Source organism: Nostoc sp. ChiQUE01b, assembly GCF_034531255.1.
In the GTDB taxonomy this organism is placed as follows: Bacteria; Cyanobacteriota; Cyanobacteriia; order Cyanobacteriales; family Nostocaceae; genus Nostoc.
Genome location: NZ_JAVRBM010000010.1, coordinates 1 through 57,671 on the forward strand (window position 1 = coordinate 1; position 57,671 = coordinate 57,671).

Annotated in this window: 50 protein-coding genes and 1 tRNA gene; 25 read left to right on the top strand and 26 right to left on the bottom strand. The window is 42.7% G+C overall.

Annotation, left to right across the window (positions count from 1 at the left end):
* A partial coding sequence (locus RMY63_RS09080) for a DUF1565 domain-containing protein (RefSeq protein WP_322728400.1) occupies positions 1-1,102 on the bottom strand: 1,102 nt, incomplete at its 3' end.
* 240 nt (positions 1,103-1,342) lie between these two features.
* Between RMY63_RS09080 and RMY63_RS09085 the strand changes: the two genes are divergently transcribed.
* Positions 1,343-1,585 carry a hypothetical protein gene (locus tag RMY63_RS09085; protein ID WP_322728401.1) on the top strand — a complete coding sequence of 81 codons (243 nt, stop codon included), beginning with the start codon at positions 1,343-1,345 and terminating at the stop codon, positions 1,583-1,585.
* A 474-nt stretch (positions 1,586-2,059) separates the two neighbouring features.
* Here the strand turns inward: RMY63_RS09085 and RMY63_RS09090 are convergent, their stop codons facing one another.
* The 5 genes from RMY63_RS09090 to RMY63_RS09110 all read right to left on the bottom strand — a co-directional run bounded on the left by RMY63_RS09090 (position 2,060) and on the right by RMY63_RS09110 (position 10,457).
* On the bottom strand, positions 2,060-2,590 hold the full coding sequence (locus tag RMY63_RS09090; protein WP_322728402.1) for a pentapeptide repeat-containing protein: 531 nt from the start codon (positions 2,588-2,590) through the stop codon (positions 2,060-2,062).
* A gap of 443 nt (positions 2,591-3,033) precedes the next feature.
* The gene (locus tag RMY63_RS09095) at positions 3,034-4,428 is read right to left on the bottom strand and encodes a TldD/PmbA family protein (protein WP_322728403.1); all 1,395 of its coding nucleotides are present in this window, start codon (positions 4,426-4,428) and stop codon (positions 3,034-3,036) included.
* 442 nt (positions 4,429-4,870) lie between these two features.
* The gene (locus RMY63_RS09100) at positions 4,871-5,818 is read right to left on the bottom strand and encodes a hypothetical protein (protein WP_322728404.1); all 948 of its coding nucleotides are present in this window, start codon (positions 5,816-5,818) and stop codon (positions 4,871-4,873) included.
* A 368-nt stretch (positions 5,819-6,186) separates the two neighbouring features.
* Positions 6,187-7,671 (bottom strand): galactose oxidase-like domain-containing protein, encoded by a 1,485-nt coding sequence (locus RMY63_RS09105; RefSeq protein WP_322728405.1) that lies wholly within the window; start codon positions 7,669-7,671, stop codon positions 6,187-6,189.
* A gap of 464 nt (positions 7,672-8,135) precedes the next feature.
* Entirely contained in the window at positions 8,136-10,457 is a 2,322-nt protein-coding gene (locus RMY63_RS09110; protein ID WP_322728406.1) for an amylo-alpha-1,6-glucosidase, read from the bottom strand.
* A 131-nt stretch (positions 10,458-10,588) separates the two neighbouring features.
* Between RMY63_RS09110 and RMY63_RS09115 the strand changes: the two genes are divergently transcribed.
* From RMY63_RS09115 to RMY63_RS09125, 3 genes are all read left to right on the top strand, one after another.
* A complete protein-coding gene (locus tag RMY63_RS09115; protein ID WP_109010494.1) occupies positions 10,589-11,200 on the top strand; it encodes a peroxiredoxin in 612 nt (203 codons plus the stop codon).
* Positions 11,201-11,362: 162 nt separating this feature from the next.
* Positions 11,363-11,899, top strand: coding sequence for a peroxiredoxin (locus RMY63_RS09120; protein WP_322728407.1), 537 nt, complete (start codon positions 11,363-11,365; stop codon positions 11,897-11,899).
* Between the two features lie 57 nt (positions 11,900-11,956).
* Positions 11,957-12,610 carry a glutathione S-transferase family protein gene (locus tag RMY63_RS09125; RefSeq protein ID WP_322728408.1) on the top strand — a complete coding sequence of 218 codons (654 nt, stop codon included), beginning with the start codon at positions 11,957-11,959 and terminating at the stop codon, positions 12,608-12,610.
* Positions 12,611-12,687: 77 nt separating this feature from the next.
* Here RMY63_RS09125 and RMY63_RS09130 read toward each other — a convergent pair whose 3' ends face one another.
* The 3 genes from RMY63_RS09130 to RMY63_RS09140 form a co-directional block, all read right to left on the bottom strand.
* On the bottom strand, positions 12,688-13,704 hold the full coding sequence (locus RMY63_RS09130) for a DnaJ C-terminal domain-containing protein (RefSeq protein ID WP_322728409.1): 1,017 nt from the start codon (positions 13,702-13,704) through the stop codon (positions 12,688-12,690).
* A gap of 120 nt (positions 13,705-13,824) precedes the next feature.
* Entirely contained in the window at positions 13,825-14,415 is a 591-nt protein-coding gene (locus RMY63_RS09135) for an AAA family ATPase (protein ID WP_322728410.1), read from the bottom strand.
* Positions 14,416-14,585: 170 nt separating this feature from the next.
* Positions 14,586-15,875: a glucose-1-phosphate adenylyltransferase gene (locus RMY63_RS09140; protein WP_322728411.1), complete on the bottom strand. Its 1,290-nt coding sequence runs from the start codon at positions 15,873-15,875 to the stop codon at positions 14,586-14,588.
* Positions 15,876-16,366: 491 nt separating this feature from the next.
* Here RMY63_RS09140 and RMY63_RS09145 point away from each other — a divergent pair, with 491 nt between their 5' ends.
* On the top strand, positions 16,367-16,612 hold the full coding sequence (locus RMY63_RS09145; protein WP_322728412.1) for a CU044_2847 family protein: 246 nt from the start codon (positions 16,367-16,369) through the stop codon (positions 16,610-16,612).
* A 43-nt stretch (positions 16,613-16,655) separates the two neighbouring features.
* On the opposite strand, the gene RMY63_RS09150 is transcribed toward RMY63_RS09145, so the two are convergent.
* The 4 genes from RMY63_RS09150 to RMY63_RS09165 form a co-directional block, all read right to left on the bottom strand.
* Positions 16,656-16,955, bottom strand: a complete 300-nt coding sequence (locus RMY63_RS09150; RefSeq protein ID WP_322728413.1) for a hypothetical protein — start codon at positions 16,953-16,955, stop codon at positions 16,656-16,658.
* Between the two features lie 115 nt (positions 16,956-17,070).
* On the bottom strand, positions 17,071-18,798 hold the full coding sequence (locus RMY63_RS09155; RefSeq protein ID WP_322728414.1) for a S8 family peptidase: 1,728 nt from the start codon (positions 18,796-18,798) through the stop codon (positions 17,071-17,073).
* A gap of 594 nt (positions 18,799-19,392) precedes the next feature.
* A complete protein-coding gene (locus RMY63_RS09160) occupies positions 19,393-22,623 on the bottom strand; it encodes an efflux RND transporter permease subunit (RefSeq protein ID WP_322728415.1) in 3,231 nt (1,076 codons plus the stop codon).
* On the bottom strand, positions 22,620-23,957 hold the full coding sequence (locus RMY63_RS09165) for an efflux RND transporter periplasmic adaptor subunit (protein ID WP_322728416.1): 1,338 nt from the start codon (positions 23,955-23,957) through the stop codon (positions 22,620-22,622). Before RMY63_RS09165 ends, RMY63_RS09160 begins: the two co-directional genes overlap by 4 nt.
* 582 nt (positions 23,958-24,539) lie before the next feature.
* Between RMY63_RS09165 and RMY63_RS09170 the strand changes: the two genes are divergently transcribed.
* Positions 24,540-26,012 carry a glycoside hydrolase family 13 protein gene (locus RMY63_RS09170; RefSeq protein ID WP_322728417.1) on the top strand — a complete coding sequence of 491 codons (1,473 nt, stop codon included), beginning with the start codon at positions 24,540-24,542 and terminating at the stop codon, positions 26,010-26,012.
* A 155-nt stretch (positions 26,013-26,167) separates the two neighbouring features.
* Here RMY63_RS09170 and RMY63_RS09175 read toward each other — a convergent pair whose 3' ends face one another.
* Positions 26,168-26,587 (bottom strand): fasciclin domain-containing protein, encoded by a 420-nt coding sequence (locus RMY63_RS09175; RefSeq protein ID WP_322728418.1) that lies wholly within the window; start codon positions 26,585-26,587, stop codon positions 26,168-26,170.
* A 472-nt stretch (positions 26,588-27,059) separates the two neighbouring features.
* On the opposite strand from RMY63_RS09175, the gene RMY63_RS09180 reads away from it, so the two are divergent.
* The 6 genes from RMY63_RS09180 (at position 27,060) to RMY63_RS09205 (ending at position 30,366) form a co-directional block, all read left to right on the top strand.
* Positions 27,060-28,271, top strand: a complete 1,212-nt coding sequence (locus RMY63_RS09180; protein WP_322728419.1) for an RNA-guided endonuclease TnpB family protein — start codon at positions 27,060-27,062, stop codon at positions 28,269-28,271.
* 48 nt (positions 28,272-28,319) lie between these two features.
* Positions 28,320-28,556, top strand: a complete 237-nt coding sequence (locus RMY63_RS09185) for a DNA-directed RNA polymerase subunit omega (protein WP_094351515.1) — start codon at positions 28,320-28,322, stop codon at positions 28,554-28,556.
* Between the two features lie 183 nt (positions 28,557-28,739).
* Positions 28,740-29,279, top strand: a complete 540-nt coding sequence (locus RMY63_RS09190; RefSeq protein ID WP_416212500.1) for a hypothetical protein — start codon at positions 28,740-28,742, stop codon at positions 29,277-29,279.
* Between the two features lie 65 nt (positions 29,280-29,344).
* On the top strand, positions 29,345-29,710 hold the full coding sequence (locus RMY63_RS09195) for a DUF1818 family protein (protein ID WP_322728420.1): 366 nt from the start codon (positions 29,345-29,347) through the stop codon (positions 29,708-29,710).
* 50 nt (positions 29,711-29,760) lie between these two features.
* Positions 29,761-29,834, top strand: a tRNA-Pro gene (locus tag RMY63_RS09200).
* Between the two features lie 181 nt (positions 29,835-30,015).
* Positions 30,016-30,366: a histidine triad nucleotide-binding protein gene (locus RMY63_RS09205; protein ID WP_322728421.1), complete on the top strand. Its 351-nt coding sequence runs from the start codon at positions 30,016-30,018 to the stop codon at positions 30,364-30,366.
* Positions 30,367-30,490: 124 nt separating this feature from the next.
* On the opposite strand, the gene RMY63_RS09210 is transcribed toward RMY63_RS09205, so the two are convergent.
* The 3 genes from RMY63_RS09210 to RMY63_RS09220 all read right to left on the bottom strand — a co-directional run bounded on the left by RMY63_RS09210 (position 30,491) and on the right by RMY63_RS09220 (position 34,692).
* The gene (locus tag RMY63_RS09210) at positions 30,491-31,171 is read right to left on the bottom strand and encodes a RibD family protein (protein WP_322728422.1); all 681 of its coding nucleotides are present in this window, start codon (positions 31,169-31,171) and stop codon (positions 30,491-30,493) included.
* A gap of 270 nt (positions 31,172-31,441) precedes the next feature.
* Positions 31,442-32,959 carry a pitrilysin family protein gene (locus RMY63_RS09215; RefSeq protein ID WP_322728535.1) on the bottom strand — a complete coding sequence of 506 codons (1,518 nt, stop codon included), beginning with the start codon at positions 32,957-32,959 and terminating at the stop codon, positions 31,442-31,444.
* 35 nt (positions 32,960-32,994) lie between these two features.
* Positions 32,995-34,692, bottom strand: coding sequence for a pitrilysin family protein (locus RMY63_RS09220; RefSeq protein WP_322728423.1), 1,698 nt, complete (start codon positions 34,690-34,692; stop codon positions 32,995-32,997).
* Between the two features lie 151 nt (positions 34,693-34,843).
* Here RMY63_RS09220 and RMY63_RS09225 point away from each other — a divergent pair, with 151 nt between their 5' ends.
* Positions 34,844-35,458: a TetR/AcrR family transcriptional regulator gene (locus RMY63_RS09225; RefSeq protein WP_322728424.1), complete on the top strand. Its 615-nt coding sequence runs from the start codon at positions 34,844-34,846 to the stop codon at positions 35,456-35,458.
* A 64-nt stretch (positions 35,459-35,522) separates the two neighbouring features.
* Here the strand turns inward: RMY63_RS09225 and RMY63_RS09230 are convergent, their stop codons facing one another.
* Positions 35,523-36,029, bottom strand: coding sequence for a DUF4332 domain-containing protein (locus RMY63_RS09230; protein WP_322728425.1), 507 nt, complete (start codon positions 36,027-36,029; stop codon positions 35,523-35,525).
* A 311-nt stretch (positions 36,030-36,340) separates the two neighbouring features.
* Between RMY63_RS09230 and RMY63_RS41735 the strand changes: the two genes are divergently transcribed.
* Positions 36,341-36,607, top strand: coding sequence for a hypothetical protein (locus RMY63_RS41735; RefSeq protein WP_416212497.1), 267 nt, complete (start codon positions 36,341-36,343; stop codon positions 36,605-36,607).
* On the opposite strand, the gene RMY63_RS09240 is transcribed toward RMY63_RS41735, so the two are convergent.
* Both RMY63_RS09240 and RMY63_RS09245 read right to left on the bottom strand, forming a co-directional pair.
* Positions 36,571-36,927: a hypothetical protein gene (locus RMY63_RS09240; RefSeq protein WP_322728427.1), complete on the bottom strand. Its 357-nt coding sequence runs from the start codon at positions 36,925-36,927 to the stop codon at positions 36,571-36,573. The genes RMY63_RS41735 and RMY63_RS09240 overlap by 37 nt on opposite strands.
* Before the next feature lie 99 nt (positions 36,928-37,026).
* On the bottom strand, positions 37,027-37,827 hold the full coding sequence (locus RMY63_RS09245) for a PhzF family phenazine biosynthesis protein (RefSeq protein ID WP_322728428.1): 801 nt from the start codon (positions 37,825-37,827) through the stop codon (positions 37,027-37,029).
* A 354-nt stretch (positions 37,828-38,181) separates the two neighbouring features.
* Between RMY63_RS09245 and RMY63_RS09250 the strand changes: the two genes are divergently transcribed.
* Both RMY63_RS09250 and RMY63_RS09255 read left to right on the top strand, forming a co-directional pair.
* Entirely contained in the window at positions 38,182-38,430 is a 249-nt protein-coding gene (locus tag RMY63_RS09250; RefSeq protein ID WP_322728429.1) for a hypothetical protein, read from the top strand.
* A 47-nt stretch (positions 38,431-38,477) separates the two neighbouring features.
* Positions 38,478-39,860 (top strand): aminopeptidase P family protein, encoded by a 1,383-nt coding sequence (locus RMY63_RS09255; protein ID WP_322728430.1) that lies wholly within the window; start codon positions 38,478-38,480, stop codon positions 39,858-39,860.
* 112 nt (positions 39,861-39,972) lie between these two features.
* Here the strand turns inward: RMY63_RS09255 and RMY63_RS09260 are convergent, their stop codons facing one another.
* Positions 39,973-40,899, bottom strand: a complete 927-nt coding sequence (locus RMY63_RS09260; protein WP_322728431.1) for a shikimate dehydrogenase — start codon at positions 40,897-40,899, stop codon at positions 39,973-39,975.
* Positions 40,900-41,050: 151 nt separating this feature from the next.
* Here RMY63_RS09260 and RMY63_RS09265 point away from each other — a divergent pair, with 151 nt between their 5' ends.
* Entirely contained in the window at positions 41,051-41,983 is a 933-nt protein-coding gene (locus RMY63_RS09265; protein ID WP_322728432.1) for an alpha/beta fold hydrolase, read from the top strand.
* A gap of 60 nt (positions 41,984-42,043) precedes the next feature.
* Here RMY63_RS09265 and RMY63_RS09270 read toward each other — a convergent pair whose 3' ends face one another.
* Positions 42,044-42,763 carry a hypothetical protein gene (locus tag RMY63_RS09270; protein WP_322728433.1) on the bottom strand — a complete coding sequence of 240 codons (720 nt, stop codon included), beginning with the start codon at positions 42,761-42,763 and terminating at the stop codon, positions 42,044-42,046.
* Between the two features lie 727 nt (positions 42,764-43,490).
* Positions 43,491-44,468 carry an aldo/keto reductase gene (locus RMY63_RS09275; RefSeq protein WP_322728434.1) on the bottom strand — a complete coding sequence of 326 codons (978 nt, stop codon included), beginning with the start codon at positions 44,466-44,468 and terminating at the stop codon, positions 43,491-43,493.
* 79 nt (positions 44,469-44,547) lie between these two features.
* On the opposite strand from RMY63_RS09275, the gene RMY63_RS09280 reads away from it, so the two are divergent.
* The 3 genes from RMY63_RS09280 (at position 44,548) to RMY63_RS09290 (ending at position 48,886) form a co-directional block, all read left to right on the top strand.
* Positions 44,548-45,147 carry a DUF1802 family protein gene (locus RMY63_RS09280; RefSeq protein WP_322728435.1) on the top strand — a complete coding sequence of 200 codons (600 nt, stop codon included), beginning with the start codon at positions 44,548-44,550 and terminating at the stop codon, positions 45,145-45,147.
* 693 nt (positions 45,148-45,840) lie between these two features.
* Entirely contained in the window at positions 45,841-47,133 is a 1,293-nt protein-coding gene (locus RMY63_RS09285) for an ATP-binding protein (RefSeq protein ID WP_322728436.1), read from the top strand.
* Complete coding sequence (locus tag RMY63_RS09290; protein ID WP_322728437.1) at positions 47,123-48,886, top strand: tetratricopeptide repeat protein; 1,764 nt, start codon at positions 47,123-47,125, stop codon at positions 48,884-48,886. The genes RMY63_RS09285 and RMY63_RS09290 overlap by 11 nt, the downstream gene beginning before the upstream one ends.
* A gap of 691 nt (positions 48,887-49,577) precedes the next feature.
* On the opposite strand, the gene RMY63_RS09295 is transcribed toward RMY63_RS09290, so the two are convergent.
* Positions 49,578-49,856, bottom strand: coding sequence for a hypothetical protein (locus RMY63_RS09295; RefSeq protein WP_322728536.1), 279 nt, complete (start codon positions 49,854-49,856; stop codon positions 49,578-49,580).
* Between the two features lie 431 nt (positions 49,857-50,287).
* Here RMY63_RS09295 and RMY63_RS09300 point away from each other — a divergent pair, with 431 nt between their 5' ends.
* The 5 genes from RMY63_RS09300 (at position 50,288) to RMY63_RS09320 (ending at position 54,704) form a co-directional block, all read left to right on the top strand.
* On the top strand, positions 50,288-52,777 hold the full coding sequence (locus RMY63_RS09300; RefSeq protein WP_322728438.1) for a GUN4 domain-containing protein: 2,490 nt from the start codon (positions 50,288-50,290) through the stop codon (positions 52,775-52,777).
* A gap of 349 nt (positions 52,778-53,126) precedes the next feature.
* A complete protein-coding gene (locus RMY63_RS09305; RefSeq protein ID WP_322728439.1) occupies positions 53,127-53,726 on the top strand; it encodes a Uma2 family endonuclease in 600 nt (199 codons plus the stop codon).
* The gene (locus tag RMY63_RS09310; RefSeq protein WP_322728440.1) at positions 53,717-53,914 is read left to right on the top strand and encodes a hypothetical protein; all 198 of its coding nucleotides are present in this window, start codon (positions 53,717-53,719) and stop codon (positions 53,912-53,914) included. The genes RMY63_RS09305 and RMY63_RS09310 overlap by 10 nt, the downstream gene beginning before the upstream one ends.
* Positions 53,915-53,964: 50 nt before the next feature.
* On the top strand, positions 53,965-54,381 hold the full coding sequence (locus tag RMY63_RS09315) for a XisH family protein (RefSeq protein WP_322728441.1): 417 nt from the start codon (positions 53,965-53,967) through the stop codon (positions 54,379-54,381).
* Complete coding sequence (locus RMY63_RS09320) at positions 54,369-54,704, top strand: XisI protein (RefSeq protein ID WP_322728442.1); 336 nt, start codon at positions 54,369-54,371, stop codon at positions 54,702-54,704. Before RMY63_RS09315 ends, RMY63_RS09320 begins: the two co-directional genes overlap by 13 nt.
* A 292-nt stretch (positions 54,705-54,996) precedes the next feature.
* Here RMY63_RS09320 and RMY63_RS09325 read toward each other — a convergent pair whose 3' ends face one another.
* Complete coding sequence (locus RMY63_RS09325; RefSeq protein WP_322728443.1) at positions 54,997-56,088, bottom strand: PstS family phosphate ABC transporter substrate-binding protein; 1,092 nt, start codon at positions 56,086-56,088, stop codon at positions 54,997-54,999.
* A gap of 204 nt (positions 56,089-56,292) precedes the next feature.
* On the bottom strand, positions 56,293-57,441 hold the full coding sequence (locus RMY63_RS09330; RefSeq protein WP_322728444.1) for a serine/threonine-protein kinase: 1,149 nt from the start codon (positions 57,439-57,441) through the stop codon (positions 56,293-56,295).
* Between the last annotated feature and the right edge of the window lie 230 nt (positions 57,442-57,671).

The window sequence follows — 57,671 nt, forward strand, 5'->3', positions numbered from 1 at the left end:
GGGGAGATGAGGGAGCAGGGGGAGATGAGGGAGCAGGAGGAGATGAGGGAGCAGGGGGAGATGAGGGAGCAGGGGGAGATGAGGGAGCAGGAGGAGATGAGGGAGCAGGGGGAGATGAGGGAGCAGGGGGAGATGAGGGAGCAGGGGGCAAGGGGAGTTTTTGAGGTGGGGATTCTGTCGAGATATCAGAGTGGGGACTGGTGTTAACGGTTACTCGATTGATTGGGAGTAATTCTACCAAGCCCTTGACTAGAACAGAATTTAATTGATTACCTACGGAAACTAGCTTTTGTGTAGTGGCATTATATAAATCAAATTCACTATGATCGCGAAAAATATTATCACCTGGATCTTCGCTATTACCTAAATCTGGGACTGCATTGCCATTGACTAATAAACCACCTTGGGTATTGTTAATAATCAGATTTTGACGAAGCAGAGGTTGGGCGTTGCGAGAAAGTGCGATCGCTGTGCGATTTTCTGATAATTTGTTATTAGCGATCGTCGGCGCAGCAAAGTCACTAATTGCTATGCCTAAAGGGTTTCTTTGAAATACATTCTGCAGTACTTCTCCCTGGCTATGACCTGCCATCACTAACCCGCTAGCAGTATTTTGCACAAATATGTTATCTAAAATTGCGGGTTTGGCAGTACCAGTGGTAAACACACCTTCTCGTCCACAGTGACTCAGAGTATTGTTACTTAAAGTAGGTGCAGCCGATTCAATCCAGATACCAGTACCTTTAGCTGAGGGATTGGTGACAGTTACACCTAAAATACTGGCATTATCTACCAAGAGTAGCGTAATATTTTGTATACCAAAACTGGGACTTTGATACTCACCACTCCCAGAAATTACAATTCCTGCACCTTTGTTAGCTTCATCACCCACCACTGTCACTCCTCCAGGGATGATTAGTGGAAATACCTCACCACTAGCAGCGTTGTAAGTCCCCGACTCCAGATGAATTATCGTCAGGATTTTGGTTACTTTTAAAGCACGGGTGAGGCTTTTAAACGGACTCAACCGTGAACCAGTATTAGTATCATTCCCTGTCATAGGGTTGACATAGAGTGTGACAACGAGGGTAGAGTTCACCATTGATAGTTGAAAGTCAATTGTTTTAATTATGACAATCGTAAATAACAATACTTGTAGCAAACTTTTTTACAGTAATATCCTTGTGTATAGAAAATATATCCACCTGACTTTTCCTGACAAGCAGATCGTGTGTACACATATAGCAAGGGACTGGGAACTAGGGACTGGGGACTGGGTGAAAAGTCTTTTTGTGTCTAAGTTTTATCATCTGTTGATGTCCTAATCACCAAGGCTTGTGCTATGAGTTATAGACTCTTGTGCAACATTCCAAATTTTCATCTCAATCGCATTGTCAGCCGCAACAATCGCATTGTCAGCCGAAACAATCGCATTGTCAGCCGCAACAATCGCATTGTCAGCCGAAACAATCGCATTGTCAGCCGCAACAATCGCATTGTCAGCCAAACAATCGCATTGTCAGTCAAAACAATGGCATTGTCAGTCAAAACAATGCCATTGCAACTCCAAAAGACTTGTGTGTAAAGTGTAGCGCCTGTAGGAAGGAGATTAAGGGGAGATCCCATCGCCCTTAGTGCTTCCCCAAGTCGAGCATCTGGCGTGTGGGGTTCTGCGGGTTTAATTAAGTAATCAAACAAACATAATACAGCCTATATCAGGTAAATGAAGTACACGCATAGGGAACATGGCTCATTGGTGTCAACTTAACGTAAATAGGACTTACGCAAAACATAACGAAAGTAGCGGTAATTCATGAATTACCGCTACGCAATAATCAGGTTTTCAGGCACATCTTGCGTAAGTCCTGGTAAAAACCAGTCTAGACATAGCTTTGAGAGATTGTCCTGTTTGGGTTAATATATTAGACATCTGGTGAAATGACGCAGGCACAATTCATGAATTGTGCCTACCAAGGATTTCGGGCAACGCAGAATTAATTTTCACTCCTATGTCTATTAAGTTAGCAACCCAGAAACCATGCTCTGTATAGAAACGAGATTAAACATTCTCATCAAGAATAGTTCCTTCTATATTGGCTCCATCCAAATTGGCTCCGCTCAAATTTGTCTGGCTCAAATCTGCTTGAGTGAGATTTGCCTGGGATAAGTCAGCTACAGTTAAATCTGCACCACTTAAATCCGCTCCATCTAGATTCGCTGCTATCAAGTTTGCTTCCTGCAAATCCGCCTCACTCAATTTAGTTTCAATCAATTTAGCAACCGTCAAATCAGCGTGACTCAAATTAGCTCCATCTAAAATTGCTCCATCTAAAATTGCTCCATCCAAAATAGCTTTGCTTAAGTTGCTATTACTGAGATCCGCATTGCTCAAATCTGCTCCATTTAAGTCCGCTTCAATCAAACTGGCGTGGGTTAAATTAGCGTGACTCAGATTAGCTCCATCTAAAATTGCTCGATCTAAAATTACGCCACTGAGATCGGCTTCCCTTAAGTTGGCCTCGCTCAAGTTGACACTAGTAAAGTCTCTGACACCTGCGGCATAGTTTTTCAGGAGTTGATCTGCTTTCATATCTGTCACTGGGCTAAGGAACGTTTAACTAATTCGTAATACTCGCCAAAGGCGAGAAGCAAGCTACGTAATTCGTAATTCGTAATTTTTGAGTGTAATTGCCTTTTATATATACGTGGCTTTATTTCAGTTTGGGTCTAAATAAGAGTCTGAAACAGTCTTTATTACGAATTACGTTAGCGCAGCAGTAGCGAGTCTGCAAGCGTCATTATCAATTACGAATAATTTTGAACTATCTAGACAGTAAATCCCCAGTACGCGCCACGGAGGATTACGGTGATGAATCAAACTAGAGTAAACATTGAATCACCTTTATCTAGATTAGCTATTCTTAATTACTGGCGCTACTACCTAGAGTTGTGAGTTAATTTCATACTTGAGATGGATGTTGCTCGCTTTAAAAATTTAAGCATTAGTGCAAAGCGATCGCTATACTCAATAGTTCATGTTTCCCCACCAACCACTACATCTCGAATTCGGAGGCTAGGGCCACCACAACCTACTGACAAGCCATTTTGCCCTCCCTTACCACAACCGCCAGATTCATCCCAGTAAAAATCATTACCAAGTGCCTCAATATCCGCTAAAGTTTGGAATACATTTCCTGAAAGCGTCACATCCCGGACAGGTTCAGCAATTTTGCCGTTTCTAATCATCCACGCTTCCCCAGCACTAAAGGTGAACATTTCCCCATTCGTCATCCCACCCAACCAATTACGAGCATAAACTCCTTCTTTGATATCGGTGAATAAGTCTGCGACTGGTGTTTTACCCCGTTCAATCCAGGTATTTGTCATCCGCACAATGGGAGTAAAGTGATAGTTGAGACAGCGGGCGTTACCCGTAGGCGCTTCCTCCAATTTGCCAGCAGTTTCACGAGAATGTAAACGTCCCACTAAAACTCCATCTTTAATTAGTTGAGTAGTAGTGGCAGGTGTACCTTCATCATCATAAAAATAGCTACCGCGATGTCCCTCTGGAGCCGCACCATCAAAAATTTGCAGTTCTTCTGGGCCAAACCGCCGTCCGATGGTCATAACTTCCAGCAGATCGGGGTTTTCGTAAGCCATATCAGCCTCAGAAAGATGTCCGAAGGCTTCGTGGACGAATAAACCCGTGAGTATTGGGTCAATGACCACAGTGTAAGTATTACCTTTGACTGGTGGTAGAGATAAAGCGGCGATCGCTCTTTGGGCTGCACCTTTTACCTGTTCATCCAAACCAGTTAAATCTTCGTAAGCTTTGCGAGAGCCAGTAGTTTCCCGTCCAGTTTGTACGGTTTCGCCATTTCTGGCGGTGGCGGCAAAGCGCATTTCCATATCCACCCAAGATTGCTCGATTAAAGTACCTTCGGAAGTAGCAATGATCACTTTTTGGGCGCTGTCACCATAACGCACCGAGGTAGTGGTAATTCGGCGATCAACGCTTTTAAGCAATTGGGCATAGCGATCGCACAATTGTTTTTTCTGGGAGAGTGGGATATTTCGGGGGTCAGTACCTTTTAGGGGTAGAATGCATACTGCTTGCACCGGGTCAATGGGTGCAAGTAAAGTTTCTTCATCACCAACCATCCGCGCAGCTGCGATCGCTTCTTCTATGCGATCCTTGATTGTCGCCAGTTGGTTAAAGCAGCTCAACCCCCATCCGCCTTTATAACAAGCGCAAATATGTCCACCAATGGAGATACCAACGCTTAGGGTTTCTACCTTGTCACCACGCAACAAGATATCAGTCCCTTCTGCTTCTTCAAGGCGAATCATCAGATAATCTACACGCCCACAGTAGCGGGCGATCAGGTCAGAAAGTAAATTTTGTGCGTCAGCAAGTGTAGTCGGCATTTCCAATTAGTAACAATGACTAACTGCATTTATTTTGCAATTATTTGGGGAATTTCTGCTAATCATTATTATGAGGAGATTGCGTACTATAGGACTCATATTTGATTGCGTGAAAAAAATCAGTACACCTTTATTCCTTCTTCCCAGTCCCCAGTCCCTAGTCTCTACGAGTAATTCACCGAATCAAATCGGATTGCTATAGGGGAAATGAGGAAGTGGAAAATCCGTCATAATTAATAATTAGCGATACTTCCAAAATCATTATAAATTTGTTTGAGTTACTGCTGTTCTGTATCAATCAGAATTTCCAGGGGTAACTAATTAGAAAATAAGTCAAAAATATTCTTAATAATAAGCTTTACCAATCAATGCCAGTAAAAAGCCCTCAAGCAAAGATGAGGGCTAGGCAGTTTTTTTGCTAGAGATATCAGCTCAATTCCTTCTAAGCACGAGCACGCGTAATCTGAGTAGTATCAAAGTCTTGTAGCCGAGTCATATTTCCACTGTTCTTATCAACACTATACACAGCATTAGGTGTCTCATATCTCATAGCTCCAAAAGCAAGGAGTTGACCTGTTGCAGAGCAAACTAAGCTTTGTAAGCCATTATTCCATGCTCGACCATTAACTTTCAGTTGTCCTAATCTGATGGGCTTTTTTTGATTTGGATCTACCTGCACCAAGGTTGTATCACCATACTCACCAACTATAGAGGTATAAAGTATTCCATCTGGGCACTCAGCTAAATTGCTAACCCGCTCATCGTCCAGGAATTTAATCTTACTAATAGGACTTATCTCTCCTGTTTGAAGGTTAATATCTACCAATCTGATCGGTGGTGTACCGTTCTTCTTACCTACTAGGCCAATGAGTCGCCCATCATTAGTACCTAGCAAGCTCCCAAGCTGTTGATTTTGTTTAAGTCCTGAGACTATCAAAGTTTTTGCAGGTGTACTCAAAAATGTAATGCGAGTAGGTGTCGCCTGTCTCCGACTAAGCGCAACTGGAGTAATGGCTACAATAAGTGTGCCATCGCTTAAAGAGGTAAAACCACTCAATATCTCATTAGGCTCTAATAGAGGTGTACTTTTATCCATAAGTACCTGAGCCTTTCCTGTAACTAAGGATTGCAAAACTAGACCTACAGGCTTAATATCTGTGCGAATACCTGTGCTTACACTGTTTAGGGCAGTGTTCTCTACTAATTCAGTGGTGTTTACCTCTGTAACAGCCGTTTGGTCAGTAATAACCATCGGGCTAGAACCTATACCGACAATATTTACACTTGGTGTTTCTGCCAAGGCTTTTTTGGTTAGATAACTAAGTCCAGATACTACAGTTCCAGCAAGTGCCAACTGTCCAAACTGTCGACGTGATAGCTTGTAATTCATATTTTCCTTCCTAGAATTAATGACTTTTATCAAACAGAATTCAGGAGTCAGAATTCAGAATTAATTTTCTACGACTGGCGGATAGCGCAGCGTAAAGCCTTCTCTTCTCTTTCAGAGACGCTAACGCGAACGAGAGGCAACGCCTTCGGCATAGCTTCGCTTAGAGCGAGTCCGCGAGCGTCTGAATAACCGGCGTTTTTGCACCCCCACTAAATCTATAATTTAGTGGTGCAACAATCGAGTGGCGGGTTTGAATCCCCCACGAGAGTGATTCTGACTCCTTGGCGGAGCGTCTCCGGCTCGGCTCCTGAATTCTGACTTTTGAATTCTTCTTCAATAGGTAGCAGTGCGAACATAAACAGATAAGGCTAATATATTTGCATCCAGGTTGCTACTGAGGGTGTTCCATTGTTGTCACTAATAAAAAGCATGTACCAGCCTGGGGGTGCGATGTTTCGATTGTTTACTACCGTGGCCTTAAGAGAAGTAGCGTTTCTAGAAATAATGGGTGCATCCACTAACCTTTGTTCTGTATCGCAAGAATGAGTAGTTGCCATTGGTCTAATCAGACTAACCCATTTAATATTCGCAGCCTGGGGTGTCTGAATCGTAAATTGCTGCCCGTAGGTCACTATTTGAGGAGCGCTCTGAATAACTGGTCGCGATCGCGACATATACGCAGGACTGTAGATTTCTAATCGCAGTTCATTGACCCTCCGTTGAGGGTTCCCCCCAGCTGTGACGACCCTACCATCTGGTAACAGCAAGGCTATCGAGTGATATACGCGGGGGACATTTTGTTTAGCTACTACTGTCCAGGTATTTGTAGCTGGATTGTAGATTTCTGCTGGCAGCATTGATTGTGTTGTGTCCTCATTCATTTTGCTACCATTGCAAACAAACACTGTGCGATCGGGCAACAAAACTGCGCTGTGATGCATTCGGGCATAGTTTAAAGACTTTGCTGCTACGTAAGTTGGATTACTAGCTTTTAAATCGACAATATTTACCCTCTTTGTTGCTGTCTTACCACTACCTCCACCGAGAATCATCACCTTTTGATCTTGTGCAGGTGGTAAAAGCAGACTAGCAGCTTGATCGCCAAAAGCTATGTCTTGCAGCCCTGTCACCACTGTTTCTGTAATGGATTGTGTAAATGTCTCTGGCAGGGTTAATATCCTTGGTGTGACTCCAGTGCCACCCATCTGAGCACCTGAATAAAAAATTTTTCCACTACTTAGTAGAAATAGATGCGCGTATGCTGGTAAAGGACTAGTTGTTGGAAAAGCGTTCCAACCATTTGCAAAGAAAGCAGAATAAATTTCTGGTTGTCTATTGAGCTTGCCATCTTTATCCGGCCCAGACACTGCTAAGACTCGACCGCTGCCTAGTGTTAACACAGTAGGATACCAGCGACCATTATTCATTGATAGTATCTTGATCCATTTCTCAGCAATCGGATCAAACATCAGAGCATAGGGTGAACCATAAAATGGGTCATAGCGCAAAGTTCCACCTGCAACCAGTAACAGACCATCAGAGCGGAAGGAGTGACCAGCGCAAAAAATGTCCATAGGTTGATTGTTACTATCCAATGGAGGTGCTTGACGGGAAAAGGTTCCCTTGTTTAGATCCCAGACCACACTGTCATAGGGAGTATTTAACCGATTGGGATCGTTACCTGAGCCACAGAAAAAGAATATCTTACCAGTACGAAGTAGAGCGGCATGTATAGGTAGGATTGGAGCACTGTAGGACAATACTTGCCATTTATCTGTAGCAGTAGCCAGAGCAATCGAAGTCCCTAAATCTGTTTCCTCTTGAAGGTTAGTCTTGTTATTAGGTTGAGTCACTTTATTTACAATTATTTACTACGTGAACTTGATTTTTTGTACTTTATTTTATTAGGTTATTTCTGAATTTATATCTATACTTCTTTAGACTTATTTAGCGTTAAGATATGATGTATTTTATAATAAGGAAATGTAAAATCAGCTTTAGAATATAGTAATTGCGCTGTCAATCATCCATTCTGTAAAGCATCTAATTAAGCCTGAAATACATTGCTACTATCAATAATACTACATCTCGTTGATAAACTTTTTTCATATTTTATTTTCTCACAAAAGAAAATAAAAGTTTTTGGTTTTGCGGCCTCAATTTGTGAAAATCGAAAATCTCTACTCACTTTTGGATAATCAGATAAATTAATAAAAAGCTTGTATAGTAAGGGTTTGGTAGGTTCCAATTAGCAACATTAATTTGTGAATGTATATTAATCAAGAATAATTATCCAAGACCATCTGTATGCCTACAACTATTTAATGTGGCGGATTACTTCGGCAACTGACCAAGCTTGAGCGATCGCTCCTCTGGGTATGTGAGGTGAATCGCCATCAAAAATCTCCGAAATAGAACCAAGACAAGCGTCAAAGAAAAAGTGATCTAGCAAGGGTTGCCAATCAAAAGGCAGCGATTGTTGTGGATAAAAACGTTGCCAAGCCCGAATATATGGCCCAATCAGCCAAGTCCAAACAGTGCCTTGGTGATAAGCGCGATCGCGTTGCTGTTGATTACCTTCATATTTTCCTTTATATTCGGGATCTGCTGGATCGAGACTGCGAAGACCATAAGGTGTGAGCAAGCTGGTAGTTGCCAAATCTAATATCTGACACCCTTGCTGTTCAGAAAACCCACAATGGTGTAGCGACAGCGCCAAAACGGCATTCGGACGAATTTGAAAATTCCGGCGATCGTCCGGCTCAATAGTATCGTACAGATAACCTAGCTGAGGATTCCAGAACTTTTGCAGTGAGGTTTTCACGTGTTGTGCTTGGTTAGCATAACGTTGTGCTTGCTTAGTGAGACGTACTGATGAGCCATACTCCATTTGGCTCAAGCGCTCTGCCCACTGACTCAGCCAACATAAAGCAGAATACCACAGCGCATTGATTTCTACTGGCTTTCCGTAACGGGGAGTGACAGGATATGACTCAATTACCACATCCATCCAGGTGAGAGCTACACCACGAGCATCCCAACTAACTAGCCCATCAGTAGCATCGACCTGGATATTGAAATGTGTACCACCGACAAATGCTTTGTAGATTTGCTGTACTACAGGGAATTGCTCTGCCAAAAAATCCCAGTCTTGGGTAGCTTCTAAATAAAGTCCTAAAGTTTCAATCCACCACAATGCCGCATCAATACTGTTATAAATTGGTTCGCCATTGACATCAGGAAATGCATTCACAATCAAACCGTGGCGACAATAATGCCCAAAAGTTCGCAATACCCCTTTTGCTAGGTCAAAGCGCTGTGGAACTAGTGCCAACCCTGGTAAAGCGATTAATGTATCGCGTCCCCAATCATTAAACCAGTGATAACCAGCAATGACCGTGGGGCCTGCAATTGAGGCTCGATAGACGATAAACTGATCGCTTGCTTTGAGTAGTTGTTGCCAGATTGGGAATTGGGCATTGGGGAGCCAGTGCGTTGGGCGGCTTTGCCGACTTGAAGCAACTGGCGTCATTGGGCATTGGGGAGCCAGTGCGTTGGGCGGCTTTGCCGACTTGAAGCAACTGGCGTCATTGGGCACAAGAGGCAGAGGGGCAGAGGAGCAGAGGGGCAGAGGGGAAAAACTTACTGCTACTTCTCCTCTGCTCCCCTGCTCCCCTGCTCCCCTACCTTCCTCTCTCCATCCAAAAATCTGTGAGAGCCTTTCTTGCTCTGCCTCCAAAGTTTCTGTGAAGGTTTTGAGGGTGAGAACACTTGGTACTGAGTCGGGAAAACCGACTCGTGCTTCTAAAGTTACCGTATCTCCTGGTTGAAGTGTGACTATCAAGTAACCAGGACTGTGGAGGTCTTCCTTGTCGCCTAATCCCCGTTTTGTCTCCTCAGACAGTCTATAATCCCAATACCAAACTGCATCTGGTTGATAATTTCCTTGTGTCCAGCGCAAGTGCCAAGGTATGCCGAAGCGCCCAGAATTGATTGCTTGTAGACAGACTTGCTGTTGCCCTAGCAATTGTGAAAACTGTAATTCTTGACTAGCAGTCTGCTGGTGATGAAAGTCACGTTCTGCTATCAACAGTCGCAACCGTAAAATCGCTGTTTCAGTTCCCTCGTAGCGATACTGGATTAAAATTCGATGGCAAAATTGGGCATTGGGTATTGGGCATTGGTTATAAATTATTCTCCCCTGCCCCTGCTCCCCTGCCCCCTGCTCCCCTGCTCTCCTGCTCCCCTGCCCCCTTGTCCCCTTGTCCCCAATCCCCAAACCCCAATCCCCAATCCCTACCAAACCATAAGGCATCAACAATTGTCTGGTTAATTGCCAGTTATCTTGACCCCAAGTCCATTTGGGAACTGGATTAATATCAAAACGGCGTAGTTGTTCGTAGCCTGTTTGCTCAATCTGACCGTTACCCCAAACATTTGTCCCCAGTGCCACAACGCTCCCTAATATTTCTAAGCTAGCTTCTAGGTGCGAAAACAGCAGAGTCCTTCCAGAAGGTGGGTTTGTCGCGGCAAACAGCCAACCATGATAGGTGCGCGTGCGGACATCAGAAACTGTACCACTGGCAAAACTTCCCAAGCCGTTGGTAAGCAACCATTCTCTTGTATCTAAATCAGGCATTTGCTACTCAAAATCGTTATGAGTATGATATAGTCGTAACAGATCGTAATTAAACTGTGAGAGCGTGGATGGGTGAATTTTACTTGACCCAAATTCCAACGCTACTAAACCGATAAAGGAGAATTAGGTTAATGTCCCTTATTTACGGAACCGAAGGAAGCCTCCGCGTTGGTCAACAAGCTCCCGATTTCACAGCAACGGCTGTGGTAGATCAGGAATTTAAGACAATCAAACTTTCCGATTATCGCGGTAAGTATGTCGTCCTGTTTTTCTACCCACTAGACTTTACCTTTGTTTGTCCTACTGAAATCACAGCATTTAGCGATCGCTACGAAGAATTCAAGAAAATTAATACTGAAGTCCTTGGGGCTTCCGTTGACAGTGAATTCTCTCACCTCGCCTGGATTCAAACAGATCGTAAGTCTGGTGGCGTTGGCGACTTGAATTATCCTCTAGTCTCCGACATCAAGAAAGAAATTAGCGCCGCTTACAACGTTCTTGACCCAGCAGCAGGCATTGCCTTGCGTGGTCTGTTCATCATCGATAAAGATGGTATCATACAGCACGCCACCATTAACAATCTAGCTTTTGGTCGTAGCGTTGATGAAACCCTGCGGACATTACAAGCAATTCAGTATGTTCAGTCTCACCCTGACGAAGTTTGCCCAGCTGGTTGGCAACCTGGTGACAAGACAATGAATCCTGACCCAGTGAAGTCTAAAGTCTACTTCTCTGCTGTCTAAATTTCGTTTGCTACTAAACTCTAATCCAGCCTTTTGGAGTTGAAAGTGAAATCAATGAAAACCACAGATAAACAGAGATATGCATTAAACAATGTCAACCTCCGTCATATATCTGTGGTTTTTTTTTTATAAAATAGTATTTAAATAATCAGGGTTAAAAATATGCTGACTTCAACTGACTTTAGTGGCTTATTAAATGAGAGATTTTTCCGTAATTTTTTACCAGTTCCAGCTAGCAATGAACTTAGATTGGGAGTGGGAACGCCTGACTTCCAATTGCCAGATATTACCAACGGAACTTTAGTAAAATTGTCTGATTATAAAGGCAAGCAACCAGTGTTACTTGCCTTTACTCGCATATTTACCGAAAAGCAATATTGTCCTTTTTGTTTTCCTCACATTAAAGCTTTGAAGGAGAATTACGAACAATTCAAAAATCGCGGTATAGAAGTTTTAATGATTACTAGTACCGATGAACGGCAGAGTCAAATAGTTGTGAGAGATTTAGGCTTACAAATGCCTTTGTTGAGTGACCCCAGTTGTCAAGTGTTTCATACCTATCAAGTAGGACAAGCACTAGGAGCGCCTTTACCAGCACAATTTGTATTAGATAAAGAAGGAAAACTGCGCTATTGGCATTTATTCTCTTTTTTGGATCATAATGCTAGTGTTGAGACATTGTTAGAACAATTTAATTAAGTATAAGGTGTAAAATTGGCAATATTCTCCCCACTTATAAAGCTGTGAGGTTTTCTCATGCTGACACTTTACCACACACCGATTTCTCCCAACTCACGCCGCGTCTGGATTACTCTACTGGAAAAAGGACTTGAGTTTGAATTGGTGGAGATAAAAGTGGATGGGGAGCAGTTTCAACCAGAATTTTTGGCAATTAACCCCTTCCATCACATTCCAGTGTTGGTAGATGACGGTTTTAATGTAGTGGAATCTTTGGCAATTCTGGACTATTTAGAGGCAAAATATCCTACACCTGCGATGTTGCCTAAAGACGCCAAGGATTTAGCGATCGCCCGCATGGTACAACTAGTAACTGTAAATGAGCTTTTGCCAGCAACCACCACCTTTCTACCTCAATTTCTCGGCTTGCCTGGAGGAGATCCAGCAAAAATCGAGAAGGCAGAGCATAGAATTGCCACAGTGCTAAAGTTTTTTGAAAATTTATTAGACGATCGCCCTTACTTTGCTAGTCACCACCTCACTCTTGCCGAGGTTGTGGCTGGGACTGTAGTCAATGTGCTGCCAAGTGTAGGCATTTCCTTAAGTGAATATCCAAAATTAAATACTTGGTGCGATCGTTTAATAACACGTCCAACGTGGCAAGCTACCGAGGCTACACTGGAGGCAATAGAAGCGTTTAAGTCTATTGTGATGGCGAGAATGGCGTCGTAAATTCACAATTAATTAATTTGGAGACGCGAAACTGCACTTTGTAGCGCTTTGCTTGGCGTCTCTAAAATCCAAAATATTCACAGCCTGAATTGGTTCAAATGACTACGGGGATTATAAGTACGTATAGCTCGGATTTTTTCATAATATTCCCGCTCTTGTTGGCTGAGGTCTTTTGGTGGAACGATCGCCACTTTCACCAACTGATCGCCGCGTCCACCCTTAGCGAGAGGCCAACCTTTGCCACGTAAACGCAGAGATTGACCAGAACGTACTCCCGCTGGTAGTTTGACATTAACTGAACCATCGGGAGTGGGTACATCAATAGACGCTCCCAGAGTAGCTTCATCTGGTGTAATTGGCACTTCGCATACCAAGTTATCGCCTTCCATTTGGAAGAACGTGTGCGGCTGAAGTTCGACTTTTAAGTATAAATCCCCCCGTTGTTGAGTCATGGGATTGATCTGACCTTTGCCCCGCACCCGTAGGCGAGTACCAGTTTTAGCCCCAGATGGGATGTTGACATCTATTGTTTCATTACCTAAACTAAAGCGCTTTTTCACACCATTAAATGCCTCAGCAAAAGTTAGAGCGATCACAGCTTCACTATCCTGGGTACTACTCGCACCTCCATCTTGAAACCCAAAATCGTTAAAGCTGCTGCTGCTAAAATGAGTTGAAGTACCTGGAGAAGTGCGGTAAGAGTAACTTCGTGATTGATTTTGTCGCCCCCCACCACGAGGGTTAGCACCACCAAAACGTCCTAGCAACTCATTAATGAACTCATCAAAGTTGCCGTATTGACTGAAGTCAAAGTTACCCATATCGGGACTAGCGCCGCCAGATGGGAAACCTTCACCAGCTTGTTTCCAATATTGACCGAATTGGTCGTATTTTTTGCGTTTATCTGGGTCTGATATAACTTCGTAGGCTTCGCTAACTTCTTTGAAACGTGCTTCTGCCTGTTTGTTGTTTGGGTTGACATCAGGGTGATATTTGCGAGCTAGTTTACGAAAGGCTTGTTTAATTTCTTCTGAACTGGCAGTCTTACTGACTCCCAAAATAGCGTAATAGTCCTTGAAGTCGGTTGCAGCCATCTACCAGCCTCCTATAGAAATTCCCGTTATGTTTATTTTGAAGATGAGAGATGTTTAATTTGCCTGGTATAGTGCCAAACAAAAAGAATATGATTTCAAATTAACAAAAAATATAGAAAATCAAGTGTGGTTCTCGCTCACCAAGGGATAGCAATTCCCGTACTCCGATTTTTCTGATAAACGGCTCAGGCTGTCTAATCCTTCTTCCCGACTTGGGGGAGCATCCCGGAGTTGACGATGCATCCGCAAAATAATTTCTTCTGGAACTTGGCGCGATCGCTTTTTATTTTGTGCCAAACACAGCCAAACTGGTGTATCTACCCAAATTCCCCTAATGTGGGTAAAGCCCAGGTTACGGGCTAAAGAAATGACTTCACGACGATGGCGGCGCTGGGCATTGGTGGCATCAAAAATAGCTATATTAGTTGTGGAAATAGCTTGCTGAAATTGCCGCTCAATTTCGCGCCAAATCAGCAGCCACGGCCCTTGAACGGCTTGGGAACCGAACAATTGCCCCCGGATGGCATCTGTAGAAATCAGTGCCATTTGGGGGCATTCTGCCAGTAATTGTTTTGCCAAAGTTGACTTCCCGCTACCTGGAAGACCAATCAATAAGATCAGTGCTGAGTGTTGAGTGCTGAGTGCTGAGTAAGAGGTTAAGAATGAGGAGTTAGAAGTTAGGAGTGAAGAGTGATTAGAAGTTTTATTCATAACTCATAACTCCTAACTCAGCACTCACAACTCAGCACTCAGCACTATTAAATGAACTGTCTCATCTAATAAAACTAGATGATTAGAAGTTTTATTCATAACTCATAACTCCTAACTCAGCACGGGCTAAACGCCCCGCTACCGCTAACACAACTCAGCACTCAGCACTATTAAATGATCGTTCCATCAGGAATTACAGCATTTTTTAGCACAACAACGATGCCACTACGGATATAAAAACCTTGACTTTCGCGGTCAGCTTCTTGGACGTTATCTTTATTGATGATTTTGACATCGTGCCCGATACTGGCGTTTTTATCAATGATGGCACCGCGAATAATCGAGTCAGTACCAATACCTACAGGAATTTCACCTTTTTCTAGGTTACATTGGCGTTCTACAAAAGGTTGGTAAAAATCTGCACCCATGAGTAAGGACTCTTCGATGACACTACCAGATTCAATTCGCGATCGCACTCCCAACACTGAATGTTGAATGCGGCAATTTTTCAAAATACAACCTTCGCCAATAATTGATTCTGTGATTTGGCATTCTAATAATTTACTTGGAGGTAAGTAACGAGCGCGGGTATAAATTGGTGCGTGTTCATCGTAGAAACTAAAAGGTGGCTGGGGCTGCTGAGTTAGGGCTAAATTGGCATGATAAAATGCTTCGATTGTTCCAATATCTTCCCAGTAGTCATCAAAAAGGTAAGCTTGAACGTTGTAATCTTTAGAGGCATCAGGAATAATTTCTTTACCGAAATCAGTCCTTTCTGTACCTTCTCTCAACAATTTGAACAAAACATCTTTTTTAAAGACATAAATCCCCATTGAAGCGATGTAGGGCTGTTGCTGGGCTTGTTCTTTTGATAATCCCAGTACACTTGTATCAACTTGCATTTGGTGTAACGCTTCACCTTTCGGTTTTTCGCTAAAATCGATTACCCTACCAGAATCGTCAATTTTCATCAAGCCAAAATCTGAGGCGCGGCGCTCATCGATGGGGATGACTGAGAGAGTAATATCAGCCCCCGTTTCCCTATGGCGCTCGATAAACTGGCGATAATCCATGCGGTAGAGGTGATCGCCTGAGAGAATTAAATACTCTTCTACATCCCATTCTTCCATTAACCACAGGTACTGACGTACAGCATCGGCTGTACCTTGGAACCAGTTAGGGTTTTCTGGTGTTTGTTGTGCAGCTAGCACTTCTACAAACCCTTCGTTGAAGCCAGTAAAGTTATAGGTACGGGCAATGTGACGATTCAAGGAAGCTGAGTTGAATTGTGTTAGGACGTAGATTTTGAATATTTCGGAATTGATGCAGTTACTGACGGGGATATCGATTAAGCGATACTTCCCCGCCACTGGTACTGCTGGTTTAGCGCGGAGTTTGGTTAGCGGGTAAAGCCGAGTACCCGCGCCACCACCAAGGATGATTGATAATACTTTTTTCACAAAATTTCTCCAGACTGCCTTTCAACTCTCATCTTCAGTTTAGGACTGTCTGCCACCACAGGTAAGGGGGATCGTCTGATTTTTTGGGATGAATTTTATAATTGCTATCACTAATGATAATACGCAATCAATAAAGTATTAATTGTTGCTACGGCGTAGTTATTCTCTATTCCTTTTTATCTAGTGTCTAATCTAGTAAACGCAAAAATACCGTCTATATTACTCCGGCGCGTTCAAAGCCACGACACGCTGTAATTAAGTATAATCTTTTTGCGAACTGAAAGCGTTCAGACTTTTTTCTATTAATTGTCTTTCTAAGAAATAGCCGCTATGACAGCAATCGAAAAAATTTAACCGAGGTAATTTATGTCAGAAGTACAGCAACTATTTTTCCAAGCAGATGGAGAGATTGAGCAGATTGAGATTAAGTCACAGCCACCGAAATAACTTAGGAAATTGAGGAGGACGACGATGGCATAGAATACAAGGATGTGCGAACAGATGCGATCGCTCGGATGCAACAAGCTCGGCAAATGATTCGCTCTTATACTATCTATGCTCTTAGTGCTTTTAAAGACTTCAATACTGCTGACATTGAGGAGGTAAGACTTAAATTTGGCATTAAGTTAGGTGGTAAAGCAGGTATTCCTTACATTACCGAAGGCTCTGCTGAAAGTAATCTGGAAATTGAGGTGAAGTGTAAGTTTCCAGAAAAACAAAAACCGGATTCACTTTAACAGCAAAAAATTATCTACACATTATAAGGGTAGGCAATGCCCATTAAACGCCCAACTTCGGTGTATTTATTTTCCTATTAACCAAACGTAATTGCTGCGATCGCTTCAAATATTTCACCCAAGATTGCTCTGACAACTGGGAAATGGCATTTGGTGACAGTGTTGCCGTGAAAATATCTTTGCCACTGGTAACACCACTGACGCCTAAACTTTCTAAAATAGCAGTTGCAGCAGAGTTTAAAACTGGTTCGGTATGGATGAAAACCCCTAAACTCGGTTCTTGTGAATCTTGAACATCATTCAGCGCTGTAGCAAGAGCGGCATCTAGTTTCTGATAATTCATCAGTAATTCCTTGATAAGTTAGGGTAGGCAATTATTGCCTACCCTAACTTATCAAAGTTATAGGTTTTTATCGCCTACCCTTGTACAGAAATAATATCTACCTTTCTCAGTCTAATTACAGATTTAAGGCATTAATCACTCCATAACCCCATTTGTCATCAAATGTGCCTGCGGGTTTTCCAGGAATTGCACTATTTTTACGTAGTAAGTCTTTCACAGCAGCCGGATCGAGTTTAGGATCTCGCTGCAACAGCAGTGCTACTAACCCACTAACAAACGGTGTCGCCATACTCGTACCAGCCTGAACCACAAACTTGGAATTAATCATCGCTGAACGGTCAAAATTAGCATCGGCGGAAAGTGTCGAAATAATCATCGCTCCTGGTGCTGCTACATCGGGCTTCTGTCCATCATTGCGTAGAGGGCCTTCACTGCTAAATTCTGAAATAGTATCCAGTTCTAACCCCATTTCTCGCACTTGGTTATCAATATCTGTGTACTTGATTTTAGTAGTATAGGCGGCAACTGTAATTGCACTGCTAGCGGCTCCCGGCGAACCAATTTTTAACGCATCCTTCACACTTTTACCAGTGAAAAACACTGACGAACTATCATCTAGTGTCCACACATTTAAACATGCGTCAGTTGAAGAAGTGTTGCGGACTCGCAGCTGCCAAACACCTCCCATTACTTGCGAGGGGCCAATACCCCGGATTTGCACAAAGAAATTATGGTCGCCGTTGGCTTGGTCTGGTGCTGGTGTCGCTAATTGCACCCGTGCATCTGGTAACTGGTGATCTTGGGCAGCATTACCTTCAGTAATGATTTTTTGAAAGGGGGTGACAAAACCGTTAGGACTCCGCACAGATACTTCCAATTCGCTGTCTTTAGCATACCAAGCGTTTAACCAAACTATGCCTACTTGATTCAAAGGAACATTAAAGCGCATACCACGAGTGCGTCCACTGGGTATGGTCGCTTGTCCATGAATGTTATCGTTTCCTTCGTTACCCGCCGCACAGCAAACAATTCTTCCAGGGCCAGTTTCGGCATCAATCACTTTGGATAGGGAGTCGCTACCATCATGGGCATCAGCGTGTCCACCCAAGCTGAGATTTACCACTGCTGGGCGTCCCAACTCTCTGGCAATTCGGAAAATATAACGCACACCATCTGCAATGTGGGCATCCTGTAAATCTGACCTGACGACAACTAATTCCGCTTCTGGTGCGACACCACTATAGTTAGTATCAGCACCGGCGGCAATACCCGCAACGTGAGTACCATGACCGCCAGTATCCTGAGAAATTGTCAGTTGCGCTCCCGTAAATTCACCCCCATAGCCGCCCTCTATAACTCCTGGGCCTGGCAGTGTTTGATCCCAAATGTGTAAAATTCGTCCAGCAAAGGCGGGGTGTTTGGGATCGATGCCACTGTCTATAATGCCGATGATTACTCCTTTTCCAGTCAGTCCGGTTTGGTTTTTAAACTCCGGCAGTTTAACTGTTCCCATTGCAGTGTCCATCCTCAAATGAAGTTTGCGTGATGGCTTAATCCGCTGAATCACATCTTCTTCAGATAAGACATCTAAACTCTCTATCGGTAAGAAAGCTGTCCGCACACTCCCAGAGTTTTGATTGACTTCAATATTATATTGTGATAGATAACTTAAGTCTGCATCAGGGTCGCAGTAAATAAAAACGACGCTCTTAGTAGGCTTGACCGGGCTTTTGTGGGCAATGATGCCAAGCGATCGCTTATGTGTAACTAAAGCTTGATCTCCTTCATTTTGATAGTCTTGAAATGCCAAAAGTAGTCCAGGAGAAAGTTTTTCGTGTCTCATTTTTACCTTAAATTAAATTGAGTTGCTGTCAAAAAAGTAATGATTCTAGCAGGATAAGTCGCTCTAGCATTAACGCAGACTATGTAGTTTTTTAGCTTTGATTATTTGATGCGACTATAGTTATCTATTTATTTTATAGATAACATCAAATAAGCTTAGGATGTGGGAATTTATTTCTAAGACAATTGCTAATTCATAACTCATATTCATAAATTATGTCTCCCTCATAGTGATTTTCTCTGGCTCGTGAGACATCTTTGAGCAGCCGCATCTAAGAATTACCTAAGACTGGGGTAACAGGTAATTTTTATGAAGCTATTAAACTAATCCAGTGTCTGCCTAAATCATTACGGACAAAGTTAATAAAATTAAATTAAGAATAATTAAGTAATAAATAAAAAAGATAAATTTAATAAATATTGAAGAAGAATTCAGCGCGTATGCGTGGATTAACCTCTCCTTATAAAGAAGAGGCTTAAATATTGAAAATTTTTGTTTTTTTCTCCGTAAACAGAGAGGCTTGAAACCGTTTTTTGGATTCTAGATTTAGATTTAATCCAAAATCCAAAATCTAAAATCCTTGCATTGTCTCGGTCATGTTTCTCTGTAGCTTGTTTTTTCAGTGCGCTTGCCTGAGAAATCATGCAACAGTGCCATCAATGCCGGAACCACAGTCGGAGTCAGGATTGTAGAAAACACCAAGCCTCCGGTTAAGGCAATTCCCAGACCTTGATACAATTCAGATCCCTGTCCCGGAAAGATTGCTAGAGGCACCATGCCCAGGACGCTTGTACCTGCTGACATAAAAATCGGACGGAGGCGATCGCGGGTAGCATTATAGAGCGATTCATCGGACTTTTGCCCCTCTTCCTGAAGCTGTAGTACTCGCTCCACAATCAAAATGGCGTTATTTACCACTACTCCAGTCAAAATCAAAAACCCCAATCCGGTAATCATATCCAAGGGCACAATCACACCGGGAATCCAGTTGGCAATAACCAGACTCAGCAATGCTCCGGTCAATCCCATTGGCACTGTTGCCATAATCACCAATGGATACAGAAATGAACGATACAGGGCAACCAGTAGCAAATAGGTAATAATCACCGAAAACACAAAAGCAGAGGCGAGTTGTCCGACGGTTTCTGAAAGGCGATCGGCTGATCCAGCCAGTTCCACGCGAAATTCAGACGGCAATTTGGTTCGTAATGGTGCAAGGATTTGATTCTCGGTCTGATTGACAATTTGTCCTAATGGTGCAACTGGAGTCAGGCTCACCGTTAGAGTAGTAGAGCGTTCTAAATCCACATGGTTAATCACACCAGGCCCAGTTGTTTCGCTCACAGTTGCCACATCTGCAAGCTGAACTTGTCCCCCTTGAGAGGTAGACATTGGCTGCTGACTATTCGCTGTTTGCTGCACTTGCGGAATTTGAGGGCTGTAGAGTGACAGCTGGCGTAACTGTTCTGGTGTTTTGACAAAGACATTTTGCAACTGTACCGTGACATCTAGTTCTTCTTTACCATCGACGAACTCAGAAGCAAAGCGTCCTCCCAGCGCCGCTTCCACCATCGCTCCGACCTCCGATTCCGACAAACCCACCTCGGAAAGTCGGGCGCGGTTGGGAATGACTTGCAGTTGGGGAGCGCCGTTAATTGAGTTAGAGCGAGCATTGGCAACTCCTGGTAAGGCTGAGATTTGTTGAGTCAACTGTTGCTCTAGCTCCGAAAGTTTTTGCAGGTCTGGCCCAATAATTTGCACCTCAAATGATTTACCCGGATCGTTGAAGATGGGGAAGCGGATCGGGAACATAAATTTATAGCCTGGATAGCCAAAGCTTTGAAGAGTCAAGCGTTTTACTATCTCCCCTAGCCCGCTACCCGTCGCCGATTCTGGCTTCAGGCTGATGCCAATGCCGCGAAACTGGGGAAAGTTGACAAAAAAGGTGTTGGCGATTTCAGATTGCTGTTTGAGGAATCCTCTGGCAGGTGCAGACAGCTTTACTGCCTCTGGGACACTGGTTCCGGGAAACGTCTCGGTCAACCAAAACACAAAATTCAGGTTGCCTTCTGGTAGATAGTCTGCTGGAGGCAGCAAGACAATACTAGAAGCCAGCAGCACAATCGGAATGGATAGCAATGCAAGTCTGCGCTTGAGCCGACGCGGACCTAGTGCCCAACCTACCGTTGCCAACAAAAAGCTTTCTAACTTGCTTTGCAGTCGTCGAAACACCAGGGAAGTGTGCATGACCGATCGCTCCAACCAGTTGCGGCTACCTTGCACCTGTAGTTGGCTATCGCTGGAGTTTCCTAATTGAAACGTTTGCTGTGCTTCTGCTGGGTTGAGAAACAGACTCGCTAACATCGGCAGTAACGTCAATGATGCAAACATCGATAATACAGCAGCAGCTGTAATCGTGATTGCCATATCGACAAACAACTGTGCGACTTCGCCCGTCACCAGCACCAAGGGCGCAAATACTGCCACGTTTGCCAATGTTGCCGCCAGGATTGCCCCGCCGACTTCTTGGGTACCGTCGATCGCTGCTTGCAGGCGACTTTTCCCTTGCTGCATGTGGGTAAAGATGTTTTCGACCACAACGATCGCATTATCGACCACCATCCCCGCCGCAAACCCCAACGCCGCCAAACTAATGATGTTGAGCGATCGCCCCAGCACTGCACTAACGATGAACACCACAATCATCCCAATCGGAATGGTAATCGCAACGACAACAACGGTGCGGAGTGAACCCAAAAACAACAGCAATACTGCGATCGCCAGCACTCCACCCGTAATTAAATCGCCTCGCACGTTGGACACCGACTGGTCAATGTACGTGCTTTCATCGTAGGTAACGTCAAACTCAACCCCTTCACCCTGGCGATTGAGTTGCGTCTGCAAGCTGGCTAAGGCTGCTCGGACTCCCTTGGACACCTGCGGTACATTCGCTCCCACCCGCCGGATGATGCCAATTCCGGCAGAGGGGGTATCGTTGAACAGAAAGGCACTGTCCTCGAACTTACGCCCCATTTCCACCTCAGCCACATCGCCCAGATAAACCGTTCCTGAGTCGTCGCGGCGCAAGACAAAGGTTTTGAGTTGATCTAACTCTTGCGCTCGGTTTACCGTCCGCACCTGGTACTCGCGTTTTCCGAGTACCAAGGGGCCGCCCCGGATATCACGATTGTTGTTTCTTAAGGTATTCGTAACATCGGTAAGGGTGAGATAGCGATCGCTTAAGGCTTTCGGATCGACTAATACCTCCACTTCCCGTTCCTGTCCCCCAAAAATAAAAAATCGACTCGTCCCTTCTACTCGTCGCAGTGCGGGTTCAATCACTTCTTCAATCAGGTCGCGGTAGTGGTTAGGATCAGTCTGATAGCCTGGTTTTGGCTTTAGTACAATCCACATGATCGGATTGTTGGTGCCGCTAGCAACCTGCACATCAGACTCGCCTGCTTCCTCTGGTAGTTCTTCTAGCTGCTGTAATTTGTTCAGCACATTCAGCAGGCGAGCATCGACATCTGTTCCCCAGTCAAACTTGATCGTGATGGTGCTAATCCCTGATAGACTTTGGCTGGTAATTTCTTCAACGCCTTCAATTTCCTCCAGCACATCTTCAATCGGGCGAGTGATCAAATCCTCCACTTCTGCGGGGGCTGCGCCAATGTAGGGTGTGGTAAGGGTAATTTCTGGGCGATCACCTCCTGGTTGCAGTTCCAAAGGTAGTCTGAACAGGGCGATCAACCCAAACATTGCCAACAGACAGAATAAAACAAAGGTGCCATGCCGCCAACGGACAGCTGTTTCAATGAAGTTCATGATTTCTGCTTCGTGTTTTGTTCAGCAACCTGTACTGGCGCTCCATGTATCAGCGCTTCACCACCCCGCACCACAACGGGTTGTCCGACTTGCAACTGACTGCTAGAAATCGCCATTGTTTCGCCCATGTCAACAACTAGTTTCACTTTCATCTCTGCTGCTTTGCCATCTACCACGGTGTAAACCAGCCAGGTTTCATCGCGCCGAACCAAAGCATCGCGGGGGACAATAAAGCTATCCGGCGCGACCTGTAACTGTAGCTCTGCGGCGATCGCCATTTTGGGCAACAAATTCTGGGGTGGATTCTGCAATCGCACCCGGACTATTTGTCGTCGTGATGCGGCGTTGGCAGCCGGAACTACGCCGCTAATTGTGGCGCGTCTTTGCCAGTTGGGAAGCGCCCGGGCAGTCAATTCTACAGACAAACCGGGGGTGATGCTGCCGCTAAGTTGCTCTGGCAATTCCAGAAAGACATCCAACTCGTTGCTATTCACCAGAGTTAGCACCGGATCGTTACTCTCCACCCGATCGCCCGTGCTGACCTCCCGCGATCGCACAATTCCACTTGCTGGAGCCTTGATCTGCGTCCGTGCCAGGGTCAGTTGTGCTTGATTGACCGCAGAGTTGGCGGCGGCGACGCTAGCTTGTTGGGCGGCAATTTCTTCACGGGTAGGCCCTGCTGTGGCTTCTGCCAGAGCCGCTTGTACTTTCAATCGTTCCGCTCGTGTCGCATCCACCGTAGCTTTTTCTTCTAATAGCGCCTTCTCACTGATTGCCCCTGCTGCTACTAACTCTTGGTAACGTTTGAGGTCTTCTAGTGCCTCCTGTTCTCGTGCTTGGGTAGAGCGGAGTTCGGCTCGACGCTGGGCAATGATTTCCGGTCGGGTGCCTACTAAAAGACGCGCCAGTACGCTGCGCTGCTGCGCCAGCCTTGCCTGTGCTTCTGCCAATACTAGCTGCTGATCCGCATCGTCTAAGATGGCGATGGTCATTCCTGGCTTGACGCGATCGCCCACCTCCACAAAAACCCGCTCAACCGTCCCTGTGGCTTGGGTGCGAAGCGTGGCGGTTTTACTTGCCTCAACTTGCCCTAATAACTGGATGCGTCTAACACCTTTGCCTCGTTTCAAGGTGATGGTTTCAACGGGCGTCGGAGGCAGTCCTTGAGCCATAGAAGAAGGCGCGGGGTTACTGGCAGAAGTGAGTGCCCGCCAAACGACCACACTACCACCCACTAACAGCAGGAGTATTAACAGCCCAAGCTGCGATCGTTTTAGGCCAAGCGATCGCGCCTTAGATTTTGGCGATGAACCCTGGGATTCAGACGTTCTCATAATTGACGAAAAACCTCAGATTAATTGCGCGGCATAGGTTCTACTCGTTAGCAGGCAAACTATCTTTGTCACTCGATTTTAGATTAACCTCTCCTTATAAAGAAGAGGCTTAAATATTGAAAATTTTTGTTTTTTTCTCCGTAAACAGAGAGGCTTGAAACCGTTTTTTGGATTCTAGATTTAGATTTAATCCAAAATCCAAAATCTAAAATCCTTGCATTGTCTCGGTCAGTTTATATTACAAAGACTACAAATGTATCTTACCAAGTAATCTGCCCATCCGCCTCACCCTGATGACTCACCCGATCAGGTGAAGTTAGATTTTCGACCTAGCCCTGATTCGTGACAAATAACCGGATAATTATCGGAGTGCGATCGCACTCCAAGTGAGCAGATGCATGGATAGTCAGTTCGTGCATCGGAGGAATTGGTATAAGACTGATAGCATTTGCCTATAAAACAGCAGAAGACAGGCTAAATCGCTAATGACTACTGACAAATGACAGATTCTCTATCATAAGTAAGAGCCATAAAGAAGCTAATATTTGCAACGATCGCTTCTGAACATACAAAAAGTTATTCATGCAAATTCAAACACCAGACTGGGTGAAGCACGCTGTTTTCTACCAAATCTTCCCAGATCGTTTTGCCAGAAGCAAACAGCCGCGCAAACGGTTATTGCAGGAAGCCCGTTGGGAAGATTGGGACTCTATGCCAACCCTCCAAGGCTATAAAGGCGGCGATTTATGGGGCATTATGGAGGATTTAGACTACATCCAGAATTTAGGGATTAACGCGATTTACTTCACACCTATTTTTCAATCCGCCAGCAATCATCGCTATCATACCCACGATTATTATCGAGTTGACCCCATGCTGGGGGGCAACGAGGCTTTTAAAGAATTGCTCGATGCAGCCCACCAACGGAATATCAAAGTTGTTCTGGATGGGGTGTTTAACCATTCCAGCCGGGGCTTTTTCTTTTTCCACGACGTTTTAGAAAATGGCCCCCATTCGCCTTGGGTAAATTGGTTCAAAATAGAAAGCTGGCCCCTTTCACCATATAATGGGGAGTTCCCTGCCAATTACGGAGGTTGGGTGGGAAATCGTGCCTTACCAGAATTTAACCACGATAATCCAGAAGTACGAGAATACATTATGGAAATTGCCGAATATTGGATTAAATTGGGCATTGATGGTTGGCGATTGGATGTACCATTTGAAATCAAAACTCCTGGTTTTTGGCAGGAATTTCGCGATCGCGTGAAGGCAGTCAATCCCGAAGCTTACATTGTGGGCGAAGTGTGGGGAGATTCACGTGAGTGGTTGGATGGAACGCAATTTGACGGCGTGATGAATTATTTATTTGCTGGGCCAACAATTGCCTTTGCAGCAGGCGATCGCGTAGTCTTAGAACAAGTCCAAAGCCGCGACTATCAACCCTACCCACCCTTATTTGCCGCCGAGTACGCCACCAAAATCCAAGAAGTACTGCAACTTTACCCTTGGGAAATTCAGCTAACTCAACTCAATTTGCTTGCAAGTCACGATACAGCCCGATTGATGACCATTGCAGGCGGCGATATAGCCAGTATAGAATTGTCAACTCTACTATTACTCACCTTTCCCGGTGCTCCCAGCATCTACTATGGTGATGAAGTTGGTTTACCTGGTGGAATTGACCCAGACTCGCGTCGTGGCTTTCCTTTAGAGAGTAACTGGAATCAAGAAATTTTTAATACTCACCGTCAATTAATTGCCCTGCGCCAAAATTACCCAGCCTTGCGTACAGGCGATTACCAAGTCCTCCATGCTCAAGGGCAACTTTATATCTTTGCGCGAACTTTGGGGACAGAAGAATTGATAATTGTCGTCAACGCTGGTACAAGTTCGGTAACAGCGAATGCAGATATCACGACTTTGCGTACTCAACCCAACAAGCTTTTATATGGCAGTGCTGAAGTTGAGTGGAATGCTGAAGGAGAAACTCAGCAGTTGTCATTGGCTGTTCCCGCGCGCAGTGGGTGCATCCTGGGAGTGGGGAGTAGGGAGTAGGGAGTAGGGAGTGGGGGGATGAGGGGGACGGGGAGAGAAGATAATACTAACTCCTAACTCCTAACTCTTAACTCCTAACTCAGCACTCAGCACGGGCTAAACGCCCCGCTTCCGCTAACAGCACTCCTAACGCCCAATGCCCCACATTCCATAAATTATTTTCCTGCCACCATTGCAGGCATCAACACTGCATCAATGATATGGATCACGCCATTGTCTGTCAGAATATCTGTTTTAAGGACATTGGCGTTATTCACCTTAAATTTACCGTCGGCAGATTCAATGGCTACAATTGACCCCTCAAGCGTCTGTGCCTCATTAATCTGTACCAAATCATCAGACCTGACATCCCCACTAGCGATATGATACGCCACAATTTTTTGGAGCTTGGGGATATCTTCTAGTAGCGAGTCTAAAGTTCCCTCTGGCAGATTAGCAAAAGCTTCGTCAGTCGGTGCAAAGAGCGTGAAAGAACCAGGGCTTTTCAAAGTTTCGATGAAATTTACAGCTTTAGCAGCCTTTATTAAAGTATTGAAATTACCTGCTGCGATCGCAGTTTCCACAAGGTCAGCCATGAGAGTGCGTTATCTAATACTACAAGTTACTTATAAAGTGACTATAAATATCTTAGCCTCTATCAATAGACAGGTTGCTGGCGATTTAACAGACAGCAGCAGACTGATTTAGCTATGGCAGAAGAAGCCCCACATCCTACCCGTTCGCGGAGCGTCTCGTAGAGAAGGGAGGTGTGGGATGAATTCACAGGCTGTGAGGAATTAATTGACCAACATTGCTGATTAATCAGCAATGTTGGTCGTTGGTGTAGCCTCTCGTAGAGATGACGAATTGCCTCTCTCTATAGTTGGCAACGAGTCAACAAGCTCTTCTATTACTTGGGTCATAGTTTTGTCAACATGAACAGCATACGTTTGCAGCTTATTAAATCGCCGTTCTGACATTCTTAATCTTAATTGCTTGTTTTTCATTTTGGTTACACACTGGATACACATTCAGGTTATCATGTGTGTAGAAAGGAGGTGATGACCAGTGTTGAAAGCAATCAAAGTCAGGCTATATCCAACAATCGAACAGCAAGAAGCGCTAGCCAAATCGTTTGGTTGTGCAAGGTGGTATTGGAATTATGCCTTAAATGCTTGCATTCAACACGCTAGACAAACAGGCAAGTCATTAAGCAAAAATATATACAAAGGTTTATTACCTCAATTAAAAGTAGAGCATCCTTGGTTAAAGCAAGACTGTTATTCCTCAGTTTTGCAGTGCGTAGCTATTAACCTAGACAAAGCTTACAAAAACTTTTTTGATGGACGGGCTAAGTTTCCCAAGTTTAAATCAAAATTTGATAAGCAGTCTATTCAGTATCCGCAAAGTGTCACTGTTGTAAATGATAAGTTAAAGATTCCTAAGATTGGTGAAGTGAAGGCAGTGTTTCACAGACAAGTTTTGGGAATAATTAAAACTATCACCATTAGCAAAACTGCTACTGACAAGTACTTTGCTTCAGTTTTGTGCGAGGTAGAGGTTGAATTAAATCAACCAAGTGGAGATAAAATACTTGGTATTGATTTAGGCTTAAAGGACTTTGCTATTGTTCATGATGGGAAAAAAGTTACCAAGTATTCCAATCCAAAGCACCTATATCGTCACCAGAAGAACCTTGCACGTAAACAGAAAAAATTTGTCCGAAAAGTCAAAGGAAGTAAGTCAAGACAGAAACACAAAAAAATAATAGCGAAGGTTCACGAACGAGTATCAAATTCCCGCCAAGATTTTTTGCATAAACTCAGCAGAAGATTGGTTAATGAAAGTCAAATTATTGTCGTTGAAAATCTCAATGTCAAGGGGATGATACGGAACCGCAAGCTATCAAAAACTATATCCGACGTAGGTTGGGGAATGTTTGTTAATTTCCTAAGTTACAAGTTGAAAGACTGTGGTGGACAACTTGTAGAAATAGGTAGATTTTTCCCCAGTTCTAAAACCTGTTCCTGTTGTGGACATATCATTGATACATTGCCACTTGATATAAGAGTTTGGGATTGTCCGAGTTGCGATAGTCATCATGATCGTGATGGAAACGCCAGTCAGAGCATAAGAACAGAAGGACTTCGGATATTATCTCTGGACGGAGGGAACCCCGTTATTGCCGAGTCGAGGCGAAGTAAGACCAATAAGCCGCAAGGTGGAAAGGCATTTGTCGATGAAACCGGAAGCCTACATCGACCCGTTAGGGCGGTGTAGGTAGTTCACTGCTGTTACACTGGAGAATGACCCCAAGAACCACTGATTATGCTAAAGCGTTCTAAGTTCGAGACAACTCAATCTCAGATTATGCACCGTGCTGAGGATCTGATTAGTGCAGCCTCTAATCGATACCGCATTACGGTTCAGGTAGCAAATCGTGCTAAACGTCGGCGTTATGAAGACTTTGAAAGTAACGAAGATGCGATGATGAAGCCAGTGCTAAGGGCAATAATCGAAATGTCCGATGAATTGACTCAACCAGAAATTATCGGCGAACTATAAGATTGAGTGCTGAGTGCTGAATTCTGAATCAGGCAAATTCATATTTTCACTCAGCAACGTCCAAAATATTGTTCTATGAAAAAGAAAAAATTTCTGTTTAAATCAATTTTCTCAAAACTCGCAACTCAGCACTGGCTCAACCTTAGCTATCCGCTAACACCACTACTGCTTACCTTAATGGTAATGAGTGTAATTGTTTTCTGTTCAGGGATGGATAAATCAATACATAGAAATTTATTTACTATCCAACCTGCTGATGCCCAGAGAATCACCCCTAGCGATGTTTGGCAGCAAGTATATCAGCAATTGCCAGATTTTCCCCAAGAAAATAAGTATATCAGCAAAGAAAATGGGAAAGTTGCCGAAAACAATACTTTAGCAAATCGTCTAATTAGATATCACATTTATACTAAAGGGCGGGCCCCTATTTATCGCTTAGATTGGAAGCTGACTTTAGCTGATTACCTGGGTGCGAACGAAATTATGTATGATACTACCTATCCAGGAAATGATGCACTACGGGAAAATCCGATAGAAGGCGATCGCAAAGCCATCAAGAGTCTCACCCGCAGCCAACGAGATACCTTAGTGCAAGTCTTAGTAAATATATTTAATCCTACTTCTCAAAATACCGTACCCCCTAACCCCAATACCGCACCCAGTCCGACTACATCAACTACCCCGCAGCCACCACAACGAGGAGGTGCCGAACTACTAAAATGATAATTTTTCCTTTGCGTCCCTCTGCGTTAAACCTCTGCGTACGTCTGCGTTTAAAAAATTAAACTATGGAACGCGTTGTCAAAACCGGAGCGGGTTGGCGTATTGGCTGGAACCCCGATACACCTGAGTTTAAAGGTTTAGTAGGTGCAGATGATTGGGCAATTGAGTTAACCGAAGCCGAGTTAAATGATTTTTGTCGTCTACTAGCACAGTTAGCAGACACCATGAAACAACTCGCAACTGAATTGATGGAAGAGGAAAAAATTACTTGTGAAGCCGAAAGCGATTTATTATGGATGGAAGTCGAAGGCTATCCTCATGATTACAGTCTGCGCTTCATATTGAATACAGGGCGATGTGTAGAAGGTAAATGGAATGCTTCTGCTGTTCCAAATTTACTGCAAGCTAGTGGGATGCTTAAGGTTTTTTAAAATTGCCTCTTGATTATCCTAGAGTTTTGTTATATAATGGGAATTCTGACCGGGGCGTAGCGCAGCTTGGTAGCGCGCCACTTTGGGGTAGTGGAGGTCGTGGGTTCGAATCCCGCCGCTCCGATTGATGATAAGCCATACCTGCTAGTCTTTTTAAAAGATTAGCAGGTTTTTTCATAGGTTTTTCCTGAAAAAACCGAACCGAACAGTAAATCGGGATATACCCGCACAATCAAATTTTTTCAATGATAAGTAATTAGGCGGACTTAATATAAAATCTCTAGCAGATTAGTAGGTAGATTGGCATGAGTGAAAGTACAGAAACGATTTTCAGCAAAATCATTAGTCGGGAAATTCCCGCTGATATTGTTTATGAGGATAATTTAGCCCTGGCATTCAAAGACATCCATCCCCAAGCGCCCGTTCACATCCTGATCATTCCCAAAAAAACCATTGCTACATTAGCTGACGTTGAATCAGAGGATCATGCTCTGTTGGGGCATCTTTTGTTAACTGCTAAACGTGTTGCAGAAGTTGCTGGACTAAAAAATGGTTATCGAGTTGTCATCAATGCTGGTGATGACGGCGGTCAAACAGTCAATCACTTACATTTGCATATTTTGGGAGGACGGCAGTTGGATTGGCCTCCTGGTTGATCAGAGGCAGGAGGCAGGGGGTAGGGTAAAAGGTACAAACTGAGGGGAATTGTGGGCAAAAGCACCCCTGCTCCCCTGCTTTTTAGTATCAACGATCATAGTGCTTAATTCTGGCAGCGCGTTTTCACTTGATCGTGCGGTAGTGTAAAAACAAATCACTTCCAACCTGACGAGTTTCTATGAGTTCGAGATGAGGAGCAGCATTGGGAACAAAACCCTCTCCCTCCACTGGGCTAGGGGCGTGCTTTCCTCCATAAATGACTGGCCAAATGGTCAACCACCAATCGTCAATTCGCCCTGCCTGAACTAGAGCAGCTGTTAAAGAGCCACCTCCCAAAGCAACTACTTTGTGAATACCGCGCTCTGCCATCAAGGTGTAGGCCCGATCCCAGTCCATATCTGTATCTCCCAAATCAATTAATTCAGCCAGTTTTTGCAAGGTTGTTGTATCAGAACTGCGCTGCAAAGCAGCCCGTGTGGTAAATATCCATCTCTCAATGTCCTGACTCAAAAAAGGCAAATCCGGCGATAGGTCAAGGGAACCTGAAACAACACAAGTAATCGGCTGGGGAGATTGACCCCGAACTTCACGTGCTGCCAACAGTTCGGGATCGCGAATTGTAAAGGTTTCCCCCTCAGTCCGAATTGTCCCTGCTCCTACCAAGACTAAATCGGCAAGGGAGACTTGATACTCCAAGTGTGCTTGATCGACTACATGGGGTTCACGAGGCGCTTTCGGATCTACGGCACTAATTTTTCCATCGGCCGTCATGGCAAGAACCACAGTTGTTTGGATAGCTGACATGATTATGTTGTAACGATTCTTTATAATTTTACCTTTTTGAATCCCCTCAATTACCCTGAAGCGTATGCTGAAGCGATCGCTCCGAAAAAGATTACTACAATAAAGGAAAAACCTCTGGAATTTCCAAAGGTTTTGGTTCCTGATTTAGTTTCTACTTGTTACTCCAATTTGTCCTCTGTCATTTCCCGATAATCAAGAAAATTATTTGAACTAGAAGATCCCTGGCTTATTAAGATTTGAAATTGGCTTCCCTGCTCCCTTGCATCTTGTTCAATTCTTCGCCTGTGGCTGCGAACCAGGAATCGTTACATCTATTGGTGTCACCTGTTTAGCTAACTGTGTCAATGGCGGTTGAATGGCGGTTTGATTCCCCACTACTAGAGTCACAATCTTTTCTGGTTTGAGATATTCTCGTGCTACCCGTTGGACATCGGCTGCTGTGGTGGCGGCGACGGCTTTTTGATAGCGAAAGAGAAAATCAGCAGGATAACTGTAATATTCGTATCGCATCAATCGTGATAAGGTTTGGCTGGGGTCTTGAAAGTTGAACACAAAGGAATTGAGTGTAGACTCTTTGGCATAAGCTAGTTCTTTTGCAGTCACTCTTTGAGTTTGGGTGCGCTTGATTTGGGCTTGTAAGGCTTTGACAAACTGGACAGTAGCATCCGATCGCGTTTCTCCACCAGCGATAAATATGCCAGGATAATCGTAGCGGGGACTCCACTGGCCGTAGACAGAGTAAGCTAAACCTTGACGCGATCGCAATTCATTAAATAAGCGTCCACCAAATCCATTTAACACTCCATTCAATACGTCCAGCGCTGCATAATCGGGATTGTCGAAACGTCCGCCCAAATGCCCGATAAGCACACTACTTTGCGTCAGTTGGGGCTGATTGACAAAAAAGACTCCACCTGTATTAGCTGGCGAAACCTTTGGTAATGTGGGTTTAGCAATACCTGGGTGACGCTGCCAATTGCCAAACTTAGCTTGAATGAGCGATCGCATTTTCTTACTCTCAAAATCCCCCACAATCCCCAAAATCATATTATTGGGGTGGAAATATTGCTGATAAAACTTGAGCAAATCCTCACGCTCAACCTTATCCACTGTTGCATACTCTATCGTGCGTGCATAAGGGCTATCTTTCCCATAGAGCAATTTTTTAAATTCTCGATTAGCAATTTTATCTGGATTGTCATTACGACGGGCAATGCCACCTTTAGCTTGTGTCTTAGCCAAGTCTAGCTTTTCTTGAGCAAATACAGGCGATCGCAGCACCTCAGCAAACAGCCCAAATACTGTTTCTAAATCTTCACTGAGTACATCAAAGCTAGCACTACCAGAAGCTTCACTAATACTAACTTCCACAGATGCTGCCCGTTGTTCTAATATCTCGTTGAGTTGATCGGGCGAATGGTTCTTAGTTCCTCCAGTTCGCATTACCCCGCCTGTAAAACCAGCCAACCCAACTTTCTCCATTGGTTCCAAGCGATTCCCTGTCCGTACAAACGCTGTACCATTCACCAACGGTAACTCGTGATCTTCCATTAAATACACAACCAAGCCATTTTGCAGTACAAACCGCTCATACTTGGGTAACTTAATCTCAGGTAGCGGTGGTAGCTGCAATTCTGTGTAATGTTTCGCCTCAGCCGTCGCCGCCAGAGAAAAATTACAAGTTAAAAGTAAGCACGCAAAAACCCCAACCAAAGCATAAATCAGCCCCTTCCTATTTTGAATTTTCAACGCTATCTGCCTTTTACCTTTCACCTTATACCTCTGCATATCTCTTTTCCTTTGCGCCCTTTGCGGTTCGTTTTTCATGCTTCTTTCGACAACAACTTCCCAATCGTGCGATTTTCTGGCGTAAACGTCTTCTTTGCCACTCGCACAATATCAGCCGTCGTCACCGCTGAAATGTCATCCAACTGCTTAAACAAATTCCGCCAAGAACCAGTTTTCACCTCATATTCCAACAATTGTTGAGCCATGCCCATATTGGAATCGAGAGTACGTAACAAACTCGCCCGTGCTTGGGTTTTCAACCGTTGCAAATCAGCCGCCGCTACAGGCTCAGTTTTTAATTTGTCAATTTCTTGACTTAAAGCTACCGCCAGCTCATCAACTGTATGACCAGGAGCTGTGAGAGCATAGAAAAAGATCAAGTTTGGGTACTTATCTCCAGGAAATCCACTGTAACCTTGAGCATTTAGCGCCAAACGTTGCTTTTCTACCAAAGACTTATATAGCCGCGACGTGCGCCCATCACTTAATAAACTGCCAATGATTTCATAGACGGCATTATCTGGATCGGTAATTGCCGGACGATGATAACCTTCTAAATACAAAGGTTGAGAAGGTAGTTGTACCATAACTTCCCGTGTTTGTTGTTGTGGCGGTTCTACCGGGATTTGTTCAACAGCTTTGGTTTTGGCTTGAAAACGGCCAAAATAAGTTTGCGCTAGTTTTTTCACCTGAGTGGGATTGACATCTCCGACAATGGCGATCGCTAAATTACTTGGTACGTAGTGAGTATCAAAAAACTTTTGGACATCTTCTGGTGTCAGATTGCGGATATCTTCGTCATAACCAATCACCGGACGCCTGTAGGGATGGACTTTGTAAGCAGTATCGATAAACTTTTCCACCATCTGTCCAATGGGTGAATTTTCCACCCGCATCCGTCGTTCTTCTAAAATTACATCTTTCTCTTTATAAAACTCACGACGAATTACCGGATCGAGAAATCGCTCCGACTCCAACGACATCCAAAGTTCTAACTTATTGGCAGGAAAGCTGTAAAAATAACGAGTGGCTTCGGTTGAAGTATTGGCATTTAAACCCACGCCTCCCGCTTGTTCGACAATTTGCCCCAATTCATTTTGCTTGACTAGCTTGCCTGCTTGCAATTCTACTTGCTCAAACTCAGTTTGTAACCTAATAACCTCAGCTTTTCTGCCATCGGCTTTCGCTGTTTTAATTTCAGCATTCAACTGCTCTAAGGTATCTAGTAGCGGTTTTTCTTTTTTGTAGTCTTGTGTACCAATGCGCGTTGTGCCTTTAAACGCCAAATGTTCCAGAAAGTGAGCTACACCAGTTTTGCCATCTGGCTCATCCACACCACCCACATTCGCATAAGTAAGAAAAGAAACCACAGGCGCTTGATGTCGTTCCAAGACAATGAATTTCAAACCATTGTCGAGGCGAAACTCCGTTAATTGCTTAATAACTCGATCGAGATAAGGTTGGATTGAATTTTGAACTGGCGGGGGTTGAGTTTTGGTTTCTTGAAGAGGAGGTGCTGTCTGAGTTTGAGCTAGAGCGACTTCTGGCAGCAATCCCCACGAGAAGATAATTAAAGTCAACAAAGTGACAAATAACCGCCCTAATCTGACAGATACTCGATCTGAGCAATCCAAAATCCCCAATCGTTCGACTGAGATATTCTGCGATCGCTCAGTCGAGATGCGCTGACGACGAAGTATAAAATTCCAAATTGACCGACTGCTCTGGTTCATAAGCGAGAATTAAGATAAAGTTACATTACCTAAGTAACAGGATACTTAGCAAAAGAGCGTTAATCTTGTATTAAGCTTTCAGTGGCTCTTTACACTTGACATTAGACAATAATGCTACAAGTTTTTTTACGGATATCTAACCATAACTGTTATGCGAGTTTTTAATTCTTCTTTGCCCTCAGAGGCTCAGACGCGCACCCGGATTTTACAGGCAGCGCAACGTTTGTTTGCCTCTCAGGGATTTGACGGTACTACCACCCGCGACTTAGCACAAGCGGCAGGTATAGCTGAAGGTACTCTATTTCGTCATTTTCCGAATAAAAAAGCAATTTTGGTAGAAGTAGCCACGAGTGGCTGGGTAGAGATTCTGACAGATTTGCTCACAGAATTAAGTGAAATGGGCAGCTATAAAGCCGTCGCTCAGGTGATGCGCCGTCGGATGTGGAATTTCCAAAAAAATGCCGATTTGATGCGTGTTTGTTTTATGGAGGTGCAGTTTCACCCCGATTTACGCGATCGCATTCAATTAGAAGTGATTACCAAAATGACCGATGTGGGCGAAGCATTCTTTCAAACAGCGATGGATAAAGGTATTTATCGTCAAGGGGACGCGAAGCTAGTTGCAAAAGTTTTTTTAGGAATGTTTGCGATCGCAGGTTTTTCTAACAACACCCTCATCGAACCTGACGCCTCTCCCCAACAAATGCAGGAAATGGCGGAAGGACTCGCTGATATCTTTCTTAATGGTGTTTTAGTTAAAGATTAGGGAGTGGGGAGTGGGGAGTGGGGAGTGGGGATGAAGGGGATGAGGAAGAATAATAATTGTTTACTTACTCCCTCATCTCCCCCTGCTCCCTCATCTCCCCCTGCTCCCTCATCTCCCCCACTCCCCACTCCCCACTCCCCACTATCTTCGCTTGCTGACTCCACTGTTGTACTAGCTCAATTGCTGGACACAAATCTCGGCGCTGCATTGTTGCTACTTGCAAGCGCATAATTTGTTGGTGCAATCTGTGAGCGGGAGTTTGAGCTAACTGCACTACAGAACCAATACCTGCATGAAGCAATAAACCACAATATTGTGTCCCAACACTGGGAATACGCGCCAAGTCAGCTAAAGCCATCCATTTATTTACATATTGAAGATGAATCTGTAGTTTATTTGCTAACACCAGTCTTGACTCTAGAGTTTTACCTTGTTTGACTAAGGCTACTGTGCTAGTAATCCCACAATTTTGGAGTTGAGATTGTTCTTCGTGGCTCAGTCCAGGTAATTGCTCAATTGGCCAATCACGAGATTGGATACTAGTTCTACTATCTTTGTGTTTAGCAGACATTTTTGCAATTAAAATATAGGCTTATTTAAATATTGTGACAGTTGCTTCTCCTTTAAAAGTACGCTCTTGCGGTTTAGTGTTTGTATTGATGTGCAATTTTATAGCAAGAGACTGGGGACTGGATGTCCGCTAAATTACCCTTAATTCCCTCGGAACCCCACCCCGCCAACGCTACGCTTTGTCTCCCCTCCCCGCAAGCTCTTAGGGGTTGGGGGTGGGGTGTTTTTATTATGGTCAATTCGACGGACATGATATGAAAAGTCTTTTTGTGTCTAAGTTTTATCATCTGTTGATGTCCTAATCACCAAGGCTTGTGCTATAACTCAATTTTCTGCAATACGATTGTTTCGCCTGACAATGCAATTGTTTCGCCTGACAATGCGATTGTTTCGCCTGACAATGCGATTGTGTCGCCTAACAATGCGATTGTTTCGCCTAACAATGCGATTGTTTCGCCTAACAATGCGATTGTTTTGCCTGACAATGCGATTGTGTCGCCTGACAATGCGATTGTTTCGCCTGACAATGCGATTGTGCCGCGCTATTTTAGGCAGGTAATGCCTATCATATCGGGATAGTCAATGTAATCCTGCCAGAACTCAGAGCCAAATTTCTCTATGCCTTTGGGACAGACTATTGGATGGTGCCAGCGAATCTCTTTAAAACCAGCACTCATCAAGGCCCATTCATAAGTCGCTTGGCTAAGGTAGTAGTTATCAATACTGATAGACTCACCATCATCAGGAATAAATCCTTCTCCACAAGCTAGATCGAGGATTGATTTCCCGGCAACATCTCCGATTAAATTTAAGTATGTATATGCCTCACCATACAAGCGATAAGGCAATTTATTAAGTTTTTGAAACTGGAGAGCTATGTTATCAAACACAGTTGCCATTTTTTCACCTCACTTGCAAGTTTTTTATTAAAGGATGTCTGAAAAGTTAAATTCTATGCTTGCTACTTCAGCATCAACCTTACTCGCAGCAACATTTACCTATGCAGTAATTAACTCCCCTCGCAGCACAGTTACCGCTTGTCCGGCGAGAAAGACGCGATCGCCCCCGTCATAATACACCTTCACCACCCCACTACGACTAGATGCTTGATAAGCCAAAAACTCATTTTTGTGCAAGCGATCGCGCCAGAAAGAAGCAAGACAGCAATGAGCCGCTCCTGTAACTGGGTCTTCATTAACACCTAATCCTGGTGCAAAGAAGCGAGAAACGAAATCATATTGAGAATCAAAGTCAGTGAGGCTGGTGACAATGACCTCAGAAATCGGTAACGTTTTAAGTAGTTGAAAATTGGGCTGTATTTGCCGTACTAATTCTTCAGATTCTAATTCCACTAGATAACCTATTGAATTCTGCAAAACAGATTTGTAGGGTACACCCAAAGCTTGCTTGAGTTCTGGAGGGGCGACAGTTGCTTGTGAGTGATTCACAGGAAAATCTAACTCAATCCACTCACCTTGCAACTTAGCAATCAGCACTCCACTTTTGGTATAAAAACGTGCAACTTCATCAGGTGACAAATGTCCTTCTGACCAAAGTACATGGGCACTAGCTAAAGTTGCATGACCACAAAGCGGCACTTCCACCGTGGGCGTAAACCAACGCAGATTAAAGCCATCATCCTGTCTGACTAAAAAAGCTGTTTCAGATAAATTCATCTCCTGCGCTATGTTCTGCATCCAGCGCTCATCTTGGGGAGTAAGCAAAACACAGACAGCAGCAGGATTACCTGCGAAAGGTGTATTGGTAAAAGCATCAACTTGAGTAATGATTTGTCTCATTAGAGTCACCTTGAAAATTAGACAGCAATATAGCGTTTCTCACTGGCGTGCAGTACAGTTTTCACCTCTCTCCTTGTAGGAGAGAGGCTTTGAATATTACTCCCCAACGCTAGTAGGGAAGGGGTTGGGGGTTAGGTCTGTATTGGACTCAACTGCAAGCAGTAATATATTTATCAGGAGTATGTTAGAGATTTATGCATCGTAGAATTTTGTCAAGCTAGCTTTGAGGGTTTGTAGTAAAGATTTTAATGCTTAGAAAATAAGGACTAAAGTCCTTACTACGAAATTGTTTAATGAGAACCGCTATATACAGTACCTTAGAAATTAAGAATACATCTCCAAAAACTAGGGTCAATGTTAAAGCAAACCGAAAACGTAAGGATAAAAATCTTCAGAAGCATCTTTGCTGCTGTCAACTTAGCGCTAATTTCTGGAGGATTAGTTAGTTGTGCTGTTGAGGTACCGCAACCACCTGCTCCAACTGAGCAAGAAAAACCAGTCCTACAACCTAACCAGCAGCCTAACCAGAACGACGAAGACGACGACAAAGATGGCGATCGCAAAAATGATAAAAAAGATGACGATAAAGACGATAACGACTAAATAAAGGCAAAACTATCACCTTTATCCTTTTCTTTGAGTTTACATTTATGCTTATCCTACAAACTTCTACTTCCCTCAGCGATACTTTACGCCACCGACGGCAACAACTAGCCAAGCTGATTGATTTTCCAGCAATTCTGTGGTCGGGTAGCAATAATCCGCGCAACTTTCTTGCCAATACCTTTCCATTTCGTGCTAACAGTCATTTCCTCTATTTCGCCGGACTGCCATTACCAAAGGCGGCAATTCGTCTAGAAGCGGGCAAGCTAGAATTATTCATCGACGATCCGTCACCCAGCAGCGTCCTTTGGCATGGAGAAACGCCAACACGCGAGGAAATAGCCGAGAAGATTGGGGCAGATGTGGCAGGGCCAATGGCAGAATTAGAGTCTTGGCTAGAAGATGCCGCTACACTTGCTGTCCAAGATGCAGCTACTTGGACGCAGCAATCGCAGCTATTAAATAGATGGGTTTTACCACAAAGTCCTCCCCAAGGAATTGACTTGGAGTTAGCTAAGGCGATCATTTCTCTCCGCCTCACCCACGATGATGGTGCATTAACCGAGTTGCGAAAAGCTGCGGCTGTCACTGTCAAAGCTCACAAAGCAGGGATGGCAGCAACACCCCAAGCCAAACTAGAAGCTGAAGTTCGGGCAGCGATGGAGGGGGTAATTATTGCCCACAATATGACTACCTCTTACAACAGTATTGTCACTGTTCGCAGTGAAGTTTTGCATAACGAGCAGTATCACCATAGTTTGCAACCAGGTGACTTACTACTTGCCGATGTTGGCGCTGAAACCCAGACGGGTTGGGCAGGTGATGTGACTCGCACGTGGCCAGTTTCGGGCAAGTTTTCATCTACCCAAAGAGATATTTATAATGTGGTGTTGGCAGCCCATGATGCTTGCATTGCCAAAATCCAGCCTGGTGTAGAGTATGAGGATATTCATCTGCTAGCGGCAACAGCGATCGCTGAAGGTTTAGTAGAGTTAGGCATTTTCCAAGGAAATCCCCAAGATTTAGTAGAAATGGATGCTCACGCGCTGTTTTTTCCTCATGGCATCGGTCATCTACTGGGTTTAGATGTGCATGATATGGAAGATTTAGGCGATTTAGCTGGGTATGAAGAGGGACGTGAAAGGAGCGATCGCTTTGGCTTAAGCTACCTGCGTTTAAATCGTCCCCTGCGTCCAGGAATGTTAGTCACAATTGAGCCTGGTTTTTATCAAGTACCAGCAATTTTAAATGATGTTAATGTCCGTTCAAAATATCAGAGTGTGGTGAATTGGCAGCGTTTATCTGAATTCGCCGATGTGCGTGGAATCCGCATTGAAGATGATGTTTTAGTTACTACAGAAGGCAGCGAAGTTTTAACAGCCGCATTGCCAAACGATGCCGATACTGTAGAAAATTTAGTCAATGGCTGAGTTGACGCTAAATTTTACCCCACCCTAACCCTCCCCGTATGTATTGGGGAGGGAACTGGAGATCCGATTTCCACCCAAAGCATCGGGGGGATTAAGGGGGTAATAAGTTTCATCACTCCCCTAAACCCAGGTGATTTTGTAACGCTTGGCGCATCACTTCTACAGGCAAAGTTTCCTGCTGCAACCAGATTTTTAATGCTGCTACCCCTTGTTGAACTAGCATTTCTAATCCATCGATCGCAATTGCACCTTGTTTTTGTGCCTGCTCTAGAAATTGCGTTGGTTTAGGAATATATATTAAATCGTAAGCGATCGCACCCGTTGGTAAATTCGCTATTTCTTCTATACTCAAAGGCGATTCATCAACTTTGGGATACATGCCAATCGGAGTTGTGTTTACCAGCAGGTTTGCTTGGGGAATGAGCTTTGGTAATTTCTCCCATTGATGAACCTGGAATTTCTCAGCTAAAGGTGAATTGCTCCAACTATTGCGGAATTCTTCTAATTTCTGCATATTGCGCCCAACAACATGAATTTGGGCAAAACCTAGCTGAGTACAACCTGCTACAACTGCTCTGGCTGCACCACCATTACCTAAAATTACCGCTACTTTCTGACTCCAATCTTGTTTATATGTTGTCTGTAAAGGAGCAATAAATCCTTCTATATCTGTATTTGTGCCTACCCATTGATTATTTTGGCGGCTAACAGTATTCACTGCTCCAATAGTTTGAGCCAGGGGTGTAACTTCTGAGAGTAGGGGGATGATTGCTTGTTTGTGAGGTATTGTCACATTAAAGCCGACAACCCCAATAGCAGCAAAACCTGCGATCGCCACTTCTAAATTTTGTGGTTCAATCGGAAAAGGCAGATAAATGTAATCTAATCCTAATTGTGCGATGTCTTCTCTTTCAGAGACGCTACCGCGAACGACGAGCTGCGCTAACGCAGCATTATGCATTACTGGCGATAGCGAATGTTCAACCGGATGTCCAATGACTCCTAGTAGTTTAGTTTTGCCTGTAATTAATTTTGTCATTGGTCATTTGTCATTTGTCATTTGTCATTTGTCATTTGTCATTTGTCATTTATCCCCCTCATCTCCCCCTGCCCCCTGCTCCCTCATCTCCCTCATCCCACCCTCCACCTAGCTTACAATTATTAAAAGCTACTTAACACTTCTTTAAATCATGCAGGTAACTACAGCCCCCTCTACAATCCCAATTCCTGGTAAATACTGGCAGTGGCGCGGGCATAACGTTTACTACGTGCGTGCGGGAGAGAAACAAACGCAACGTCCGCCCTTGCTTTTGGTACATGGATTTGGTGCTTCCACAGACCACTGGCGCAAGAATATCACAGGATTGTGTCAAGATTTTGAAGTATTTGCGATCGACCTTTTGGGATTTGGGCGATCGGCGAAACCAAAATTGCAGTATAGTGGCGACTTGTGGCGCGACCAACTTCATGATTTTATCAGCGAAGTGATTGGTCAAAAAGCAGTATTAGCCGGTAATTCTCTTGGTGGTTATGCTTGCTTGTGTGTTGCAGCCCAACGTCCCGACAGTGCAGCTGGTTTAGTCTTGCTCAATAGTGCCGGGCCTTTTAGCGAAAACCAGCCAACATCTGAACCGGAAGCTTTGCAAAGCGAAATTCAGCCACCCAAAAAACCCTCTTCTTTAGAGAAACTTCTGGGTGACTCAGTTAAATGGATGTTTCAACAACCTTTAGCTCAGTTTGTGTTATTTCAATATGTACGACAACGTTGGGTAATTCGCCAAACTTTAGAAAAGGTATATCTTGATAAAAGTGCAGTTACAGACCAATTGGTAGAAGAAATTTCTCGTCCTGCTTTTGATCCGGGTGCATTGGATGTATTTGTTTCAGTTTTTAGCAGTCCTCAAGGAGAAAAAGTTGATGTACTACTAAAGCAATTAACTTGTTCTTTATTGATGTTATGGGGAGAAGCCGATCCGTGGATGAATGCTAGAGAACGTTCTCAAAAGTTTCGTCAATACTGTCCTCAGCTCACAGAGCATTTCTTAACAGCAGGTCATTGTCCCCATGATGAAGCACCCGATGGAGTAAATCAACTTTTACGCGATTGGGTTTTGTCTAAGTAAGCGAACATTAATGATTAAAGGTTTGTAGTAAGCGGCTTCAGCTGCTTACTACTAATAAGCTTATTTAAAAACGTAGGATTTAATTTCTTGCTCTATTTGGTCACTAATAATTTCAGTTCCCATACCGATTTTATCAAGGTTAACCCTCACAAAATTTGTTTTGTCTTCTTTTGTAAACTTTTTATCATTATTCGAGTCTTTAATAATTTTTAGAAAAATTGCATTTTGACTTGGAACAACAACCCAACTGATTATTCGAGTATTATTTGGGGTAATTTGCTGAAGGTTTTTACCTGATAAATCAGAAAGATAACCAATGGTAGCATCTTCGCTGTTAAGTTTTTTATCTATATTTGTATCTTGGTCAATGATTTTATATAACCAAACTCTTGTGGTGGGCTTTTCTGCCGCTTTTACCTCCAATAAATCGAAGGAGGTGATAATGGCTTTTTTATTTAATAAAAGATGAGCTTCACTACCTTGCTTTTGATAAAAGATGATGTTATACAATTGATTATTTCTTTCATTTTCATAAGAACGTGAAAGGCTTAAATCAATTCCTTTATCTTCATTTTGCTCTGCAAGACTAACAGGAATCATCAGATAATCTGATTGTTCTTTAATAATTAAATCGCCATAGATAAGATTTGATTGTGGCTTCGGTTTCTCAGTTGCTTTTGTCTGTTCTGCATTTCTACTAACAGAAGACTTACAGGAAAAACAAAGGGCAGCTACAATCATAACTGTAGTAATTTTATTTAAAAAGCGATAATTTCTCATCAAACTCTCCTAGCAGGATATGTTGCTGTCCTATTTTATTCCCTGCTGGAAAATTAGCTATAGCGGTTCTCGGTTGAGTAGGTACTGAACCCCACCCCCAACCCCCTCCCCGCTATTTCGTGGAGGGGGCTATGATGTACCTCATGTGATTAGGAAACGCTATAGAGTTCATCCAATACCCTTGGTTTTGTGAAAAATTCTAGGTTGGGTTAAGCAAAGCGCAACCCAACAAAGCCCACTGGCACTCGCTGCTGTACTGAGAAAATCATATTACAGTAAAATACCAAAAACCTGGTCGAGGTTGACCAGGTTTTATCGAGTTTACAGGTTTCAAATTTTAAACTAATTAACTAACTGAAGGTTAATAACTAAGGTGGACTGAAAAACTAACAAACTCAGCATTCTTGCGTTTTTCCGCTTTAGGATTTGGCTTTGCCTTCTACATTAGGCTTTTTGCCACTTCTATCACATTTGATATGCTGAAATCTGCTTGGGCTGATGACAAGGGGACACTAAGTCATTGACCCTTTTTGTTTGGTTTTATTTCTTTTGGTGTCCTACTATTCAAATTATCACTTAATTTGTGAGTTGCAACCCTTGATTTACGAAAGTTGACGTTTTGTTAGATTCTGCAATCTAAAGTCAGAAATTTGATCCCCAACAATCTTCTGAAGAAAGTTAAAGGAATCTTGGATAGATTAAGCATAGTAACCAAACTGCATTGTCATCAATTCCACATAATCTGATTGTCATCCAGATGGTCGGTAACAATGCGTCCAATGGCATCAATTTCTGCCAATTCGGCGGTAGAAAGCTTGATTTGGGCGGCTAATGCATTGTCTCGTGCTTGTTCGGGATAACGCCCTCCAGCGATCGCATTTGTTTGAGGTTGAGCAATTAACCAGGCTAAAGCTAACTGAGCAAGGGTACAATTATGAAGAAGGGCTATAGGACGCAGCTTTTCTAGCGCTTGTTGGGCACTTTCAAAGTTTTCGCCTTGAAACAGTTTATTTTTAGCACGGTTATCTGTTGGGTCAAATTTATGACCGAGAGCAAATCTTCCTGTTAACAACCCCTGCGCTAAAGGCGAATAAGCAAGGATAGAAATATTGTTTTCGATACAATAGGGCAATGCATCTTGTTCTACCTGTCTCCAGAATAAAGAATAGGGTGGTTGTAAACTATCAATACGTCCATAACTTGCTGCTTCTGCTAACTGGACGCCAGAAAAATTGGAAACACCGATTGCTCGAATTTTACCTTGCTTTTTGAGCAGGTTAAGAGCGCTCATAGTTTCTTCGATAGGTACTATTTCACTATTGAAAGCGCCGGAGGGCCAATGTATTTGGTAAAGATCGATGTAATCAGTTTTCAGGTTAGTTAAGGAATGCTCGCAAGCTTCAATCACTTGTTCATACTTGAGATGGTTAACAGAAACTTTCGTGGCATATTCCACGTGAGTTCGTACATCAGATAAAGCTTCAGCGACAATTCGTTCTGAGTGTCCTCCACCATATACTTCAGCAGTATCAATTGTCGTGATCCCAGCTTCATAAGCGGCTCGAATAGTTTTAATCGAATCAGCATCCTCAATTCCCACCCACATTCTTTTACCAGCTTGCCAAGTTCCCATGAGGATGGGTGTGATTTTGACTTCACTTGTACCTAGCGTAGGCGTAGCCCGTCGTAGACATCGCTTTTTCATAACTGCTTCCTAATTCATTACCTTGGACAGGTTCATACTTTATCAGTCTTAGCTTCAAATTAAATCAGAGTTACAGTAGATGCCGATGGAATTGACTACAACTTTTCATGCTCTCAAAGAATGGGCAGTTGCCATAAATGCCTTGGAAAGTGGCAAAACAATTATGTTGCTCCGCAAAGGCGGTATCCACGAACGAAATGGACATTTCCAAGTTGCTCACAAGCAAATTCTGCTTTACCCTACTTATGAACACCAACAAGCTTTCATGCTGAAAGCTGAATATGCGAATAATGTTTATCCAGTAACATCAGGCTGGCACCCTGAAACAGTTCGCATTGGCAGTTGGGCTGAAATTACAGATATTTTGCCCTGTAGTGACGAGTCTATTGTCAACAGTTTACTTCCCTTCCATATTTGGAACGAGCATTTTATTAGCGATCGCCTCAAATGGAAAGCACGTCAACCCCTTTATATTCTGCTTCTGCGGACATATAAACTACCGCAAGAGCAAGAAATTCCCTATTACGCCAAATACGCTGGCTGCAAGTCATGGATTGATTTAGATCGACAAATTCAGTTGCAAACAGCACAACCAGTTTTATCTAACCTTGCATACAGCCAAATAGTAGAGACAATTCGCCAGATTGTCGGCGATAAGTTGTATGCTCCATCCTTCTAATAACCCAACTTGTTGCCCAAATCCCCGACTTTTTTAAAAAGTCGGGGATTTAAATTTAGTTTGTATACAACAAACATCAAAATAGATTTTATATTGTTTGCTCATAGTGTTTAATCCAGGACTTACGCAAGATGTGGCTGAAAACCTGATTATTGCGTAGCGGTAATTCATGAATTACCGCTACTTTCGTGATGTTTTGCGTAAGTCCTATAATCAACGGAACTTTATAACTAACTTCCAGAATCTGCGCTTATATATGTAAGCAGAATGTACTCGTCAATTATTTCTTGACTACTAACCAATAGTAACAACAGTTACCATTGCATCGGCTAGAGGGAGATGAGACAAAGCACACTAAAAATTTATTTTTATAAGTGAAAATTTTATTTTATTTATGTGTTAAGTAGCTTTTAGGATGTTATCTGTATAATTTATCATTCAGTTTAAATTATCCAATGTATAATCTATCATTCAGTCTGATTGATTATTGACCTCTATTACTCATTCCCAGGTTTAAATTTGGAGATGAGGGCATCTCTTTTTAAGACATAACATACTACTCACTTAGTAGTTATTTATTAACAGAATTTGATAAGTTATGTAGGCATACTCTATCCTAGACATTACCTAAACTTGTGCTTCCAAAATCATGAGCCATTATATGAATAGTTAGCCCGTTTACAGCACTATCCAATGTCTCAAGACTTATTAAACTCCTTTCAAGAAGCATACAGTAATCTCGAACTGTTTCCATTGATGGAACGGAACGAAATGGAAAGATTTCGAGTCGAATATGGTGATGATTTGATTGCAGACCTGAACCAATTAGTCGAAGATAGTCCTAATGGAGATGGCAAAATTGTCTTTACAGGACATCGAGGATGTGGTAAGTCTACTTTGTTAGCTGAGTTTAGCCGACAAATTCAAGATAAATATTTTGTAGTTCTGTTTTCTATTGCTGACAAAATTGAAATGTCGGCTGTTAATCATATTAATATACTGTTTGCGATCGCAGTTAATTTAATGACAGAAGCAGAAGCACGCAAAGTTGATATTCCACAATCTACTAAAGAAGCTCTTTATAAGTGGTTCGCTACCCGCACTCGTACTGAAGAATTAAATTTACAAGCAGAAGCTAGTATCGGTTTTGACCTTTTAAAATTGATTAGCTCTAAATTAAAAGCTGATGCAAGCGTTCGGGATGAAATTAAGCAAGAATTTGAACGCAAGTTATCAGATTTAGTTGCCAGAATTAATGAAATTGCTGCTCTAATTCAAGCTGCAACTAAACAAAACGTTTTAGTAATTATTGATGATTTAGATAAACTTGATTTAGGCAGAGTTAATGAAATTTATCGAGATAACATTAAAGCTCTTTGTCAACCTAATTTTCAAATTATTTACACTATCCCGATCGCAGTCCTTCGGGAAACATTTATCAGCACAATAATTGCCACTGAAACCAACGATCAAGTTGTGGCAATGCCTGTTTTAAAAATATTTGATAAAGGTAAAAATCGCTTTCCAAATGCCCAACCTCGCCCAGAAGCAACAAAAATTCTCGGTGAAGTTTTACAAAAACGGATTCCCAGTGAATTAATCGCAGCAGAAACGGCTGAAAAAATTGTTATTTACAGTGGTGGCGTATTGCGAGAGTTAATTCGGATTTCTAAAGAATGTTGCCGTATATGTTTGCGAACGATCCGGCGAAATCCTTCAGCCGAAGTTATTATTGATGATAAAATTCTCCTGCAAGCAATCAATAAAATTCGCAATGATTTTTCCATCCGTTTAGGAAAGGTTGATATCGATATTTTGCAGAGTATTTACGAACAATTTATGCCCAACGACCCCAAACAAGCAGAGTTTTTAGATTTGCTACACGGGCTGTATGTTCTAGAATATCGCACTGATGAAACTTGGTATGATGTTCATCCAATTATGATCGAAAGCTTGAAAAGACAAGGAGCCATTAATGTTAAATGAAGAATTATTAGATGATGAAGGAGAAAATCAAGATGCCTATGATGATTTAATTGTTTCGATTGAAGCTCAAAAGCGGGGATTAAATTTACTAATTGCAGTTTGCGATGATGCTAGCTTTCGCGATCAGATTATTGCTCAATATGAAGCTGAACTACAACCCGCTTCCCATGCATATCGAGTAACTTTAGCGCGTCAAGAACCAAGCCTAAAAGCTGCTCTTAACCAACTGATACAACAAGAAGAATATCTCCGTCAGCAAAACCCGGCGGTGATTACTGTGACGGGTGCTGAACAATTGTATTTTCTCAGGTTGGGAAATGAGCAATCAGAACAGGAGAAATTTTTTGGTTACTTACAGTGGACAAGGGAAGGATTGCGCGAATTTCCATTTGCGATCGTGCTTTGGGTAACTAACCAAATTTTAGTTAACCTAATTAAAAAAGCTCCTGATTTTTGGAGTTGGCGCAATGGTGTATTTCGGTTTGAATCTAAAAAGACGAATGCTATTCCTGGTAAAGAATTAGAAAATATCCGCTTTGTTTTTCGAGACACAGAATTAGCCAGCACAGATACTAATGAAAATAACCCCTTTTTCTTACCCATTCAAGATTTACAAAGATTAATCGAGAAGGTAGAACAAGAACGGGGAGCTAAAGACCCAACCTTAGCTACGTTATACTCAAGATTGGGTGATATTTACCACAGCAGATTAGATCGGGGTGAATCTCAAAATTATCAAGAAGAACAGGAATTAGCAATTAAATATTGGCGTCAGGCGAGTGAGCTACAAAATGAATTAGGTTTGCAGATAGACTTAGCTACTAGCCTCAACAATTTGGCAGGAATATATCGTGCAACGGGACACTACAGCGAAGCCGAACCTTTATATAAACAAGCTTTAGAACTGAGTAAACGCCTGTTAGGAGAAAATCATCCTGCTTTTGCTACTAGCCTGAATAATTTGGCAGGACTCTACAAATCTACTGGACAATATAGTAAAGCAGAACTTCTATATCAACAAGCTTTAGAACTGAGGAAGCGTCTGTGGGGAGAACACCATGCCGATGTCGCTGCCAGTCTGAACAATTTGGCATTACTATATGATGAACAAGGACGTTATGACGAAGCAGAACCTCTATATTTGCAATCATTAGAACTCGAAAAACGTCTGGTTGGTGAAAATCATCTTTCTTTCGCTCTGATACTGAATAATTTAGCGCTACTTTATTATCATCAAGGACGCTACAGTGAAGCTGAACCGTTATCGCAACAAGCAATAGAATTAGATAAGCAGTTTTTGGGAGAAGAAAATCCCGATGTTGCAACAGATTTGCACAATTTAGGTTTAATATACCGCGCTCAAGGACGCTACGGTGAAGCCGAGTCTTTGTTTTTGGAATCGTTAGAACTCAAGCAGCGTGTATTACCAAAAGCGCATCCACTGTTAGCAGATACTATCTATGCTTTGGGTTATATGTACAGAGAGCAGGAGCGTTACAATGAAGCGGAACCCTTATGTATAAAAGCCTTAGAACTTGATAAGCACCTATTGGGAGAAAACCATCCTAATGTTGCTGAAAGTCTCAACAATTTAGCAGAAATTTATCGTGCAACTGGACGTTACGATGAAGCAGAACCGCTTTATTTGCAAGCTTTAGATATTTGCGAACGAGTCAGGGGTGTTAATCATATTCGTTGTGTAGCTGTTCGGGAAAATTTAGAAAAACTTAGTGTAGCAATGCTAGAGAATTAAAATCAGAAAATCTCATGCAGAGGCGCACAGGTGCAGAGTAGAAGGATTGAGTTTTAAGACAGTCGCTAGAATCATTTGATTTTTAGTTAGGTAGCGATCGCTTGTTAAGTAGTCATGCAAAATTAAATATATTCCAATACGGTTGGGTCAAGATCCCCCCGCCTGCGGCGACCCCCTTAAAAAGGGGGTAAAAGAGGATTATAAGCCCCCTTTTTAAGGAGAGTTGGGGGGATCTCCAGGGCAAAATATCACTAACCGAACCGTATTGCCTACCGTGTGGTCTATTTACCTGAAAATAGCTGTAACTTCTGCCTTCACGTTTGCGTGTTCCGCGCAGTCTGTAGCAACTTCTGCCTTGGCTGTAGCAGCTTCCGCCTTCACGTTTCAGTGTTCCGCGCACCCTGTATCAACTTCTGTCTTCACGTTTCAGTGTTCCGCGCACCCTGTATCAAGTTCCGCCTTCACGTTTCAGTGTTCCGCGCACCCTGTATCAAGTTCTGCCTTCACGTTTCAGTGTTCCGCGCACTCTGTATCAAGTTCTGCCTTCACGTTTCAGTGTTCCGCGCACTCTGTAGCAGCTTCCGCTTTGACGTTAAGCTGTTCATTACAAGCGTAATGTGCGTCAAAGCGTGATTTTGCTTACTAGTTAAAGAATGTAGAGACGTTGCATTGCAACGTCTCTACATCTGGGTTATTGCATGAGAATTTGACGGATTAAAATGCTCATAACCTCATCTGGGTTATCGGTTGGTTGCAGTGGACTCCAGTCGCCAGCACTGGCGTAGCCAATTACCTGTAAATAGTGGATTGTGCTGGTAACGGCTTTGGGAGAACCAATGAGTAGATGCTTTATCCGTTCTCTTCTACGAAATGAACTCTCAGACGGTTGATTGCCTATGGGTGGACTGGAATCGTTGCCACGCAGATATTGTTCTAATTTTGACTGGGCGGAATTTTTTAATTGTGCCATTATTGTATTCATACTCCGATTTTGGGGTTTAGATAAGGGCGATCGCACACTTCTTTCCGGGATGAGGCGATCGCCTTTATCGATCTTGGGGTTTAGATAAGAGCGATCGCTGTCTTCTTTGGGGAATTTGGCGATCGCCTTTATCATGTTTTTATAATAGAGTATAATTTTATACTTGTCAATCACTATTTGCAGAATTTTTATTAATAATTCTCAAGTTTTAACGGCAATAAATTATGCATATTTTTGAGTTTTGACTTTTGACTTCCCCAACGGGGTCGCCTTTTTTTCAAGCAAAGTTTTTACTATCTGAAATTATTTATTTTTGACTTTTGACTTTTGATTTTTGACTTCCCCAACGGGGCTGATGTATGGTAAGTTTAATCACAATCCAGCCAGTAGTCTGTTGTTAAGCTGGCTCAAAAGTTTATATGGTGGACAGCAGTACAGATAATCCCAATTCTCGACAAGAGTCTATTCTGAATGCTAATGTCAGCGATCAAGCAGCAGACTTAGACTCTCTTGGTTTTGAACCTTATGTTAGTGCGATCGCAGAGTTTTTAACTAATCCTGTAACTCAACCTCCACTCACTATTTCTATAGAAGGTGCATGGGGTAGCGGTAAGTCTTCTTTTATGAAGCAACTCCAGAAAGCTATTGAAGAAGGTCAACAGAAAAAGTTTGAGAATAAATTACAAAATAATCTCGGAAAGTTTGAAATCAATGCAAGGACATATATTAGAAAGTTTTACCGACGCTTACCATATCGGCTTGATGACACTCTGGAATTTATTTTTCTTCAAAGTTTATCTATTTTAATTACTACATATAAATCTTTACGTTTAAATCTTAACAAGCTGAAATATAAGCCAAAAACAGTTTGGTTTAATGCTTGGAGACATGAAAAAGCCGAAGCTTTATGGGCAGCTTTTGCACTTGAGTTTCTTCGCCAAATTTCTCTATCTCGCCATCGCAGTGATATTTTTCGTAATTTAATAGGTAACTTTAGGCTGTTTTTATTTCGTTTCGATTGGAAAAACGGAATTCAGCTAATCTTTCTAGCTCTATTAGGTTCATTGATTATCATAGTGTTCGCTGTTGTGGCGTTACAGAAAGGAAATGAATTATTGCAGCAAGGAGGCGAGATCAAGCAAATTTTTCAGCAACAGTTAACTCTTCCTTCTGTAATTCTAAAATTTATCGTCTATGGATTTTCAGCCACAGGCTTTATTTCTCTTTTACTCAAACTCCTAAATATAGGCGACCCCAAAAACGATTTAACTAAATACCTCAAGTCGCCTAATTATGAAAACCAAACTACTTTTGTCGAGAAATTCCACGAAGACTTCAAAAAGATTGTCGAAGCATACGCAGGCAAAAATAATAAAGTCTACGTTTTTATTGATGACCTTGACCGTTGCGAACTTCCTAAGTCTGCTGACTTGATGCAGGCTATCAACATGATGATAGCAAACGACCCGCAATTAATTTTTATTCTTGGCATGGATCGAGAGAAAGTAGCGGCGGGTATTGCAGTCAAGTATAAGGAACTGATTCCTTATGTAGCGCTTGATGTTGAAACACCAGTCAGGTATGGTTCATCGATTAAAGCAATGGAATATGGTTATGCTTTTCTGGAAAAGTTTATCCAAATTCCCTTTCAAGTACCACAACCGGCTCAGTCCGACTTTCAGCGTTTTTTAGATAAAATCGCCCTTCCTGTTCAGCAAAAAAAGAAGCCCAGTTTTTGGAAGTCTATTAGGAATAATATTTCCACATTCTTAAGACAACTTAATAATCAGCAGCAGCCAAGCCGAAATTTAGAAGTACAACTTTCACAAGTGCAACCCCAACAAACACAAACTCCACAGCAAAATAAATTAGAGCGTCGTGAGAGAATCAAATTTAATGTAACCCAAGACTCTCCAACGGTTCGGGATATTGTGTTAATGGTCGCCTCTGCTTTAGATTATAATCCGCGTCGTTTGAAGCAGTTTATTAATTTGTTCAGACTCAAAACCTATATTGCCAGTAATACAGGACTATTTGATGAAATAGTCGATGAATCGCAAGGTGCGTCTATTAATCAACTTTTGACTCTAGAGCAATTGGGTAAGTTTACTGCTATTAATGTGAAATGGCCGCGGCTACTTGTTGATTTAGATGTAGACCGTAAGTTACTAACAAATTTACAAAAAATAGCGCTTAATCATACTGCTAACTTTGACTTTAGTAAGTGTAATGAGATTACAAAATATTGGGGTGGAAAACCAAAATTATTAGAACTACTCTGCTATTCTGAGATAAGTTCTTCTTACCAATCAGGGACAATAGATATAGAAGAGAAATATAGCCTGGAAAAAGTAGACGTAGATAAACTCTTACAGGTGTCGCCAGGAACACAAGACGATCTGAGTTCTGAAAGAAGCGTAGACTATACTAAACTGCGCGATTTCCTAGCAGCAAGAAATTGGAGAGAAGCTGACTATGAAACTTATTTGGTGATGTTGCAAGCTGTAGGAAAAGATGAAGACTACTGGTTATATCCAAATGAACTTTTAAACTTCCCCTGCACTGACCTGCACACAATTGACCGCTTGTGGGTAAAATATAGTAATGGGCGTTTTGGCTTCAGCGTTCAGAAGAACATTTACTTAGAAGTTGGCGGTAAGACTGACGGCAAGTATGATGAAGAAGCCTATAATAAGTTTGCGATACGCGTGGGGTGGAGAGTGGAAGGGAACTGGATCTCGAGCAACGACGTAAATTTTGACATATTTGCCCAAGAGGGACACCTCCCCATACTTCATATATCAACGAACACCTTCCCACCCACACCCCGCATAGAATCTCTAACAACCTTTTCGACAATGAAAGCTATCTCTTCTCTCGCATCGAGACTTGTAAACTGTAACATATAAGGCTTTCGCAAGTTTGTAAACATTTATCACAGCCCACTTTTCCACGCAATAATCAACATTTCCGAGATTCGATACCTGGCACTGTTAGCGATCGCCTTTTTTTCAGCACAATACAATGTTTGGATGTTACTTTGGAACTAAGCAGAAGACAATTATAGCGGTTCTCGTTTGGGTGCAGTACAGTTTTGACCTCTCTCCAAACCTCTCTCCTAAGAGGAGAGAGGCTTTGAATCTTACTCCCCTTCCCTTGTAGGGAAGGGGTTGGGGGTTAGGTCTGTATTGGACTCAACTGCAAAGCGCTATATTTTCGCTTTCTGTAACATTTTGGTTCCAGCTTCAGGACGGAACAATGACACAAACCAAATCCCAAACCTTTGCGATTAATATTCCATCTACACTCAGACTGACAGTCTCCCACGAGCAGTTTATTGAATTGGCACTAGCTAACAGAGATTTACAATTAGAACGAACTGCTACAGGAGAGTTGATTGTTATGCCACGGACGGGTAATGATACAGGAAACAGAAATTTAGATATAGAAGGACAAATTTGGTTGTGGAACCGTCAAACTAAATTGGGTAAAACATTTAATTCTTCTACTGGTTTTCATCTTCCTAATGGTAGCGATCGCTCTCCCGATGCAGCATGGATACGTCAAGACAGATGGGATGCTCTGAGTTTAGAACAGCAGGAAACTTTTGCTCCAATATGTCCCGACTTTGTAGTGGAATTACGGTCTAAAAATGATTCTATAGAAAAATTACGCGCGAAGATGAGGGAATATATAGATAATGGCGATCGTTTAGGTTGGTTAATTGACCGGAAAAATAAACAAGTAGAAATTTATCGTCAAAATCAAGATGTGGAAGTGTTGAAAAATCCTGTCAGTTTGTCCGGGGAAGATGTTCTACCTGGATTTGTATTGGATTTAACCGAAGTGTGGAATTAATTAAGGATAAGGGAGATGAGGGGGATGAGGGGGATGAGGAAGATGAGGGAAACAAGGAGAATAATTCCTCACTCAACAGTCAACAGTCAACACTCCCAATACCCCAATCTAAAATCCAAATTCGTCAAAATCTAGAGAAACTTGCCGCAGCAATGCAGAATAATGGAGAGTGCGATCGCATTACATAGAACAAAAATATCATTTTGGGTTAAGCTGACTCTAATCTAGAGATAGCAAAATGGCTAAAGATGTTTTCCATCAACAGGTAAAAAAAGCATTAATCAAAGATGGGTGGATAATTACTCACGACCCTTTTACAATTCGTGTCAGTGAAGCGATTAAATTACAAATAGATTTAGCGGCTGAAAATACCATTGCCGCAGAACGGAATACAGAGAAAATAGCTGTTGAAATTAAGAGTTTTATTGCAGATTCAGATATCAGCGAATTTCATACTGCACTCGGACAATATCTCAATTACTGTCAAGCTCTCGAAGAACAAGAAGCAGACAGAGTGCTTTATTTAGCTGTTCCAATCGAAACATATCAAGACTTTTTCCAACTTTCTTTTGTCCAACGCACTCTTCATCGTTACCAAGTTAAGTTGATAATTTATGACCCAAAACGTGAGGAAATTCGGCTATGGATAAAATAGAACACTATCGACAATTTATCAAACAAATTTTGAGCGAACATCAACAGATCGCGTCTAATAATGATACTGTCAAATCACAATTAATTTTAGACAACGAAAACGACCATTATCAACTAGCTTACGTTGGCTGGCAAGGGGATAAGCGGGTGTTTGGCCCGGTCATGCATTTTGATATTGAAAATGGGAAAATATGGATTCAGTATAACGGTACAGAAGAGTCTGTTGCTGAACGATTGGTTGAGTTAGGTGTACCCCCTTCTGATATTGTTATTGGGTTCCATTCTCCTTTTATGCGCCAGTTTACCTCTTATGCTGTAGAGTGAACTTCAACTCAAGTGATGAATACATGAATATTGAACAAGTAGTAAATGGATAGAAAAGCGATCGCATAAAATAATCGTGTCATAGAAAGTGCGATGCTCAACTATCAAGCTGAGGAAGTAGCAATTTGAATGACCCGTGAGAAAAACCCCCACAGGGGGCTTAACAAAGTGTAAGGGTTTAAGTCCCCGGCTTCTATCAAGCCGCAAGTGTTGTGGCGGGGTTTAAATCCCCGTTACAACACGTAATTGCGAATTGCGAATTGCGAATTGGTTTAATTGTCTTCCAAATCTACTAGGGAACTCTAACAAAACCAGCTTGCTCAATTGCCTTTTGTCCTTGGTCGGTTAATAAAAGATTGGCATAAACATCCCCAACCTGCTGTTCTGGACCTTTATTCTGCTTAATAATCACAAACAAGTTAGCAATCATTGGATAGCTGCCATTTTTGATCGCCTCAGTATTTAGCTGGTTGCGCCGACGTGGACACTGTTCAGGCGACACCATCGGCTTCTGATAGGGGGGAATTAGCTGACTAGAAGTCTGACCCAATGGTAAAGCCTTCACGCTACATTGAAAGACTACCGAACGGGCAGAAGCATAATACACACCACCAGGGGTTTTACTGAGTTGGCGCACTGCCTCTGTAGCAGAGTAGACATACTGCACATTAGAGCCAAGTGCTTGCCCCTTTAAGTCGCTGTTATTAGGGAATATTACTGTATCTGCATCCTCTGGCCGTTGGGAAAAAGCTGTGATGGGTAGATTTGGGCCACCGACTTGATTCCAGTTAGTAATTTTACCCAAATAAATTTGCTGCAATTGGTCAACAGTTAAACCAGGCACATTGAGTGATGGGTTGACTACCACTGCTATGCCATCTCTACCTACCTGACGTTGCTCAAGGGTGAAGCCTCGCTCTTTTGCCGTAGCTTGTTCTTCATCTGTGAGGGGACGGGAGGACTGAGCAAAGTCTAGTTTCCCATCAAGCAACATCCGAATACCGGAGCTAGAACCAGGGCTACCATTAACAGGATCTACGTAGTGTAATTTTAGTTCAGAGCGAGCGTTCTGGATCTGAGAATCTACCAATTGCCGGATAGATGCCCAAGCTGTACTACCTCCGTAGTTGAATGAGTCAGTGGGAACATCAGCAACTGTCTGAAAATTGGATGCATTCTTAGATGCATTATTATCAGAGATGCTGTTGACATTTTGAGCAGAGGAAGAGTTAATAGTGTTGCGCGAGAATACATTTGGCTTCAAGAACCACCAAAGTAATCCGCCAATAACTATAATTGTCAAAACTTTACCAATAATCAAACCTCTGAGAAAGAGGGCGATTTCGGTGTTAATTAAAGCTTTTCTTTGATTTGTATTGTCCATATTTTTAAATATTGTTTCATTGTATTGATCTTACAGGAATATCTAAGTATTTATCCTACAGTAATTTTGAAATATTTAAATTCAAAGTAAATCTCTAATAGCTAGTTAATAAGCAGTTTTATGATTGCTGCTAGATGATTAACTCTTTCTAATGTAGTGAGATTAAATTTGCTCTTTGGTAGTTCTTGCAATGGTGCAATTGCTTTAACTGATTCTTTTGTTAGGTGTTGATTTAGCTACTAGACTATTCATATTAGTTAACGGTAACTCAACAAATTTTTCTAGAAAACTCTTTAGTGGAGTCGGTTGGTTTGGAAGTGATGTCCCCGTATTAATAAAGGTGTAGATTAAAACTATTACTATCAAACTAGTGGTAGCACCAAGACCGATGCCCAGCAGTAAAATAAAGTTTTTATAAGTTAGCCAATAGGTATCATCAGCCTTGTGGTTGATGTCAGCAGATTGTAAATACTCTGACAACGCTATATCATTAAGGGCTTGCAAAGCTTCTGTGGCAGACTGATAACGCTGGCTGTAGCGATCGCGAACCATTGTATCTAAAATATTTGCCAGAGCATCACTTACCTGTGCCTTGTCGCGCCAGATAACTTCTCCAGTACTGGGATCTTCTGGTAGTTGCTCAGGTATTAAACCTGTTAAAGCTTGAATGCCAATCATCCCCACAGCATAAATATCGCTGCAAAGTTTTGGCTTTCCCTTAGCCTGTTCGCTTGGCATATAGCCAGGAGTCCCGACAGCAATTGTTAAACCTGCTCCCAAAGCACCAATTTTTTTAATACTCCCAAAATCAATTAGCACAATCTTCCGATCAAAGTACCGCCGCATTAAGTTTTGAGGCTTAATATCTCGGTGAACAATATCGTGTTGGTGGACGAAAGCCAGTACTTCTAGGATGTCTTTTAATAAATTTGAAACTGTATTCTCGTTCAGAGGCTGACCTGGGACAATTTCTTCAGTCAAGGCATAACCGTCAATAAATTCCTGGACTAAATAGAAATCCCCGTCTTCATTAAAATGGGCAAACAGTCTCGGAATTTGATCGTGGTTGTTGCCTAGCTGGTATAAAACTTCCGCTTCCCGATCAAATAGCTTTTTAGCAATGGGTAGAACAGCAGGGCTGGAATCTTTTGGGTGGAAATGTTTGACGACACAATGGGGTTGTCCTGGTAAATCCAAGTCAATAGCTAAGTAGGTATCACCAGAACCTCCGCTTCCTAGTTGTTTGATAATCTCAAAGCGATTCCGAAGTGTTTTTCTTTTGAGAGAATATGGATGTCTATTACGTATAGCATCCCCTAATAAGTAAGTATTACCAGATTCTCCGCTTTCCATCACTTTGACAGTTTCAAAGCGACTTCGAAGTACTTTTCTGACTAGAGGGTTCTGGCTCATGTGGCGTATACTACTTCTTAATTTACTGACCATTCAGAGCTTGGTGAGGTTATGAATAACTGCTTGCTGTTAGGTTTACTGGTATTTGCGGCAGTTAGCCATCGGGCGACCTATGCTTTAGATAAATTGTATGCTTAGTTGCTTGATTGCTTTATTTAATACCTTTATAA

Coding starts and splice junctions, on each gene's coding strand:
- RMY63_RS09085 (WP_322728401.1), top strand. CDS start 1,343: ATGAGTTATAGACTCTTGTGCAACATTCCAAATTTTCATCTCAATCGC.
- RMY63_RS09090 (WP_322728402.1), bottom strand. CDS start 2,590: ATGAAAGCAGATCAACTCCTGAAAAACTATGCCGCAGGTGTCAGAGAC.
- RMY63_RS09095 (WP_322728403.1), bottom strand. CDS start 4,428: ATGCCGACTACACTTGCTGACGCACAAAATTTACTTTCTGACCTGATC.
- RMY63_RS09100 (WP_322728404.1), bottom strand. CDS start 5,818: ATGAATTACAAGCTATCACGTCGACAGTTTGGACAGTTGGCACTTGCT.
- RMY63_RS09110 (WP_322728406.1), bottom strand. CDS start 10,457: ATGCCTGATTTAGATACAAGAGAATGGTTGCTTACCAACGGCTTGGGA.
- RMY63_RS09115 (WP_109010494.1), top strand. CDS start 10,589: ATGTCCCTTATTTACGGAACCGAAGGAAGCCTCCGCGTTGGTCAACAA.
- RMY63_RS09120 (WP_322728407.1), top strand. CDS start 11,363: ATGCTGACTTCAACTGACTTTAGTGGCTTATTAAATGAGAGATTTTTC.
- RMY63_RS09125 (WP_322728408.1), top strand. CDS start 11,957: ATGCTGACACTTTACCACACACCGATTTCTCCCAACTCACGCCGCGTC.
- RMY63_RS09130 (WP_322728409.1), bottom strand. CDS start 13,704: ATGGCTGCAACCGACTTCAAGGACTATTACGCTATTTTGGGAGTCAGT.
- RMY63_RS09135 (WP_322728410.1), bottom strand. CDS start 14,415: ATGAATAAAACTTCTAATCACTCTTCACTCCTAACTTCTAACTCCTCA.
- RMY63_RS09150 (WP_322728413.1), bottom strand. CDS start 16,955: ATGAATTATCAGAAACTAGATGCCGCTCTTGCTACAGCGCTGAATGAT.
- RMY63_RS09155 (WP_322728414.1), bottom strand. CDS start 18,798: ATGAGACACGAAAAACTTTCTCCTGGACTACTTTTGGCATTTCAAGAC.
- RMY63_RS09160 (WP_322728415.1), bottom strand. CDS start 22,623: ATGAACTTCATTGAAACAGCTGTCCGTTGGCGGCATGGCACCTTTGTT.
- RMY63_RS09165 (WP_322728416.1), bottom strand. CDS start 23,957: ATGAGAACGTCTGAATCCCAGGGTTCATCGCCAAAATCTAAGGCGCGA.
- RMY63_RS09170 (WP_322728417.1), top strand. CDS start 24,540: ATGCAAATTCAAACACCAGACTGGGTGAAGCACGCTGTTTTCTACCAA.
- RMY63_RS09175 (WP_322728418.1), bottom strand. CDS start 26,587: ATGGCTGACCTTGTGGAAACTGCGATCGCAGCAGGTAATTTCAATACT.
- RMY63_RS09185 (WP_094351515.1), top strand. CDS start 28,320: ATGCTAAAGCGTTCTAAGTTCGAGACAACTCAATCTCAGATTATGCAC.
- RMY63_RS09190 (WP_416212500.1), top strand. CDS start 28,740: ATGAGTGTAATTGTTTTCTGTTCAGGGATGGATAAATCAATACATAGA.
- RMY63_RS09195 (WP_322728420.1), top strand. CDS start 29,345: ATGGAACGCGTTGTCAAAACCGGAGCGGGTTGGCGTATTGGCTGGAAC.
- RMY63_RS09205 (WP_322728421.1), top strand. CDS start 30,016: ATGAGTGAAAGTACAGAAACGATTTTCAGCAAAATCATTAGTCGGGAA.
- RMY63_RS09210 (WP_322728422.1), bottom strand. CDS start 31,171: ATGTCAGCTATCCAAACAACTGTGGTTCTTGCCATGACGGCCGATGGA.
- RMY63_RS09215 (WP_322728535.1), bottom strand. CDS start 32,959: ATGCAGAGGTATAAGGTGAAAGGTAAAAGGCAGATAGCGTTGAAAATT.
- RMY63_RS09220 (WP_322728423.1), bottom strand. CDS start 34,692: ATGAACCAGAGCAGTCGGTCAATTTGGAATTTTATACTTCGTCGTCAG.
- RMY63_RS09225 (WP_322728424.1), top strand. CDS start 34,844: ATGCGAGTTTTTAATTCTTCTTTGCCCTCAGAGGCTCAGACGCGCACC.
- RMY63_RS09230 (WP_322728425.1), bottom strand. CDS start 36,029: ATGTCTGCTAAACACAAAGATAGTAGAACTAGTATCCAATCTCGTGAT.
- RMY63_RS09240 (WP_322728427.1), bottom strand. CDS start 36,927: ATGGCAACTGTGTTTGATAACATAGCTCTCCAGTTTCAAAAACTTAAT.
- RMY63_RS09245 (WP_322728428.1), bottom strand. CDS start 37,827: ATGAGACAAATCATTACTCAAGTTGATGCTTTTACCAATACACCTTTC.
- RMY63_RS09250 (WP_322728429.1), top strand. CDS start 38,182: ATGTTAAAGCAAACCGAAAACGTAAGGATAAAAATCTTCAGAAGCATC.
- RMY63_RS09255 (WP_322728430.1), top strand. CDS start 38,478: ATGCTTATCCTACAAACTTCTACTTCCCTCAGCGATACTTTACGCCAC.
- RMY63_RS09260 (WP_322728431.1), bottom strand. CDS start 40,899: ATGACAAAATTAATTACAGGCAAAACTAAACTACTAGGAGTCATTGGA.
- RMY63_RS09265 (WP_322728432.1), top strand. CDS start 41,051: ATGCAGGTAACTACAGCCCCCTCTACAATCCCAATTCCTGGTAAATAC.
- RMY63_RS09270 (WP_322728433.1), bottom strand. CDS start 42,763: ATGAGAAATTATCGCTTTTTAAATAAAATTACTACAGTTATGATTGTA.
- RMY63_RS09275 (WP_322728434.1), bottom strand. CDS start 44,468: ATGAAAAAGCGATGTCTACGACGGGCTACGCCTACGCTAGGTACAAGT.
- RMY63_RS09280 (WP_322728435.1), top strand. CDS start 44,548: ATGCCGATGGAATTGACTACAACTTTTCATGCTCTCAAAGAATGGGCA.
- RMY63_RS09285 (WP_322728436.1), top strand. CDS start 45,841: ATGTCTCAAGACTTATTAAACTCCTTTCAAGAAGCATACAGTAATCTC.
- RMY63_RS09290 (WP_322728437.1), top strand. CDS start 47,123: ATGTTAAATGAAGAATTATTAGATGATGAAGGAGAAAATCAAGATGCC.
- RMY63_RS09295 (WP_322728536.1), bottom strand. CDS start 49,856: ATGGCACAATTAAAAAATTCCGCCCAGTCAAAATTAGAACAATATCTG.
- RMY63_RS09300 (WP_322728438.1), top strand. CDS start 50,288: ATGGTGGACAGCAGTACAGATAATCCCAATTCTCGACAAGAGTCTATT.
- RMY63_RS09305 (WP_322728439.1), top strand. CDS start 53,127: ATGACACAAACCAAATCCCAAACCTTTGCGATTAATATTCCATCTACA.
- RMY63_RS09315 (WP_322728441.1), top strand. CDS start 53,965: ATGGCTAAAGATGTTTTCCATCAACAGGTAAAAAAAGCATTAATCAAA.
- RMY63_RS09320 (WP_322728442.1), top strand. CDS start 54,369: ATGGATAAAATAGAACACTATCGACAATTTATCAAACAAATTTTGAGC.
- RMY63_RS09325 (WP_322728443.1), bottom strand. CDS start 56,088: ATGGACAATACAAATCAAAGAAAAGCTTTAATTAACACCGAAATCGCC.
- RMY63_RS09330 (WP_322728444.1), bottom strand. CDS start 57,441: ATGGAAAGCGGAGAATCTGGTAATACTTACTTATTAGGGGATGCTATA.